Source organism: Pseudomonas sp. BGA-UO-ETr-WB11 (assembly GCF_059567785.1).
Genome location: NZ_JCAQOS010000003.1, coordinates 1 through 56,248, shown reverse-complemented (window position 1 = coordinate 56,248; position 56,248 = coordinate 1). Strand labels below are relative to the sequence as shown.

Below are 56,248 nucleotides of genomic sequence, written 5' to 3'. Positions count from 1 at the left end.
AGCAGGTAATTCGACAAATGCTGCGGACAGGTGTCTGCCACTTCTAGGCGCACCGCATCGCCATAACGGCGCGAGAACAACTCGCCACGCAGGGCACGGGCCAGGTCTTCGACGTCCTCGGTGTCCACCGACAAATCGGCGTTACGGGTCAGACGGAACTGGTAGCAGCCTTTAACCTTCATGCCCTGGAACAGGTCATCGGCGTGGGCGTGGATCATCGACGAGAGGAACACGTAGTTGTCACCGGGACCGCCGACGTCCTCAGGCACCTTGATCACCCGCGGCAGCAAACGCGGCGCCGGGATGATGGCCAAACCGGAGTCGCGGCCGAAGGCATCCACACCTTCCAGCTCAACGATAAAGTTCAGGCTCTTGTTCACCAGCAGCGGGAACGGGTGCGTCGGATCGAGGCCGATGGGGGTGATGATCGGCGCAATTTCGTCACGGAAATAACGGCGCACCCAGGTCTTCAGCTTCAGGGTCCAGTTGCGCCGGCGGATAAAGTTGATGTGATGTTTGGCCATTGCCGGCAGCAGCACATCGTTGAGGATGGCGTACTGGCGATCGACCTGCTCATGCACCAGCTCGGCAATCCGCGCCAGCGCCTGATGGGGCTGCAGGCCATCGGCACCGGCCTGTTCACGGGCGAAGGTGATCTGCTTCTTCAGACCCGCCACACGAATCTCGAAGAACTCATCCAGGTTGCTGGAGAAGATCAGCAGGAACTTCAACCGCTCCAGCAGCGGATAGGACTCATCCAGCGCCTGTTCCAGCACGCGGATATTGAACTTCAGCTGCGACAACTCGCGGTGGATATACAGGCTGCTGTCATCCAGCCCCGGCACCACGTAGGCGGCCGGGGTCTGAGCCACCACCTCCGGCGCGGCTGGCGTCTCCACTACGGGCGCCTCCACGGGCAGTTCGTCGGGGGTCAAATCAGCGCTGGGTCCTTCGGTATTCATGGGTTCTTCCTGTGGGCGTTCTAGCCCTGTTTAAGCAACTGCGCCGCGCGTTTGGCGAAATAGGTAAGGATGCCATCGGCACCCGCGCGCTTGAAAGCGGTCAGGGATTCGAGGATCACCGCCTCGCTCAGCCAGCCATTCTGAATGGCGGCCATGTGCATGGCGTACTCACCGCTGACCTGGTAGACAAATGTCGGCACGCGAAATTCCGTCTTCACCCGCTGCAGGATATCCAGATATGGCATGCCTGGCTTGACCATAACCATATCGGCGCCTTCGGCGAGGTCCGCCGCCACTTCATGCAGGGCCTCGTCGCCGTTGGCCGGGTCCATCTGGTAGGTGTTCTTACTGCCCTTGCCGAGGTTGGCGGCCGAGCCGACGGCATCACGGAACGGCCCGTAGTAGGCGCTGGCATACTTGGCCGAGTAGGCCATGATCCGCACGTTGGGGTAATCGGCCAGCTCCAGGGCTTCGCGAATCGCCTGCACACGGCCATCCATCATGTCCGACGGCGCCACAACCTGGGCACCAGCGGCGGCATGGGACAGCGCCTGCTTGACCAGCGCATCGACGGTGATGTCGTTCTGCACGTAGCCAGCCTCATCAAGGATGCCGTCCTGACCGTGAGTGGTGAACGGGTCCAGGGCCACGTCAGTGATGACGCCCAACTCGGGAAACTTGGCACGCAACGCACGGGTGGCGCGTTGGGCGATGCCCTCGGGGTTCCAGGCTTCCTCGGCGAGCAGTGATTTCTTTTCCAGCGCCGTCACCGGAAACAGTGCCAGCGCCGGAATGCCCAGAGCCACCCACTCTTCGGCTTCTTGCAGCAGCAGGTCGATGGACAGACGCTCCACCCCCGGCATCGAGGCCACGGCTTCACGGCGGTTTTCACCGTCGAGCACGAACACCGGCAGGATCAGGTCATCCACCGTCAACACATTCTCACGCACCAGACGACGGGAAAACTCGTCACGGCGATTGCGCCGCAGGCGGGTGGCGGGGAACAGACGATTGGCGGGGGTAAAGCTCACGGCAGACTCCTGAGCCCGCGCTGGCGGGCGAGTGTGACAGTTATAAGCGGGCATTATGACCAAAGCATGACAGCCTGCGCCGGCCTGCGGCTAGTGGTCGCAGCAGCGCCGCGCAAGCCACTGCCGCCATTGTCCACAGCCAGGCAATCGGCGGCCAGCGCTTTCCCACATAAGCAGGAAGGGTTAGTCTGCCAGCCCTCTTCTTCAATGCGCCGCCATCATGCTCGAACAATTTCTCCAGGATTTTGGCTACCTCGCCCTGTTTATCGGTACGTTTTTCGAGGGCGAAACCATCCTGGTGCTGGCCGGCGTTGCAGCCTCGTTTGGCAAGCTGGAACTCAACTGGGTCATGCTCACGGCGTTTTGCGGCAGCTATGCCGGCGACCAGCTCTGGTATTACATGGGTCGCCACAAAGGCCGCCAGCTGCTGGAGCGCAACCCGCGCTGGCATAACATGGGCGAGCGCGCCCTGCGCCTGATCAAGCGCCACCCTGACCTGTGGGTGCTGAGTTTTCGCTTCTTCTACGGCCTGCGCACCGTGATGCCGGTGGCCATTGGCCTGTCGGGCTATCCGCCGCTGCGCTATCTGGTCCTCAATGGCATTGGTGCCATCGTCTGGGCCGTGGCGCTGGGCTATGCCGCCTTCTACTTTGGCGCCGCCCTGGAGACCATGCTAGGCGACATCAAGCGCTACGAGCTGTGGATTCTCGCCGCGCTGGTGCTGATCGGCGCAGGCCTGTGGCTGCGCCGCTGGTTGAAGGGCAACAAAAGCGCCGACTGATCAGGCGGCCTGCAGCCCCTGAGCTGACGCAGGCAGGCGCCACAACCACAAAGCACTCGCCAGTGCGTACAACGCCAGCACGCTCCAACCCGCCGCATCCACCGGCAACAGCGCAGCCTGCTGCAGAGCCAACAGCAATGGCACGCTCGACAGCAGGCGCAGCACTTCCAGCAGCCGCGCCAACGGACGGTTTTCCAGCCAAACGCCCAAGCTGTACAAACCAAACGCCACCCAGGCCCAGCTCGCGATCAGCAAGCCCAGCGTCAGACTTTCACTGATCGCCAGCAGGTAAGTGCCACCGACGAGATACAGGGCGAACTGCACCCCGGCATAGACCTTTTGCCCAGCACTCAGCGGCACCTCGAATTTAACGAACTGGCTCAGCTCCGACTTACTCAGCGGGTACTTGGCCGCCACGTCGGCGGGGCGCCAACCGGTAGGCATAAACCAGATGCGCAGTTTGTCCCACCAGGACGCTGCCCGCGCCGCATCCCGCCACAGCTGCACGTAAAACTGCAGGTTGGCCCACAGCGGATTCCAGCTAGCCAGCGGCGTGGTCACCCCGAAGATCACCGGCTCCTCATCCAGCTCTTCCTGGAAGGTGCCGAACAGCCGATCCCAGATGATAAAGACACCGCCGTAGTTACGGTCCATGTAGATCGCGTTCTGTGCATGATGGGCACGGTGATTGGACGGCGTGACGAAGGCCCATTCGTACCAGCCGAGCTTGGGCACATGACGGGTGTGCACCCAGAATTGATAGAGCAGGTTGAGTGCCGCCACCGTGAGGAACACCAACAGCGGCACCCCGAGCACAGCCAGGGGTAGGTAGAAGATCCAACCAAACAGAAAGCCGCTGCTGGTCTGGCGCAGGGCCGTCGACAGGTTGTAGTCCTCACTCTGGTGATGCACCGAGTGCGCCGCCCACAGCACATTGCGCTCGTGGCCTAAGCGGTGGTTCCAGTAGTAGCAGAAGTCGTACAGCACAAACGCCAGCACCCAGATCCAGGTCTGCTGCGCCGACAGCTCAAACAGCGCCAAGTGCTGCACGGCAAAGCCGTAAGTGAGCAACCCCAGGCCCTTGGTCAGCAAGCCACTGACCTGTGACAGCACGCCCGCACTCAAGCTGTTGATGCTGTCCGCCAGACGATAGGTGCTGACCCCGCGCCAGCGATCCAGCAGCAGCTCAAGGCCAATCAGCACAAAGAAAAACGGTATTGCATAGAGAACGTAATTCATCAGTCACCCATAGCGTCACGCGGTGGTGGGCCCCAAGGTACGCGGCCATTTCATTTGCTTGCGATGAAACGGGAACAGCCCCTAGGATGGCCCTATTGCTTGCATCCTAGCCCAAGCCCTGCGGCGCGCCGCGACGGCAAATGCCAACCTGGGGGGCATTTGGCGACACCCGTGGCGCCAGCACATCAAGCCCCAGGCGATTTATCAGGAGATCACCATGCACAAGAAAGTCGCTGTCATTCTTTCCGGCTGTGGCGTTTACGACGGCGCGGAAATTCACGAAAGCGTGCTCACCCTGCTGCGCCTCGATCAGCGCGGCGCCCAGGTGCAGTGCTTTGCGCCGGACATCGCACAGCACCACGTGATCAATCACCTGAGCGGTGAAGTGATGAACGAAAGCCGCAACGTGCTGGTGGAGTCGGCGCGCATTGCCCGTGGCCAAGTCCTCGACGTGCGCGAACTGCAGGCCAGCGAGTTCGACGCGTTGATCCTGCCCGGCGGCTTCGGCGTGGCCAAGAACCTCTCCGACTTCGCCAGCCAGGGCGCCGCCTGCAGCGTGCAAGCCGATGTGCTGCGCACTACACAAAGCTTTGTCGCCGCGCACAAACCGATCGGCCTGCTGTGCATCGCCCCTGTGCTGGCCGCGAAAATCTTCGGCCCCGGCGTGTTCTGCAGCATCGGCCAGGATGTCGACACTGCGGCGGCCATCGAGCAAATGGGCGGCGTGCACCAGGCCTGTGAAGTCAGCGAAATCTGCGAAGACCCGGCGCGCAAACTGGTGACCACCCCAGCGTACATGCTGGCCCATTCGATCAGCGAAGCCGCCAGTGGCATCAACAAACTGGTCGATCGGGTGCTGGAACTGGCCAATCCGCAGCAGCCCGGCTAAAAACCGGGCATACCGGCCAACCCTCCGGCCACTCCCGCCGCGGCGCTGGTCAACGCCGCGGCGATGCACCAGCGTAGGCCAACCTCCATCGCATCTTGCAGGTGCCCCATGCACAAAGCCCCCTTTGAACTGACCGCCGAGCTGCAAGAGGCGGTGCGTGGCTTCTTCGAACGCATCCCCTTCAATCAATCACTGGGCATCCAGATTGGCGAGCTGACCGTCGACAAGGTCAGCATGCACCTGCCGATGAAGCCCGAGCTGATTGGTAACTTCGTCCAGGGCATTCTTCACGGTGGGGTGATCTCCGCGCTGCTGGATGTCACCGGCGGCGCTATGGCCCTGATTGGGGCGTTCGAGCGCCACCATCATCTGTCGGCCGCCGAGCGCATGGCCAAGCTGTCCAAGCTCGGCACCATCGACCTGCGCATCGACTACCTGCGCCCAGGTCGCGGCCAGCACTTCACCGCCCAGGCGGTGCTGCTGCGCTCGGGCAACAAAGTGGCAGTGGTACGTTCTGAATTGCACGCCGATGACGGCACCCTGGTGGCGGTGGGCACCGGCACCTATCTGTGCGGCTGAGCCCACGCCCGGTTTGGCTGGCAATAGGTAGGATGGGTTGAGCTTGCGATACCCATCAAGCTTGATGGGTTACACCGCTACGCGGCTAACCCATCCTACAACGAACACTCAGACCTGCCGCTGCAGACGAGTGAGAATCCGATCCAGCGCATTGGCGAAGGCCTGCTTTTCGCGCTCGCCATAGGCGCCCTGACCGCCGCCCATCTGCCCCTGCTCGCGCAGCTCAGTAAACAGATTGCGCACCGCCAGCCGCTCGCCCATGTTGCCGGCGTCGAACTCCTTGCCGCGTGGGTCGAGGGCAGCTACGCCCTTCTTCACCAGGCGGTCGGCCAACGGAATGTCGCTGCAAATCACCAGCTCGCCGGGTTGGGCATGCTCGACCAGATAATCGTCGGCGGCATCAGGGCCGCTGGGCACTACGATTAAGCGCACGCAAGCGAACGCCGGCTTGATCTGCCCCTGACCGGCTACCAAGACCACCTGTAACTGGCGCTTGAGGGCGAATTTAACCAGCTGATCCTTGGCCAGTTTCGGACAGGCGTCGGCATCGACCCAAACGCGCAGCCCCGTCATGCCGGGCTCTGACGCAGCCAGCTGCGCCCGTAGAGCACCAACACGCCGGCCAGGGCCAGACCCTGTGCCGCCAGCGACCAGGCATCCGGGTGAATGCCCAGCCAGTCAAACTCGAAGAACGCCACCGGGTGGGCGCCGAAGATTCCGGCCTCCTGCAGGGCTTTGACCCCGTGGCCGGCATACACCACCGACAGCACGCAGAGCAGCACCGCGTTGACGCTGAAGAAGGTCGCCAGCGGCAATTTTGCCGAGCCGCGCAAAATCACCCAAGCCAGCACCAGCAACAGCAGCAGCGCCGCACCGGCACCCGCCAGCACCATGCTGTGGCCGCCAGGGCCGGCCTGCAGCCAGAGGGTTTCGTAGAACAGGATGACCTCGAACAGCTCGCGGTACACGGCAAAGAACGCCAGCGCGGCAAAACCGAAACGCCCACCGCCGCCCTGTAGATGGCCACGGATACTGGCCTGCCAAGCGGCGGCGTGGCGGCGGTCGTGCATCCACACGCCGACCCAAAGCAGCACCACACTGGCAAACAGCGCGGTGCCACCCTCCAGCAGCTCGCGCTGGGCGCCACTGACATCAATCACATAAGCCGCCAGCGCCCAAGTCGCCACGCCCGCCAACAGCGCCAAGCCCCAGCCCGCGTGCACACTGCGCAGCGAGTGCTGCTGGCCGGTGTTGCGCAGGAAGGCGAGGATCGCCGCAAGCACCAGAATCGCCTCCAGGCCCTCGCGCAGGAGAATCATCAGGCTGGAGATAAAGCTCAGTGAGGCGCTCATGCCGCCACCCTTGAGCAGCTCGGCACAACTGTTCAGTTTGAGTTTGGCCTGCTGCAGCAAGGCCTCGGCCTCGGTAATCGGCAGACCGTCCTGCAGGGCCTGTCGATAGGCCATCAGGGCTTTCTCGGTGTCCTTGCGCAGCTGCGGATCGAGGTTGTTGAGGCCGCTTTCCACCAGTTCGAAGCCTTCCAGATAAGCGCCCACCGCCAGGTCATAGGCCTGCTCGGGCTCGCCGTTGGCATAGGCCGCCAGGCTCTGGTCGAGGGTTTGCACGGTGTGCTCAATCAGCTGCTGCGGGCCGCGCTGGGGTTGCGGTGGCGTGGCGCGCTGGGCACGGAACGCGGCGGCCTGCTCGGCACCCTGAGTCGCGAGGATTTGTGCGGGCGTTTGTTCAACCAGTTCGCCGAGGCTGAAAGGGGTCGTACCGGCGGTCGCTGGATCGGCACTGAAGCCGGCCACGTAACTGGCCAGGTCCCAGCGCTGACGCTCGTCCAGTTGATCGCTGAAAGCGGCCATCTCGGTGCCGTCGATGCCCAGGCTGAGGGTATTGAACAGGTCATACAGGCTCAGGCTGTCGAGCCGCGCCTGGTGCTGGAAATTGCTCGGTGGCGGCTGCAAGCCTAAGCCTGCCGGACCATCGCCAGCCCCGGCATTGCCGTGGCACACGCTGCACTGTTCGGCATACAGGGCCTGACCGCGCTGCGGGTCGGGCGTGATCGCGGGCAACAGGCTGAGCTGGTAGATCTGTCGCAGGCGTTCGGCCAGATGACGGGCCTGGCCAGCCACCTCAACCCCAGGTGCGCGCTGCGTCACCGCTTGCTGCAACTGCACCACACCGCGTTCCAGTTCGACCCGCTGCGGGTGGGCCGGCAGGCTTAGCAACAGCTCCTGCAACACCCCGAGAAACTCCAGCTGCTCGCGGTACTCGCTGGCATCGACCACCTCGCCATTGGCTACGGTGGCCGGGTAATCAGCGCCCAGGTAACCCAGCAGGTGCAGGGCCCGCGCGGCAGGCTCGGCGGCGGCGGCCCATAACGGCGCACTCATGAAGGTCAGCAAAGAAAACACAACACAACGGACCAGACGAGCAGACATAAACAAAGCCAAATGAGAATCGGATTGATTTATTATCCGCCTCACAGCCCAGCCACTCAAGCCTGATGGCTTGTGACCGGATGTCACAGCGCTAGTTAGAACCCCGGTGAATGGTCGCCAGCAACCCCGCGGCGGCGACAAACATCAGAGCAAAACTGCGATTGAGCAGCCGCTGCTGGCGTGGCGAGCGCAAGGCGCGCAGGACCTTGGCCGCCAGGCCGGTGTAACCGGCCATGACGATCAGGTCGACGCCAACCATGGTCGCCGTCATGCTCAGGTACTGCGGCAACAGCGGCGCCTCGGGCTGCAGAAACTGCGGCAGCACGGCGAGGATAAACACCACCGCCTTGGGGTTACTGGCATTCACCAGAAAGCCACGCAGCACCAGGGTCAGCGGCCGGCCCACGGGCCGCGGTGCGGACTCGTCCGCCAGATTGCCAGGCAAGGCCCGCCACTGCGCCAGCGCCAGCCAGAGCAGATAGACCACACCAAACCACTTGATCAGGCCGAAGGCCATGGCCGAGGTCGCCAACAGCGCGCCGACACCGGCGGCGACAATGGCGATCTGCAGCACCAACGCCAGCTGCAGGCCGATGGCATTCCAGTAGCCGCGGCGAAAGCCGTACTGCAGGCCACACGACATCGAGGCGATCGCCCCGGCACCCGGCGACAGACTAATCAGCCAACACGCCACGAAGAAGGCCAGCCAGGTCTCGAAAACCATAATTACACTCGCAGAAAAAACAAAGGGCAGGCTCGTAAGCCTACCCCTTGTGGTGTCACGCGCCCAGTCGCCTGGGCATTGCCGGACTCAGTCCGGCAGGTCTTTACGCAGATGCACCGGCTCCTGGCCGAGCTTGCGGCTGCGCGCGCCGCGCATGCGGATATTCACCGCCTCTACCGCCAGCGAGAAGGCCATGGCGAAGTACACGTAGCCTTTTGGCACATGCACGTCGAAGGCTTCGGCAATCAGCACGGTACCGACCACGATCAGGAACGACAGGGCGAGCATTTTCAGCGACGGGTGCTTGTCGATGAAATCGCTGATGGTGCCAGCCGACAGCATCATCACGATGACCGAGATGATGATGGCCGCGACCATTACTGGCACGTTGTCCACCAGGCCAACGGCGGTGATCACCGAGTCCAGGGAGAAGACGATGTCGATGATCGCGATCTGCACAATGATGCCCATAAAGCCGTAGGCCTTGCCGCCGCTCTGCGCCGTTTCTTCCTCGCCTTCCAGGCCGTGGTAGATCTCCGAACTGCTCTTGAACAGCAGGAACAGACCACCGAAGAACAGGATCAGGTCGCGACCGGAGAAGCCCTCGCCGAATACATGGAACAGATCGTTGGTCAGCTGCATGACCCAGCTGATCGACAGCAGCAAGAGAATGCGCGTACCCATGGCGAGGCCAAGACCAAAGAAGCGCGCCTTAGGCTGCTGCTCTTTGGGCAAACGGCTGACCAAAATCGAGATGAAGATGATGTTGTCGATCCCCAGAACGATTTCCAGGGCCGTCAGGGTGAGAAAGGCAACCCAGATTTCCGGGTTCATCAGCCATTCCATGTGTCAGTGCCTCGATAGTGTGGATTTAAAAAAGCCGCGCATTTAACTACAGGCGCCACTCAGTCGGCTTGCGCCAATTGTTGCTCAAGTGTTTCAAGCTGTTCCAAAGCCGCCATCCACGCCTCTTCCAACTCGCCCTCGCGGCTCTTCAGCTTAGCCTGCTCGGCCAGGGCATCGCGCAACTCGTCCTTGCGCGCGGCCTCGTAGATGGCCCCATCGCCGAGCTTGGCTTCGACGCTGGCGAGCTGCTCGTGCAGTTGACCGAGAGCCTTTTCCAGCTTGTCGGCTTCACGCTTGTGCGGCGCCAGCTGCTGGCGCAAGGCCGCGGCGGCCTGGCGCTGGGCGCGCTTGTCAGTCTTGTCGGCGGCGGGTTCGCTACTGCTGCCCGGCTGCTGCCGCAGACGGAAGTCGATCAACCAGCGGGCGTAGTCTTCAAGGTCGCCATCGAACTCCTGCACGCGGCCATCGGCCACCAGCAGAAACTCATCGGTGGTGCTTTTCAACAGATGACGGTCGTGGGAAACCACCAGTACCGCACCAGCGAAATCCTGCAAAGCCATGGTCAGGGCCAGGCGCATTTCCAGGTCAAGGTGGTTGGTCGGTTCGTCGAGCAGCAACAGGTTTGGCTTGTCCCAGGCAATCAGGGCCAGGGCCAGGCGGGCTTTTTCGCCACCGGAGAAATTCACCACCGGCTCGTCGCAACGCGGGCCACGGAAGTCGAAACCACCGAGGAAATCGCGCAAGATCTGTTCGCGCTCGGTGGGCGCCAGGCGCTGCAGGTGCAGCAGTGGGCTGGCACGGTCGTCGAGGGAGTCCAGCTGGTGCTGGGCAAAATAGCCGACCACCAGGTTTTCGCCGCGCTGCAAGCGCCCGGACAACGGCTGCAACTCGCCGGCCAGGGTCTTGATCAGGGTCGATTTACCGGCGCCGTTGGGGCCCAGCAGGCCGATGCGCGCACCCGGCGTCAGCTGCAGTTTGACCTTCTCCAGCACGGCGCGTTCGCCGTAGCCGAGGCGGCCTTCGCTCAAGTCCAGCAGCGGGCTGGAAATCTTGTCGGCTTCACGGAAGCTGAAATCGAAGGGCGAGTCGACATGGGCCGGCGCCAGCTCTTCCAGGCGCTCCAGGGCCTTGATCCGGCTTTGAGCCTGACGGGCTTTGGTGGCCTGGGCCTTGAAGCGGGCAATGAATTTCTCCATGTGCGCGCGCTGCACCTGCTGCTTGTCGTAGGCCTGCTGCTGCTGCGCCAGACGCTCGGCACGGGCGCGCTCGAACGCCGAATAGCCGCCGCGGTAGAGATTGATGCGCTGCTGCTCCAGGTGCGCGACCTGATCGACCACCGCATCGAGAAAATCGCGGTCGTGGGAGATCAGCAGCAAGGTGCCCGGATAGCTCTTCAGCCAGCCTTCCAGCCAGATGATTGCATCGAGGTCCAAGTGGTTGGTCGGCTCATCGAGCAGCAACAAGTCGGACGGACACATCAGCGCCTGCGCCAGGCTCAGACGCATACGCCAGCCGCCGGAAAAATCGCCGACCGGCAGGCTCATCTGCGCATTGCTGAAACCCAAGCCGGCCAGCAGCTTGCGTGCCCGCGCATCGGCACTGTAGCCGTCGGCGCTGTCCAGTTCGGCATGCAGGCGCGCCAGGGCGCTGCCGTCATGGGCCAGCTCGGCGGCAGCCAAATCATGCTGCACCCGGCGCAAGCGCTCGTCGCCGTCCAGCACATAGTCCACGGCCAGGCGGTCGAGGGTCTCGACCTCCTGACGCATGTGGGCAATGCGCCAATCGGCAGGCAGCAGGCAATTGCCGGCGTCCGGCGTCAGCTCGCCACGCAAGAGGGCGAACAGACTGGATTTGCCGGCGCCGTTGGCACCGATCAAGCCGACTTTCTGGCCGGGGTGCAGGGTCAGCTCGGCGTCTTCTAGCAGACGCAGCGGGCCACGCTGTAGAGTGAGGTTCTCGAGTCGAATCATAATGGCGGCGGAGTCTACCAGCTTCGTCCTGCCCTTGCCCGGGAAGCACCATGCCATCTGACCTGTGGGATTTTGCCCAACGCCTGTACGGACGTCCGGGTGTCGAGCACGCCTGCCTGCAGTTGCAAGAGGCCGGCGCCGATGTCTGCCTGCTGCTCTGCGGCGCCTGGCTGCAGCGACACGGCATGGCCTGCACACCGGCGCGCCTGGCCCACCTGCAGGCCATCGCCCAGCCATGGCAAATAGAGGTGATCAGCCCGCTGCGGCAACTGCGGCAAAACTGGCGCAAGGCTGCGCAGCAGCAAGCGCCATTGGCCGCACTACGGGAACGTCTGAAAGGGTTGGAGCTGGATGCCGAGCAGCAGCTGCTGCTGGCCCTGCAAGCCTGCGCACACGAATGGGCGCGAGCAAATAAAAGCGCTGTACCGACTTGGCTAGAGGCGCTGGCCGGCACAGACGCTGACCCCGACGCGCTGCAGTTGCTGCGCGACGAGGCGATGCAGGCTTAGGAAGCGCTGCTGGTGCTATCGGCAACTACCGGCTGAGCCGCAGCTGCTGGCGCGACCGGCTTGGCTGCCGGGGCTTTTTTCGCTGCTGCCGGACGGGCAGCAGGCTTGGCGGCTGCTTTTGCTGCAGCAGGCTTCACCGGCGCCTTAACGGCAGGTTTGGCTGCCGGCTTGCTGGCAACCGCTTTAGCTGCAGGTTTCGCCGCTGCAGGTTTAGCCACAGCCGGCGCTTTAGCGGCGACCGGCTTGGCAGCAGGCTTACGCGCTGCGGGTTTGGCCGCAGGCGCCTTGGCTACAGCGGCTTTTACTGCCGGCGCTTTGGCGGCAGGGGCTTTGGCCACAGGAGCTTTTTTCACGGCTGCTTTGGCGGCCGGAGCGGCCGATTTGGCGGCGCGCAGATCGAGGGCCTTGGCGGCCGCTTCCTTGACCTTGCCAACGCCTTGGGCCAGCTTCAGGCTTTCCTGGGCATCGCGCTTGAGCTGGGCGATGTAGGTGCGCGTCTCGGCCTGGCGCTCTTGCAGGCCATCCAGCAGCGACTCCAGCTCTTCAATGGCGTCCTTGGCTTTGGCTTGCGCTTTGGCCTTGCCCGCAACGGCGGCGTCTTGCAATTTGGTCCGTGCCTTGTGCAGCAGGTCCTGGCCTTTGCCGCGCTGCTTCTCCAACTTGGCGAGCATTTTCTCGGCGTCAACCAGGGCTTCGCTGCAAGCGTTTTCCAGGTGCTCGAGCAAGCTGTGGGAGAGGTGTTGCAACAAGTGCAGCGGCGTACTTACAGGGTTCTTTTTGGCGGACATGGAAAGCCTCCTGGCGTGTGATGTGCGCCCATCTTAGGCCGCCTGAGGTCACTCGCCAACCTCAGGTTGAGCGGCCGGTCAAGACTGGCATAATCAACCGACCCTTTCGCGGAGAACCCCCATGCCCCGTCGCCTGTTACTGCTCCTCTGTCTGCTTGCACCGCCGCTAATGGCAGCCGACGCCAGCGAAGAGCATGACTTGGCCTACAGCCTCGGCGCCCGACTGGGCGAACGCTTGCGCGACGAGGTGCCCGACCTGCAACTGGAGGCGCTGCTCGACGGCTTGCGTCAGGCCTACCGCGGACAACCGTTGAGTGTCGACAGCGCGCGCATCGAACAACTGCTGAATGAGCACGAACAGCGCTTGGCTGACTCACCCGCGACTGTCGATGCCGCGAGCGAACGGGCACGGCGCGCCGAAACGCGTTTTATGGTCAACGAAAAAGCCAAAGCCGGTATCCGTGAATTGTCCGGCGGCATCCTGCGCAGCGAGTTGCGCGCCGGCAGCGGAGTCAAACCCAAAGCCAACAGCAAGGTGCAGGTGCGCTATGTCGGGCGTCTGGCAGATGGCAGTGTGTTTGATCAGAGTGAAACGCCGCAGTGGTTCCGCCTGGATAGCGTGATCAACGGCTGGCGCGTGGCGCTGCAGGAAATGCCGGTCGGAGCCAAATGGCGCCTGGTGATCCCGTCGGCCCAGGCTTATGGCGCCGAGGGTGCGGGAGACTTGATAGCCCCTTACACACCCTTGGTCTTCGAGGTCGAGCTGCTGGGCACCGCCGATTAGGGCGGCGCGCACCACTCAGACTGCAGCAACTGCCTGTTGCTGATGGGAGTTGTGCAGCACTTCGATCAAGCAGTCTTCCAGCTCGAAACGCTCATGCAGCAACTGCCCCAGGCGTTTCAACTCCGCGTGCAGCGCAACGCTGTCAAAGCTGGCGCCCGTGTCGCAATGGTCATTGAAGGCCAGCGCCACTTCGGTAATGGCTTCGATACGTGGATAGATCTGCTTGGCCAGCTCAAGACCACGCTCGTCGCCAAAGGCTTTGGCTTCGTTGGTGAGCTGTTCGTAGACTTCGAAATGCCCTGCCGACACGTAGTCGACCAGAATTTCGCAGAAGCGTTGCACGTCGGCAGCGTTGACTTCAGGGGCTGGCGCGGTTTCGTTGAGGACGGCAAACGCCTTGACCAGTTCATGGCGCTCCTGCAACCAGCGATCGATCAGCAGGTGGACCCCGCCCCAGCGCTCTTGGGCGTTCTGACAGCTTTCAAGCATGACAACCTCACTTCCCGTTATTTGATTTTCTGATTTAGGTACAGGGTTGAGACGAACTTTTGTCGTTCACACGCCAAACCTGGGAAGGCACCACCTAATCGGCAGTTTACCGGCGACACTTGCGAGCCAGATTATGCTCGCCCCGCAGTACCAGCAAGGCACCCTCCAGAGAAACTTTCATACGAGTGTTTAATCCCTGACCACACAGCCAAGTGCCCTGCGCCAGTGCCTCGAAGAGATTCCAGCATACGCCGCCAGGGCCGCAGAAGCACGGCCCCTAAGCTGCCCTAGATCAAGCGCGGCGCAACAATTGGTAACCGGCAAACAGCAACATGCCGGCAAACGCCAACAGGCTCCACTCAGGAATGCTCATGCCGAGCAGGGTCCAATTGACCTCGGCGCAATCGGCCGAACCGTGCAGCACCAGGCGAATGATTTCCTGAAACGGCAGGGCCTCCAGCATGTAATCGAAACTCGGCAGACAGGCCGGCAATTCGTCCGCTGGGATGTTCTGCAGCCACACCTGCCGACCGGCCGTGCCAGCGCCAATCAGTGCTGCCAGCCCAGCCAGCCCGGCATAACCACGCTGACCACCACGACCCGGCGCATGGATGGCAGCCAGCAAGCAGACCAAACCGAAAACGATCACACAAACCCGCTGAATGATGCACAACGGGCATGGTTGCTGACCGAGCACATGCTCCAGATAGAGCGCACCGCCCATGATGGCGACGCAAGCGAGAAAGGCAAACAGGAATAGCGAACGCGGGCTGACCGGAGACATGACGGTTCCGTGGAAAAGTTAAGAGGCGGCTACGGTAGAGGAAAGCACCTGCGCCGGGCAAGGCGTAAGCCTGCTCAGAACAAGGTCGTTATCTGCGCTACGCCACCGGTCGTCCGATGGCGCAGCGCAGCCTATCAAGCGGGCAAGGGCAGATTGGGCAGACCTTGCTGCTGCAGGCCCAGGGCTTCCTGAAACAACTCATTGCTACGTGCCACTTCGCCCTGATGGGCCAGCAGTCGCGCCAGCTCGGCACAGGCTACGGCACTGCGGACCTGGCCCAGGCTCGCCTCGAAGTAATCGCGCGCTTTGCCCCACAGGCGATTGCGCAGGCACAAGCGGCCCAGCGCCAGCAGCAGCTCGGCATCTGCGGGCTGCTGTTTGAGCCAGTTTTCTGCCGCATGCAACTGACGCGTCGGATCAGCGCCAGCCAGCTCGCCGTACAGCGCCACTAGGCGGGCGTCGTACTGACGCTTGAGCGCCTTGCCCAACACCTCTTCGGCCTCAGGTTCAGCCCCCAGCGCGCGCAACTGCTCGGCGTAGGCCAGCAACAGCTGCGGGTCGTTACGCTGGGCACTGGTCAGTTGCTGCCAAGCCTGCGTCAACGGTTGCAACGCCGCTTCGCCAGCATTCAAGCCACTGCGACCGGCGTCAGCCAGCCGCCCGCGCCAGGCACGCTGCTCCAGCTCCAGCAGTGCAGCGTCACTCAATGCCTTGTTTTTACGCAGCTCGGGCAACAAACCCAGCAATGCCGACCAATCGCCTTGCTGCTCATACAGGGCTTGCAACTGGCGCAACACCTGGCGGTGACGCGGATGACGCTCACGCATCACCTGCAGGGTTTCCAGGGCGGCCGCAGGCTCGCCACGACCCACCTGCAACTCAGCATGGGCCAGGGCAATCGCCAGCTCTGCCTGCGGCTGACGGCGCAAGGCTTGCTCCAGCAAACTGTCGCTTTCCTCGTAGCGGCCCAACTCCTGGGCGGCGCGAGCGGCACCGAGGTAATGCATCAAGGGCTGAGCATCACCTTCGGCGGCGCGGCGCAAATGCCGCAGCGCGCGCTCCCAACGGCCTTCGGTCAGGTCCAGCAGACCTTGCTCCGCAGATAGTTGCACCCGTCGCGTACGGTTGCGCCGCGACCAAGGGTTGACCACCCGCCCAGACGCTGTGAGCAGGCGAAACAGCAGGCGCAAGCTGAACAGCAGCAGCCACAGGCTGGCCAGCAATACCAAGGTGCCCCACAGGCTCGACTCGTAACGGAAGCTTTTGTAAGCCACCAGCACGTAACCAGGCTGTTCAATCTGCACCAGGGCATAGCCGCCCGCCGCCAGAGCCAGCAGCACCAACAGGGTCAGCAGCAAAATGCGCTTCATGGCTGCGGGTCCTCAACAATGGCGGCCGGCAACGCTTCGGTGGGCGCCGGGCCGGACTCGCGCAGCTGCACATAGGCCTGTAGTGCCGCCATGGCCGCGGTCAAATCTGGCATGCCGACGCTTACCGGCTGGGTGACCAGCTCGCCCAAGCGGGCGCGCAAGGCCTGTACCGCCGGATTGTCCTGATTGAACTGCTCATCCAGCACGCCTTGGGCCTGCTGCAAGGACTTCTGATAGACCGCGCCATCGCCATTCAAAGCGCCCCACTGGGCCTGCTGCAGCGCCAGGGTCAGGGCCAGACGCACCTGCGCCAGGCTCTGCCCGGACAACACTGGGCGAATATCCTGGGCGGCGCTGAAATCGATACGGAAGTAATGCGACAGCCGTTCCAGCCACTCTGCCCACCAACTGCTGCCATCACCCTCGGCGGCCAGGCTGGCGAGCACGCCGCCGTTGTCGACAAACGCCGGCACGTGCGGGTTGAGCTGGGCAACTTGCTCGCGCAGGGCGCCCAGTTGCAGGAACATCCCCGTGCGGTCCGGCTGCTGCAGGCTGCGCAGCGCCTCCAGGCTCTTGGCCAACTCGGCGCGAGCGGCAAAAGAAGCGGGATCATCCTGCTCCAGCAGAATCTGGTCGGCGGCCTGCACCAGGGCCTTGGCGCTGTTGATTTCCTGCAACGCCGTCAGGCGCAGGCTGGCCAGGCGCAGCAGATGCTCGGCTTCAGCCAGACGCCAGTCCTGACGGCTGGCATTCAGCACATTATCCAGACGCTGGCCGAGGCGCTGCTGATCACCCTGGACGCTGGCCAGCAACTGCCGACGCTCTTCCAGTTGCTCCGGCGTGGGCAATTGCGCCAGCTGTGCACTGAGACTCTGCTCGCGCTGCACCAGGGTTTGGGCCTGGCTGCGGGTCTGCTCCAGCACCTCGCGCTGCTGTTCGCTCTGCAGGTGCAGGGCACGCACCTGCCAGACACCCCAACCCGCCAGACCGACACTGGCGGCTGCCAGCACCAGAGCCAACGAGGCCAGACCACGACCACGGGGTGCCGCTGTAACAGGCACAGGGCTCTGCACTGGGGCGACTTGCACTTCATCTTGCGCGGGGGCTGCTTCGCTCACGTATCCATCCTCTGTATCAGGGGGCCGGCTGCGGGGTAGCCCGCAACGCCGCCAACAGGGCCGCAGCGCTCGCGCCACGACAATCCACAACCATCTCGACACCCGCCGCGCAGGCTTGTTCAGCCACCCGTGCGCTGGGCACAAACATTACTCGGCGGGCCACTTGCGGCCAGTCATCCGCCGCCAGCTGGCGCAAACGGGCGAAGCCTTCGCCACTGCTGACCAGCACGGCATTCAGCTGCTGGCCGTCCAACTGCGCCAGCAAGGCCGTGCTCGGGTAGTCCGGCTGGCCACGGCGATAGAGTGGCAGATAGTCGACCGTAGCGCCTTGGCCGCGCAAGCAATCAGCCATGAATTCCCGGCCACCCTCGCCGCGCATGATCAACACCCGCGGACTGGGCACTGCCAGCGCTTGCTGCAGCGCCGGCAAAGCCAGCAAGGCCTCGCTGTCATCACCGCCACTGGGGTAGTTAACCGCCACGCCGGCATCGGCAAGAATTTGCGCCGTGGCGGCGCCGACGCTGAACCAGCGCGGCGCGGCAGGCACCTGTGGCCAGTAGCGGCGGAGCAGTTCAAGACCCAAACGGGCCGCTGGCTTGCTGACCACGATGACCGCGCTGTAACGCGGCAGCGCCAGGATCAGCTCACGTTGTTCGGCCGTTTCCGCCAGCGCCTCGATCTGCAGCAATGGCAGGCTGCTGCTGAACACCCCCTGCGCCGCCAGAGTTGCCGCCAGGGCGGCCGACTCTGGGGCCGGGCGGGTCAGCAGCAGGCGCCAGGCGTTCACGCCTGACCGGCCTCGCCATACACTGCCGCGAGAATGGCGTTGGCGCCTTGGGCCAGCAACGCCTCGGCCACCTGCACACCCAACGCTTCGGCGTCGGCGGCCGGCGCACGCCCTTCGGCACGCAACAACAGACCACCATCCGGTTGACCTACCAGGCCACGCAGCCACAACTGCTCGTCTTCAAGCAGGGCATAGCAGGCGATCGGCACTTGGCAGCCGCCATTCAGATGCTTGTTCAGAGCGCGCTCAGCGGTCACGCGCAGGGCCGTTTCGCGGTGGTGCAACGGCGCCAGCAAGGCGTGAATCTCGGCATCGGCACTGCGGCACTCGATGCCCACGGCACCCTGACCACCGGCTGGCAGGCTGGCTTCCACGCTGATCGAGGCACGAATCCGCGCGCCGAAGCCCAGGCGAATCAGGCCGGCAGCGGCGAGGATGATGGCGTCGTACTCGCCAGCATCCAGCTTGGCCAGGCGGGTGTTGACGTTGCCACGCAGGAAATGAATCTTCAGGTCCGGGCGCAGGGCCAGCAACTGGGCCTGGCGGCGTAGGCTGGAGGTGCCGACCACGCTGCCCGCCGGCAACTCGTCGAGGCTGGCGAAAGTGTTGGAAACGAAGGCATCACGCGGGTCTTCGCGCTCGCAGATGCAGAACAGGCCCAGGCCTTCGGGGAAGTCCATCGGCACATCCTTCATCGAATGCACGGCGATGTCGGCTTCATTGTCCAGCAGGGCGGTTTCCAGTTCCTTGACGAACAGGCCCTTGCCGCCGATTTTTGCCAGCGGTGCGTCCAGCAGCTTGTCGCCACGACTGACCATCGGCACCAGGCTGACCAACAGTCCCGGATGGGCCTGTTCCAGGCAAGCTTTGACGTATTCGGCCTGCCACAGGGCCAGGGCACTCTTGCGGGTAGCGATGCGGATTTCGCGGATAGACATGACGGCTCTCGAAACGAATGATCGCCGGCATGATAAGGCAGCCCGGCGGGTGGTGCACCCGCCGGACAACTCAGAGGTGGTTCATCAGCTTGCGCACACCCGCCACATGGCGGCGGCTGACGATCAGCGGATCGCCATGCAAACCTTTGAGATACAGCTGGAAGTGCCCTAACGGCGTGCGCTGCAGGCGCTCGATACGCTCACGGGCAACCAGGGCGTTGCGGTGAATACGCACGAAACGCTCGCCGAATTCGTCTTCCAGCGCCTTCAAGGGCTCGTCCAGCAGCACCTCGCCACCTTCGTGGCGCAGGGTCACGTATTTGTGGTCGGCGATAAAAAAGATCACATGCTCCAGCGGAATCAGCTCGATACCTTTGCGCGTACGCGCACTGATATGGCTGCGCGGGCCGCCGGCGTGATCCAGGGCCGGACGGGTCAGCGCCGCCAGCTGCACGCGATTGGGCCGCTCGGCTTTCTTCAGCGCTGCCGCCAAGCTTTCCGGGCGTACGGGCTTAACCAGGTAGCCAACCGCACTGACCTGAAAGGCTTCCAGGGCAAACTCGTCATGGGCGGTGCAGAAGATCACCGCCGGCGGGGCCTCCCGCTCGCACAGCTTGGCCGCCACTTGCAGGCCATCAAGGCCCGGCATGCGGATATCCAGCAGCACCACGTCGGGTTTCAGGCTGTCGATCAGCGCCAGCGCCTCTTCACCATTGCTGGCACAGGGCTGCAGCACGCGACAACCTTCCAGCTCCCCGACCATACGGCTAAGCCGCTCACGGGCCAGGGGTTCGTCATCAACGATCAGGACATTCATATTGCTCGGGCTTCCTGCATGAGTCTCGCACATGGATAGCGTAGACAGGTGAAGTGCCGTCCGTCACGGCGATCCACACTAAGACTTGCATTTGGACCAAAAAGTGCACTCAGACGCGCTTCAATATTAGCCAATGCCTGGTGCGTGCCGCGCGAAGGTTGCTGCTCGGCAAGTGGATCGCAGGGATTGCTGACGCACAACTGAAAGACACCCTCGGTGTATTCACCTTCAATACGTACCATACCGCCCTCGATGCGCGGCTGGATGCCGTAGATCAAGGCATTTTCCAATAGCGGCTGCAAGGTCAATTGCGGGATTGGCAAGTCATCGGGCAGGCCGTCAATCTGCCAGTCCAGCTGCAACCGGTCGCCCAGTCGGTATTGCTCGATCGACAGGTAGCGCCGCGACAGCTCCAGCTCATCGCTCCAGGCCACCAGACTGCCCGGTTTGGCCAGGCTGGCGCGAAACAGGTCAGACAAATCCAGCACCGCCTGCTCGGCCTTGAGCGGGTCGATGGTCACCAGACTGGCGATGCTGTTGAGACTATTGAACAGAAAATGTGGACGGATGCGCGCCTGCAAGGATTCCAGCCGCGCCCGCAACTCGGCCTGCTCCTGACGGCGCCACTGACTCTGCAAATAAAAGTAACGCAGCAACAAGGCCGACATGATCAAGCCGATCAAGGCGTGGCGCAGGTACAGATTGACCTCACCGGTACGCGGCAACGGCCCGCCCAGCTCGTAGTAATCGGCCACTGCCGTGCAGCCCAGGGTCAGCGCTACCACCAGGGCACAGCACAAACAGCCCGCCAGCACCGGCGACAACCGCGCCAGCCACGGGCGCAGCCGGCAGAACAGCGCCGCGCTGAGCAGCACAATCCACTGCACAAACAACGAGGTCAGGGCCAGGCGCACCCAGTTGAATCCCTCATGCATGGGCTCGGCCAGCACCAGCACCAGCACCAGCAGCTCGGCCAATAGCACCAGGCCCAGCAACGCCTCGGGCAGGCACAGCTCGGGAATGAAGAAATCGTCGTCGATAGGCGCGCTAACGCGGCCTTTTTGTAACCAGTCGATAGCCATCCGTGAAGTCTCTCCCGCGCCCCGACGGACGGCAAGCCAGTCCGGCATCACCGGCCAAAATAGTCCGCCGAAACACCCATGAGCCGATAAAAACGTGACCTGGCAGACAGATTCAGCCACCCAGCCCGCGACAAAGCTCGGCGGCGATTTAGCCGCCGACCCTGTTATTATTGCCGCACTTTGACTGCCGCGCTGGCTGCCACCGGTGGCCCGCCCGTTTTTCTGCACCTGCCGAGAGCCCTTCATGAGCAGCGAAAAAACCAACCAATCCTGGGGCGGCCGCTTCAGCGAGCCCGTCGACGCCTTTGTGGCGCGCTTTACCGCCTCCGTCGAATTCGACAAGCGCCTGTATCGCCACGACATCCTTGGCTCCATCGCCCATGCCACCATGCTGGCCAAAGTCGGCGTACTGACCCTGGAAGAGCGCGACGCCATCGAAGCGGGCCTCAAGCAGATCCAGAGCGAGATCGAGGCCGGCCAGTTCGAGTGGCGCGTCGACCTGGAAGACGTGCACATGAACATCGAAGCGCGTCTGACCGACCGCATCGGCGTTACCGGCAAAAAATTGCACACCGGCCGTAGCCGCAACGACCAGGTGGCCACCGACATCCGCCTGTGGCTGCGCGATGAGATCGATCTGATCCTGGCCGAAGTCACTCGCCTGCAGCAGGGCCTGCTCGGCCTGGCCGAAGCAGAAGCCGACACCATCATGCCCGGCTTCACCCACCTGCAAACCGCCCAGCCGGTAACCTTCGGTCATCACTTGCTGGCCTGGTTCGAGATGCTGTCGCGCGACTACGAGCGCCTGGTCGACTGCCGCAAGCGGGTCAATCGCCTGCCGCTGGGTTCGGCCGCACTGGCCGGCACCACCTACCCGATCGCCCGTGAAATCACCGCCGAGCTGCTGGGTTTCGACCAGGTTGGTGGCAACTCGCTGGACGGTGTGTCGGACCGCGATTTCGCCATCGAATTCTGCGCCGCCGCCTCACTGGCGATGATGCACCTGTCGCGTTTCTCCGAAGAGCTGGTGCTGTGGACATCTGCGCAGTTCCAGTTCATCGACCTACCGGACCGCTTCTGCACCGGCTCCTCGATCATGCCGCAAAAGAAAAACCCCGACGTGCCAGAGCTGGTGCGTGGCAAGACCGGTCGTGTGTTCGGTGCGCTGATGGGCCTGTTGACCCTGATGAAAGGCCAGCCGCTGGCCTACAACAAGGACAACCAGGAAGACAAAGAGCCGCTGTTCGACGCTGCCGACACCCTGCGCGACTCGCTGCGTGCCTTCGCCGACATGGTTCCAGCGATCAAGCCCAAGCGCGAGATCATGCGCGAAGCGGCCCGCCGCGGCTTCTCCACCGCCACGGACCTGGCCGACTACCTGGTACGCAAAGGCCTGCCGTTCCGCGATTGCCACGAGATCGTCGGCCACGCGGTGAAATACGGAGTGCAAAGCGGCAAGGACCTGGCCGAAATGAGCCTCGACGAACTGCGCCAGTTCAGCACCGAGATCACCGACGACGTGTTCGCCGTGCTGACCCTGGAGGGCTCCGTCAACGCCCGTGACCATATCGGCGGCACCGCCCCCAACCAGGTCCGCGCTGCTGTCGTGCGTGGTCAAAACCTGCTGGCCACACGCTGAGTCTGGCCAGTCAAGCAGGGGCCACCTCCGGGCTGGCCCCAGTCGCCAAACGCCTACGCGCTGCCGGGCTCTTGCTCGTGGCCACGCTGAGCCTGCTGCTAAACAGCGTGCCCAGCCTGGCCAGCGAACACTGCCCACGTCCTTACCGGGTTGGCGTCTCGCAAATCGGCTACAGCTATTACCTGCTGGACGACGGCACGCCCGCCGGTTCTTCATTCGATTTTTACGCCGAGCTCAGTCGCCGCACGGGCTGCACCTTCGAGATTGACCCGTTGCCACGGATGCGCGCCTGGCATGAAGCCAAGCTGCAACACCTGGACATTATCTCGCCGACCATCCGCACAACGGAACGCGACCAGGTGGGCGTATTCATCGAGTACTTCAAGGCGCGCAACGACATCCTGGTTGATCGCCGCGCGGGCGAGCACATCCAGTCACTGGAGCAACTGCTGGCTGACCCGAATGTGAAAATCGGCCTGGTTCGCGGCCATTCCAGCGGCCCCTACTTCGACGAGCGCCTGCAAACGCTGGAGAAACTGCGGCGTGTGGAGTTCTCCTCCTACCCCAGCAACATTTTTATCAAACTGCAGGCCGGACGTATTCAGGCCACCCTGATGACCGCCGGCATTTACCAAAAAGAGCTGGATCAACTGGGCCTGCAGGATCAGGTACGAATTATCCACGTACCGGAATCGGATGCCTTCAGCGTCGGCTTGTACCTCTCGCACCTGACCCTCGACGGCCAGGAAATCGACTGGCTCGGTCAGCATGTACGGGCCATGGTTAGCGATGGCACCCTGCGCAAACTGCTCAGCCGCAACCATGGCAAAGCCCTAACCGCCGAGTTTTACCAAGCCGCGCCCGCCCCTCAACAACCCGAGTGAGCCGCGCAGGCACAATCATCTTTTCAGGAGTTTTTATGAGCGAACAGAACGAGCCGGAAACCGACGAAGACGAAGTCTTTGCCGAGCAGACACTGACCCAGGCCATCGAAAACCAGTTGGAAGCCGACAGCCCTGCTGCTGCCAAGGCCACCTACAACAAGCTGACCCTGGTGGGTTACCCGCGCGAGGAAATTCTCGATCTGATGGCTCAGGTGCTGGCCTTTGAAGTGCGCGCCATGCTCGAAGCCGAGCGTCCGTTCGACCTCGCGTGGTACGAACAGGCACTGCGCGCGCTGCCGACCCTGCCGGAATAGCCTTACACTGGCGAACAGATAGCACCTAAACTGGCGGCCAATGGCCAACCTGACTTTTTCGTCGTAAGCGGAGCCGTTCGCGGATGTCTCTGAGCCGCCTTTTTCTGCACTGCTGGTCGCTGGTCCTGCTGTGCGGCACAGCGTCACTGGCGCATGCCGAGCCGCTGCGCATCGGCGCCGAAGACGACTGGTACCCGTACACCGCGTTGCGCAACGGTGAGGTCCAGGGCATGTCAGTGGACATCGTCAAAGCAGCCTTTGCTGCCACCTCCACTGAAATTGAGCTGCTGCCCTACCCCTATGCCCGCTGCATGCAGCTGACGCTGAAGGGCGAGCTGGTTGCCTGCTTCAACACCGCGCCCAATGCGCAAATCGCCCTCGACTATCAGTTACCGAAAACCGCCCTGTTTCACGACGACATCCTGCTGTGGGCGCGCAGCACCCAGGCCACCCCATTGAACGCGCTGGAGCAACTGGCCGGCAAACGCGTGGCCGTGACCATCGGCTACGAATACGGCGAGCGCTTCGACAGCAACCAGAAACTCGTGCGGGTGCCGGTGCGACAGGACCGTAATGGTTTTCTTATGCTGCAGCGCCAGCGCGTCGACTACGTGGTGGCCTATCGCGGCACCGCCACCCATTTGTTCCAACAATATCCAGAGCTGGCAGGCCAGTTCAGTCCGGTAGCGACGGTGCACGAGCCTCAGCTGCACTTGAGCTTTTCCCGCCATGCTGCGCACGCGACGGAGGCCCTGCAACGCTTCGAGCAAGGTATGCGCTTGATCCAGGACAATGGCCGCTATCAGCAGATTCTGCAGGATTGGCAACACGGCAGCGCAGACTCCGCACTGCCTCGCTACACTGCAAAAACCCCCGTCGCCACGCCGTGACGATGGCCCCTTCGCCGGGCAGTTAAGCCCCGGCGCCTTTCAAGAGCCTGGAGCACCTATGTCGTATACCCCTGAGTTGGTTGCCGAACTGGAAATTCTTGCGCTGTTCAACCTGGCCAACACCAAAGAGGGCCTCAAGGTTCATCACACCGCCGCCCCAAGCGCGATTGCCGCTGCCCAACGCCTGCATGACAAAGGCCTGACCACCCTCAATGACGGCGGCTACCTGACCAGCCTCGGCCTGGACGCCGCCGAACACGCCCAATCCCTGCTGACCATCCTCAGCGTCAGCGAAACCGCCTGACCCACCCGCTAAGCCGCCCACGCGCCTAAAACCCTCGCGGGTCGCGGGCGCCTCTGGCCCTTTTGTGGGAGCGGCTTCAGCCGCGAAGCTCTTTTGGCGCTTCAATGATTCGCGGCTAAAGCCGCTCCTACGAATCTGCGCCGCTTGCGGGTATTGGCTCAGCCCTGATCGCCAGCAAGCTGGCTCCAACAAAAACGGGCCTGCGAGCTGCTGACTGCCCACCTCGCCGGCGAACACCCCTGAATCACCACTAGACAGCCCACGCGCCTGCAAACCCTCGCAGGCCGCGGGCGCCTCGGGCGCTTTTGTGGGAGCGGCTTTATTTAGCCGCGAAGCTCTTTGGGCGCTTCAATGATTCGCGGCTAAAGCCTTCCACTCTCCATAAACGCCGACAGCGCCGCGTTTACGGCCGTTCGCCACGGGCCAGACGCTGCTCGATAGCGTCGAGCACAGCCGGTAATTCGGCGATGCTGGCAATCACATAATGGGCGCCCACCTGGTACAACTTGGCGGCGGCCGGACGGGCTCGCGCCGCTTGCTCAGCCGGAGTAAGCGCCGACCACTGGGCATGACTCAAGCCCACTTCGTTACCCGAAGCCGACAGGCCAACGGTCCACATGCCCGCCGCCAGCCCCTCATCAATCCCAGGTACGGTGTCGTCCACCTTGACGCAGGCGGCCACGTCGCTGGCGCCCAGGCGAATCAGGTTTTCCAGCGCCATCCACGGCCCCGGCCGGCCGCCGGCCGGCAGATCATCGGTCGCCACCACCCAATCCGGGGCGTAACCGGCCGCGGCCGAGATTGGCAGCAACGCGTCCATCACCACCCGCGGGTAACCCGAGCAGGAGCCGATTTTCAGACCGCGCTGGCGCAACGTAGCAATGCACTCCAGCGCCCCTGGAATCAGCGCCGAGTAGTCGCCCACCCGCTCAATCTGCAGGGGGATAAAGGCGGCATACAGTGCATCCACATCGGCATCGCTCATGGCCCGGCCAAAGCGCGCCTGCCAGCGTGCAGCCACGGCCGGCAAACGGCCGAGGGCCTGGATGTGGTCCCACTTGGCCAGCCCCATAGGGATGCGCGCCTCGGCCAGACTGACTTCGATATCGAAGCCGGCGAAAGCGTCAATCAGCACCTGGGTGGGTGCGAAGGAGCCGAAATCCACCACGGTACCGGCCCAGTCAAAGATCACCGCCTGCAGCGGGCCGGTGTAACGGCGTTGGTAGCGATAGCTCATGGTCTTACTCCTGATGATTCGTGGGCAGCCAGCCAAGGTCGGCCAGTGCCGCTCCCAGCGCGGCCAGGGCCTGGTCGATTTCAGCGTGATCAATGGCGCCGATACAGCCGACGCGGAAGGTTTCCAGACGGGTCAACTTGCCCGGATAGAGGATAAAACCGCGCTCACGCACGGCCTGGTACAGGGCCATAAACTGGTAGTCAGGATGCGCAGGCGCATGGGCGGTGTAGATGATCGGCGCCTGCACCGCTGCCGGCAGATAGGGCTGCAAGCCCAACGCCGCGAGCCCAGCGCGCAAGCGCTCGCCATTGGCCTGATAACGCGCCAGCCGCGCCGCTTGACCGCCCTCGGCGTGGTACTGATCGAGGGCACTGCGCAGTGCGGCCAACACATGGGTCGGTGGCGTGTAGCGCCACTGCCCGGTGCGCTGCAGGTAGGCGTACTGGTCGAACAAATCCAGGGACAACGAATGACTGTTGCCACGACTGGCCGCCAGCGCCTGTTTTTCCACCAGCACAAAGGCCATGCCGGGCACACCTTCCAGGCACTTGTTGGCCGATGACACCAGCGCCGCAAAGGGCAGCTCACGGGCATCCACTGGCAGGGCGCCGAAGCCGCTCATGCTGTCGATAATCAACTGACGGCCAGCCGCTGCCACCACTGCGGCGATCTCGGCCAGCGGATTCAGCAAGCCGGTGCTGGTTTCACAGTGAATAGCGCCGACATGGCTGATCTCAGGGTGCGCGGCCAGGTATGCCGCCACTTGCTGCGCACACACCGGCTGGTCGTCAGCAAACTCCAGGGTGGCCACCTGGCGGCCCATCACCTCAGCCAGCTGCGCCATGCGCTGGCCGTAGGCGCCATTGACCAGCACCAGCAACGTACCGTCGCGCGGCAACAGGGTGCCGATGGCCGCCTCCACGGCGAAGGTGCCGGAGCCTTGCAACGGCACGCAAACATGGCTGGCCTGGGCGTGAGCGATGGCCAGCAGATCAGCGCAAACACTCGCGGTCAGCGCATTGAAGCGCCCGTCCCAAGAGCCCCAGTCCTGCAGCATGGCGGTTTTGGTGGTCAGGCTGGTGGTCAGCGGACCGGGGGTAAGCAAAATGGCTTCGCGCATAACAGCGACCTTTGGCAGAGAAAGAAGTGGGGGGTTCACGCGGCGGCGTTCAGCCAGCGACACGCCCAGCCGCGGCGCTCCGCCTCGGCCGTCAGGCGCGCATTGGGATTGGTCGGACGCGGCTCGCTAACCCACTCCAGCAAGGGCAGATCGTTGTGCGAGTCGCTGTAGAAATAGCTCTGCTGCACCTCGACATGCTGGCGCATCAGCCAATTCTCCAGGCAATGCACCTTGCCCTCGGCGTACGTCAGCAAGCCCTGGGTACGACCGCTGTAACGGCCAGCGCGAACTTCGCAAGGCACGCCGTGGATATGTTCAAAACCCAGCGCCGTACCCATCGGCCGCACCAGAAACTCCTCGCTGGCCGACACCAGCAACAAGGTGTGCCCAGCGGCACGGTGGCTGGCGATCAGTTCCAAGGCCTCGGGGTACACCCGCGCCAGCAACTGCGTATTGATCAGCTGCTCAACCTCGCGAGCCACCTCCGCCTCGCTGCGCCCAACCAGCGGCGCCAGCGTCAGGTCCAGGTAGGCATGCATATCCAGGCCGCGCTCACCGTAATCGGCCATCAACGCGGCGTGCTGGGGGGCAAATTGCTCGCGGTCGGCCCACCCCAGGTTCTGCATGTGCGCGGCCCAGTGCGCCGAACAATCGGCATCCAGCAGGGTGTGATCGAGATCGAAAATAGCCAGGGTGAGCGCTTGCATGACGGGGGCCTTATGCACCGATGTGAATGGCAGCCAGTATCGGCATTGCCAGCGGTGCAGCCCACACAGCAGGGCTAGCGCCAAGCGCTAGGTTTTCTTATGCCGTGTAACAACAACGTCATTTACAGCCGTTTTACTGCCCGGACCCTTCCCCTGCGACCACACCCGCCACCATGTCCCGACTGCCCCCGCTGAATGCCCTGCGCGCCTTTGAAACCTCCGCGCGCCTGGGCAGCTTCACCCGCGCCGCCGACGAGCTGCACGTCACCCAAGCCGCCGTTAGCCAGCAGGTCAAGCAACTGGAGCAGCACCTCGGCAGCCCGCTGTTTATTCGCGAAGCCAAAGGCCTGCGCCTGACCGAGGCCGGCCGCAGCTACCTGCCCGCCCTCACCCAGGCCTTCCACACCCTGCGCAACAGCACCGAGGAACTGTTCGGCGAGCGCGGCCGCACCCAGCTCAGCGTGCGCGCCTCCAACTCCTTCGCCGAACACTTCCTGGCCCCACGCCTGCAGCGTTTTCTTGCCGACTACCCACGTTTTCGCGTGCGCATCAGCTCCTCGCCGTGGACTGCGTTTGCCGAAGAAAGCAACGTCGACGTTGAGATCTGCAACGGCTACGGCGACTGGAGCGACCGCCAGGTGGAGCGCCTGACCAACGAACACTGGCTGACCGTGTGCAGCCCGGCGACCCTTGAACGGCGCGGCTGGCCGGGCTCGGCCCAGGCGCTGATGAGCTGGCCGCTGTACAGCGTGCTTGGCTACCGCGAAGGCTGGAATGAATGGCTGACCCAGCAACAGAGCCACGGCCTGGCCACGGCGCCAAGCCTGGAATTCGACACCACCACCCTGGCCATGCAGGCCGTGCGTTATGGCGACGGCGTGCTGCTGACCCGTAGCTTTCTGGTCAGTGATGCCCTGCAGCGCGGCGAGCTGGTGCAGCCGCATCCGGGCATCCTGCCGACCCGCGGCGGTCATTACCTGGTCTGCCAGCGCGGCGACCAGCGCCCCAAGGTCACCGCCTTCTGCGACTGGCTGCGGCGCGAACTGCGCGGCCATCAGGCGGGCCTGCGCCTGCCTACGCCTGGTCTAGCCCAAGAATGATTGGCGCCAGCCATTAGCAAAACTAGGCCATTTGCCCGCTTGCCGTCACAAAGCCGCAACCCGCCGAGCCTAGCATCTGGGCACCGGGCAACCCGCAGCAACGCCCGCAGACCGGCCTGATGGCCACCTCACCCGCCAGTCTCCGGGCCCGCCCCGAGAGGAGATTTCCGTGAAATCGCTCAAGCCTTTGCGTTCCCTGCTCGCCGTTGCCATGACCGCCCTCTCGTTCTCGGCCCTGGCCGCCAGCGAGCTGACCGTTTACACCGCTCTCGAACCCGAAGACATGGGCAAGTACGCCGCGCGCTTCAACCAGGACCATCCGGACGTGAAGATCAACTGGGTGCGCGACTCCACTGGGGTGATCACTGCCCGCCTGCTGGCCGAGAAGGCCAACCCGCAGGCTGACGCGGTCTGGGGCCTGGCGGCTACCAGCCTGATGCTGCTGCAGAAAGACGGCATGCTGCAGGGCTACGCGGCGAAGGATGTCGACCAGCTCAAGCCGCTGTTCCGTGACAGCCAGAACCCACCCGAGTGGATCGGCATGGATGCCTGGATGGCCGCCATCTGTTTCAACACCGTGGAAGCCGCCAAGTACAACCTGCCGCAGCCAAAAACCTGGCAAGACCTGACCAACCCGGTGTACCGCGGCCATGTCGTGATGCCGCACCCGGCCTCCTCGGGCACCGGCTACCTGGACGTCTCGGCCTGGTTGCAGACCTTTGGTGCGGACAAGGGCTGGACCTTCATGGACGGCCTGCACCAGAACATCAAGAGCTACACCCACTCCGGCTCCAAGCCTTGCAAGATGGCCGCCACCGGTGAAGCACCAATCGGCATCTCCTTCGCCTACCGCGGCGCCAAAGAGAAAGCCGCCGGCGCGCCGCTGGAGCTGATCTTCCCAAGCGAAGGCCTGGGCTGGGAAATGGAAGCCGCTGGCATCCTCAAAGGCACCAAGCAACTGGCCGCCGCACAAACCCTAATGGACTGGGCCGCCAGCGAAAAAGCCAACCAGCTGTACAACGAAGGCTACGCCATCCTCGCCCGTCCAGGGATCGCCAAACCGGTCGCGCACTTCCCGGCCGAGCCAGAAAAACTGCTGATCAAGAATGACTTCAACTGGGCAGCGGAAAACCGCGACAGCATCCTCACCGAGTGGCAGAAACGCTACGAAGGTAAGGCCGAAGCCAAGTAAACCCCGCCTCGTATCGGCATCCCGCGGCCTGCGTTGTTATCAGGGCCCGCGGGTGTCGGTTACCTGCCATCACCTGCACCCCGCTACAGAGGTAACTGGCCATGACTCAAGGCTGCGGCAGCCGTTTGCAACTGCACGGCATCAACAAGCACTTCGGCGCCACCCAGGTACTGCGCGATATTCACCTGGATATCCAGCCGGGTGAGTTGTTGTGCTTTCTCGGCCCCTCGGGCTGCGGCAAGACCACCTTGCTGCGCATCATCGCCGGCCTCGAAGCCCAAAGCAGCGGCCGTCTGGTGCAAGGCGAGCGGGATATTTCCCTGCTGCCGCCGCGCCAGCGCGACTTCGGCATCGTGTTTCAATCCTATGCGCTGTTCCCCAATCTCAGCGTGCACGCCAACATCGCCTTCGGCCTGCGCAGTCAGCGCCTGGCCAAGGCCGCCATCAACCAGCGCGTAAGTGAACTGCTGGAACTGATTGGCCTGAGCGAGCACGCCAACAAATACCCCGCCCAACTGTCTGGCGGTCAGCAGCAGCGCGTCGCCCTGGCCCGCGCCCTGGCCCCTGCACCCGGCTTGCTGCTGCTCGATGAGCCGCTTTCGGCACTCGATGCACGGGTGCGCGGCCACCTGCGTAAAGAGATCCGCCGCCTGCAACAGCAGCTTGGCGTCACCACGATTCTGGTCACCCACGACCAGGAAGAAGCCCTGACCATGGCCGACCGCGTGGTAGTGATGAATCACGGCGTGATCGAGCAGATCGGTACGCCGGAACAGATCTACCGCCAACCGGCCAGCCCCTTCGTCGCCGAATTTATCGGTGCGATGAACTTCGTCGACTCCGAGCGCGATGCCTCCGGCCGAATCAGCCTCGGCGGTCAGCTGCTGGAAATGTCCCAACCCGATCAGCAACCCGGTCAGCGCCTGCGTCTGGCCTTTCGCCCGGAAGAAGTGCGCCTGGTGCCGCTGCACGAAGGGGGCCTGGCAGCGCATATCGAGCACCTGGAGTTTCTCGGTACTTTTATCCGTTTACGCATGCGCGTGGCCGGCCTGAGCGAAGCCCTGACCGTCGATGTCGACGCCCGCAGCGCCCGCCAGCTGGGCCTGTGCCAAGGCCTGCAACTGGGCATGCACCTGCCGGCCGAAGCCCTGAGTTGCTTCGCCGCCTGAGCCTATTGTTAGCCACGGGCGCCCACCGGCGTCCGTCCCCGTGTGGATTACCCTCGTCATGTTTGCGACATCCCAACCCCTGACTTCCGCTCGCTTGATCGTCCACGAGCGCCTGGGCCTGGCCCTGCTGTTTGCCCTGCTGATCGGCGTGTTTATCGTCCTCCTGCCGGCACCACTGTTGAGCTTGCTCGGCCGCAGCCTGAGCGACCGCGACGGTAACTTCGTCGGCCTGGCCAACTTCCACAGTTACTTCGCCAGTGGCGCCCTGTTGCGCGCCTTTGGCCACTCCTTGCTGGTCGCTAGCCTCAGCACCCTGCTGGTTTTGACCAGTGCCTTCGCCACCGCCTGGGCTCTGACCCGTACCCGCCTGCCCCTGCGCGGTTGGTTGCGCGGCGCCCTGTTGCTGCCGATTTTGGCGCCGTCGCTGCTGCCGGCCATCAGCCTGATCTACCTGTTCGGCGAGCAAGGCGTGCTCAAGGCCTGGCTGGGTGACAGCTCGATTTATGGCCCGCTGGGCATCGTCCTCGGCTCCTGCTTCTGGACCTTCCCTCACACCCTGATGATTCTGCTCACGGCCCTGTCCCAGGCCGATGCCCGGCATTACGAGGCGGCCGAAGTACTCGGTGCCTCGACCTGGCGCACCTTCTTCACCGTGACCCTGCCGAATGCCCGCTACGGCCTGGTCAGCGCCGGTTTTGTGGTGTTTATTCTGGTGTTCACCGACTTTGGCGTGCCCAAGGTGATCGGCGGCCAATACGCCATGCTCGCCACCGATGTGTACAAGCAGGTGATTGGCCAGCAGCGCTTCGAGATGGGCGCGGTGGTCAGCGTCTTGCTGCTACTCCCGGCCTTGCTGGCATTCCTCGCCGACCGCTGGGTGCAGCGCCGTCAGGCCGCCACCCTGACCGCCCGCGCGGTGCCCTGGCAGCCTAAGGTCAACCGGCTACGCGATCTGTGGGGCGCGGCCCTGTTGCTGCCGGCCTTGAGCTTTATCGGCGCGGTGATCGGCATGGCCATCTACGCCTCGCTGGTCACTTACTGGCCGTACAACCTCAACCTGAGCCTGAACAACTACCAGTTCGGCCGCCTGATCGGCGACGGCTGGGGCAGTTACTTCAACTCCCTGCAACTCGCCAGCCTGACCATGCTGGCGGGCACCGTGCTGGTATTTCTCAACACCTGGCTGAGCCAGCGCACGCCGCAACCGCGGGTGCTGACCGGACTCTTCCAGTTGCTCAGCCTGCTGCCCCTGGCGGTACCGGGGATGACCCTGGGCCTGGGCTATATCTTTTTCTTCAACCACCCGGACAACCCCCTCAACGGTTTGTATGGCGGTATGACGATTCTGGTGTTGTGCACCCTGACGCACTTCTACTCGGTGCCGCACCTCAATCTCGTCACGGCGTTCAAGCAGCTGGACAGCGAATTCGAGTCGGTGGGCGAATCGTTACGCGCCTCGCGCCTGCAGATTCTTTGCCGGGTCAGCCTGCCACTGAGCCTGCCGGCGCTGCTGGATGTGGCCCTGTATTTCTTCGTCAACGCCATGACCACGGTGTCGGCGGTGGTGTTTCTCTATGGGCCGCACACCAACCTGGCCGCGATCAGCGTGCTCAACCTGGATGACGCCGGGCAAACCGCCGCCGCGGCCGCCATGGCGGTGTGCATCATGGCCACCTGCGCCCTGGCCAAGTTAATCCACGGCCTGCTCGGCGCCGTATTGCACAGACAGCAACGCGCCTGGCGCGGCGCATGAGTGGCTTTACCCTACTGTTGGTGCTGCTCTCGGCCATCACCCATGCCGGCTGGAATCTGGCGGGCAAGAAGGCCGGGCCGAGCATCGGCTATTTCTGGCTGGCGAGCCTCTGGGGCTTTGTGCTCGGCCTGCCGCTGATACTGCCATTTACCTGGCCGCTGCTGCTGGCCCTGACGCCGCCGATCTGGGCCTGGCTGCTGCTCTCAGGATTATTCCAGGCCCTCTATATTTGGGGGCTGGCCGAGGCCTACCGGCGCGGTGAGCTGTCGACGCTGTACCCACTGATTCGCTCGTCACCGTTAATTTTGCTGCTGCTCGGCAGCCTGTTGCTGGGCAGCGCCGAGCGCATCACCGGCGGCGCGGTGCTCGGCATCGTACTGATCGTCGGCGGTTGCTTCTTCTTGCCGATGCAGCGCTTCGCCGATCTGCGCCTGAGCCATTACCTGAATGCCGCTACCTGCTTTGCCCTGCTGGCGGCCACTGCCACCGCGGGCTATTCGCTGATCGACGACCTGGCCACCCGGGCCATGCGTGAATTACCCGGCCTCGAACTGCACGACGCCTGGGTGGCACTCCTGTATGTGGTGCTGCAGGCCGGCAGCGCGGCGCTGTGGCTGGGCCTGGCGATGCTCTTGCCGGCGTTGCGCCGGCAATGGCGACACGCCCCGCCGCCGCTGGGCAGCAGCCTGTTTACCGGGGTGATGATGCTGCTCACCTACGCCTTGGTAGTCTGGGCCATGGCCACTGCCCGCGATGTCAGTTATGTGGTCGCGTTCCGGCAGATCAGCATTCCGATCACCGTAGCCCTGGGCATCTGCCTACTCGGTGAACGCCTGAACCCACCCAAGGTGCTGGGTGTCGCCATCGTCGTGGCCGGCCTGCTGCTGGTGGTGCTCAACTAGCCGCGCACCGCTCTGGCAGTAGGCGGCGAAAATGCTTAGGCTTCGGGTATGACCCGCACCCAAGAAATCCGCCCGGACATCGACGACGGCATCGACCGCAAGGTGCTCACGCAGTTGCGCGGGCGCTTTCTCAAGGTCAACAGCGGGCGTTTGGCGCGTACCCTGCAGGCACTGTCGACGCGCCAGCAGTTGGTGCTCAAGCTGTTGCCTCTGTTGTTTCACGTCAACCATCCGCTGCTGCCGGGCTATGTCAGCAGCCGCACGCCAGCCGGACTGTCGGGCTTCGAGCCAGACGACACGCTGCTCGGCGAAGCCCAGCGCCTGACCCGCTCCTTCACCTACAAGCCCTACCGTGGCAATGCCGCGCTGCCGATTCACGGCCTGTTCCTAATGGGCAGCCTGGGCACCGTGGCCCAGGCCGAGCAGAGCGACATGGACCTGTGGGTCTGCCATGCCCCGAACCTGTCGGCCAGCGCCCTGCAGGAGTTGCAGCGCAAATGCAGCCTGCTGGAAAGCTGGGCGGCCACCCAGGGCGCCGAGGTGCACTGCTTTCTGGTCGACCCGGCACGCTTTACCGTCGGTGATCGCGAAGCCCAACTGACCTCCGACGACTGCGGCACCACTCAGCATTACCTGCTGCTGGACGAGTTCTACCGCACAGCCATCTGGCTCGGCGGGCGCACGCCGTTGTGGTGGCTGGTGCCGGTGTATGAAGAGGCGCGCTACGCCGAGTACACCCACACCCTGCTGAGCAAACGCTTTATCCGCGAGAGCGATGTGCTCGACCTCGGCCACCTGGCGCGGATTCCACCCGGTGAGTTTCTCGGCGCCGGCATGTGGCAGCTGTTCAAGGGCATAGAGTCGCCCTACAAATCGGTGCTCAAACTGCTGCTCACCGAGGTGTATGCCAGCCAGCACCCGCAGGTCGAGTGCCTGAGCCTGCGCTTCAAGCAGGCCGTGTTTAGCAACCAGCTCGACCTCGATGAACTCGACCCGTACGTCGTCGTCTACCGCCGCCTGGAGGAATACCTCAGCGCCCGCCATGAGCTGGAGCGTCTGGAGCTGATTCGCCGCTGCCTGTACCTGAAGGTCGGCAAGAAACTCAGCCTGCCACCCCGTGGACGCAGCAAAAGCTGGCAACGCCTGCTGCTCGAACGCCTGACCGAAAGCTGGGGCTGGGGCCCGCGCGAGCTCGCGCTGCTCGACAGCCGCAGCCAGTGGAAGGTGCGCCAGGCCAGCATCGAGCGCCGCGCGCTGGTCAACGAGCTGACCTACAGCTACCGCTTTCTCTCCGAGTTCGCCCGCAGCGTGCAGGCTGGCAGCATGCTCAACAGCCGCGACCTGGGCGTGCTCGGCCGCCGTCTGTACGCGGCCTTCGAGCGCAAGGCCGGCAAGATCGAATACATCAACCCGGGCATCGCCCCGGACCTCGCCGAAGACAGCCTGACCCTGGTCCATTGCCCCGTGGGCGAGCACAGCAACGAAACCCAGTGGGCGCTCTACAGCGGCAATCTGAATGGCCAGGAATGGCCGGACTTCGCCCCACTCAAACGCACGCGGCAACTCAGCGAACTGCTCGCCTGGTGCCATCGCAACACCATCATCGACCAGGCTACCGGCCTGTCGCTGCACGCCGGCAGTAGCGACCTCAGTGATTTCGAGCTGAGCAAGCTGCTCGACAGCCTGCGCCAGAGCCTGCCGCTGCCCCTGGCGGAAGTCAGCGAAAACGCCCTGCTGCAGGCCAGCGCCCCGACTCGGGTCTTGCTTCTGGTGAATGTCGGCCTCGACCCGCTGAAGCAGCACAGCCAGCTCAACGTGCACATGGCCAGCAGCCGCACCGACGCCCTCGGCTACGCCGGCACGCGGGAAAACCTGGTGCTGAGCCTGGACCAGATCACCCTCAACAGCTGGAACGAACTGCTGGTCAGCCGCTACGACGGCGCCAACGCCATGCTCGATTGCCTGCGCGACTTGCTCAACAGCCTGCCGGCCAAGGGTCCGCGACCAGAGCTGCAGGTGCGCTGCTTCTGCAAGAACCGCGCGGTGGCGATTGCCGAGCGGGTCGAAGGCTTGTTTCGCGACGTCCTTGAGCATCTCGACGCCGCCCAGCCCAGCCGTTACCTGTTGCAGATCCAGCAGCGCTACCACGTGCTCGACCTGCAACCGGGCCGGGTCAGTCATGCGGTGCTGACGGACCTCGCCAGCCTGCTCGAGCACCTCAGCGAGGAGCAGCCGCATTACAGCGCCCTGCACCTGGACAAACACGCCCTGGAAGGCAACGACCTGGCGCTGATCCTGCCCTTGGGACGGCCCGATTGCATTCAAGTGTTTTACCGCCTGCACGGTGATCAGGCGGAACTGAGCGTGCTGGATGAACACAATGCACTGTGGCGCCAACGCCTGCCGTTCCACGACGAACAGAACCTGCTGACCCCGCTGCAACGCTTCCTGCAATCGTTGTTCTACCGCCGCAATGCCCTGTTGGCGCTGGACAGCCAGAGCCTGGCGAGCACCCCGGAGGTGCTCTATTACCAGGTACTGCCAGCGGCACCGCTGCGCGCCCAGGCCATCGAGCGACGCCCCGAGCCACAACTGCCCGGCAGCCGGCCGTTCTATCAGGTGCAGGTGATTGTCGAGCCGGCGGACGCGGGCAACGTGCACGTCACCCTGTACTGCAACCACCGCGAGTTTTCCGAACTGGAATACGCCGGCGATCTGTTTGCCGCCGTGGCCCGCCACATCCTCAGCCAACGCCAGGATGCCGAGCGCTACCCCTGCTACATCACCGACCTCGACCTGTCGCGGGTGCTCGGCGATGGCCGTAGCCAGACCGTGCACTACCTGCGCTACAAGGCCGAACTGGAAGCGGCGCTGAACGCGGCCTTGCAGCAGGCCTGAAACGGCGCGCGATTACAGGCTGTACTGACCGGCCGCTTCGGGCTGATATTCGACCGCCAGCAGGGTCAACTGGATCAGCTTACCGGCGGGCGTTGGCCAATCGATGTGCTGGCCCACCGTCAGCCCCAGCAAGGCACTGCCAACCGGCGCGAGGACCGACACCGTTCCGGCCGGGCCGGCATCCTGTGGGTAGACCAGGGTCAGGTGATACTCCTTGCCGCTGCCCTCGTCGCGGCAGAACACCCGCGAATTCATGGTCACCACGCCCGCCGGCACCTCGTCGTGGCCAACCACGTTGGCGCGCGCCAGCTCCTGCTCCAGGGCCTCGACGCCGGGCGTTACGTCTTGCAGGCTGGCGAGCACGCGCTCCAGGCGCTGCAGGTCCAGACGGGTGATGGTGATTGAGGGTGCGCTCATGATGGCGGCCTAGCTCCTTGGGTTCGGGATAAAAAGCAAAAACCCCGACCGGACGGGCCGTGCATTGACCTCAAGAGCAGCCGTTGTGCAGGCCAATCGCGGCGATTGAAACGTTTGCCGACACACATCGGCACGCCTCATCACACCACGACTCAACACCGCATAACCGCGCGCGTCAGGTTTACACAACCAGCGAAGACGGGGTTCTGGGTGGCCTCACACACGCAAGGCCTGGTCCGACCGTATCACAGCAGAACAAATAAACAAGGCTAGTAAGTGCCGCCCCAAGACGGGCGCACGCGGCCCTCGGCGAGCTGGCAGATGGTGCGGCGGCGCTCATCGCTGGCACCGCCCCACTCGAGAATCTCGGCCAGCAGACGGCCGCAGCCCAGGCATATTTCCTGTTCGTCCAGACAACAGCGCCGGCGGCACGGTGAGGCCACCGGGCCGCTCGGCGACGGGCTGTCAGAGCTCTTCGAACTCAAGGTCGAGACCTGCTTGCTCAAGGGTGATGCGCGCCAGCATCTCGCCCAGCAATTCGGCGCTGGTGTCGCAGATCCAGCGCTCGCTGGCCTCGTCGTAGTCGAAGTGAAAACCGCCGGAGCGGGCGGCCAGCCACAGCTGGCGCAAGGGTTCCTGGCGACTGAGGATCACCTGGCTACCGTTCTCGAAACGCACGGTCAGCACGCCAGCGGAGTTTTCCAGATCGAGGTCCAGATCACTGTCATCGAACACGTCCTCCACCGCCAGTTGCGCGGCATCGACCAGATCGTGAAAGCGGGCTTCGGTCAAACTCATTACAACGTCCTCGGACAAATGATCTTTCAGTGAATCGCCTTGGCCAGCAGGCCGCGACGGAAATCGCCCGGGCTCTGCCCGGTCCAGCGCCGGAAGGCGCGGGCCAGCGAACCGGCCTCGCTGAAGCCGACCAGAAAGGCGATATCAGCCAGCTCCAGCGCCGGATCGCGCAGATAATGCAGCACCAACTGCTGGCGTGTCTCGTCCACCAGTTGACTGAAGCTTAAACCGGCCTCGCGCAGACGCCGCTGCAAAGTCCGCGGACTGAGGGCCAACCCGGCGGCCAGGCGCTCCAGATCAACACCCTCGCGGTCCAGTTGCGTGGCCAACAGGGTGCGCGCCCGCTCCAGCACGCTGTCACCCTGACGGATCACCGCCAGCTGCCGTTCGGCATAGGCATCCAGCATCCGCCGCATCTCGGCATCGGCCTGGCCTAGGGGCGTGCTGAGCAAGCGTTTGGGATAAACCAGGGCATTGTCGGCCTGGTCGAACAGCACCGGGCAGCGAAAGATGCGCAGGTGCTCGCTGATATCCGCCGGCGCAGGGTGTTGAAAGCGCACTTCACTGGGCTCGCTGTCGAGCCCGCTGACCCAGCGCCCGAAGGACACCCAGGCAGCCAGGGTTTCTTCGCTGCAATGCCGCTGCAGTTGCGGTAACAACGGCTGCCAGCGGTGCGCCACCTGGGCTTCCAGGCCGGGACGGGGCGGCTCATCGAGCAGTTCGACCTGACCAAGGCTACCCACCAGCACCGCATAACGGGCTTGCCGGTGCAGGGCATCGCCGAGGGTCGCGCAACTCATGATCAGGTAACCGAGCACACCGTAATAACCGGGGCGCACCGCTTCGCCCAAGTGCAGACCGAGGTTTTGATCGCCGCTCAAACGCAGGCCGTGACCCAGCAATTGCAGGTAGGTACTGGCAGCGATGCGCTGCTCGCGCTGGGCCAGAATCGCCGGCTCCAGCTGCACCAGCGCCAACAAGGCGGCCGGGTCTAGGCCCTGGCGCCCGAGGTAATCGAGCAGGCCCTGCAGGTAGGCCACCGAAACAGAACCGGCAAGCGGCGTGGGACTGGACATGCAGACTCCAAGGTTGACCTGTGTAGCCAGGCCATAGGTAACCACCCTAGCAGACCCCGGCGACACGCCAAAAGCCCCGCCGGACGGGAGCCGCGGCGCATAGGCAAGGCGCCGGGGGGCCGGTATACTCCGGCGCAATTACTGCTTTGACAAGGATTTTGCCATGAAGCGCCTGCTGCTTCCCCTAGTTGCTCTTGTTGTGCTCTCGGCAGCACTCGCCGGCTGCGGCCAGAAAGGCCCGCTGTACCACCCGGATGATGAAAAAGCCGCCAAGCAGCACGAAAAAGACGTCTACTGATTTCGGGGGTTTCCATGCAAGCTTTTACCAGCCGCGACGGCCAGCTGTTCGCGGAGGGCGTGGCCCTGTCCGCCATTGCCGAGCGCTTCGGCACGCCGACTTACGTCTATTCGCGCGCCCACATCGAGGCCCAGTACCGTGCCTATGCCGACGCCCTGCAGGGCATCGAGCACCTGGTGTGCTTTGCCGTCAAAGCCAACTCCAACCTCGGCGTGCTGAATGTCCTGGCCCGCCTCGGCGCTGGCTTCGACATCGTTTCCCGCGGTGAACTGGAGCGCGTACTGGCCGCCGGTGGCAAACCAGAAAAGATCGTTTTCTCCGGCGTTGGCAAGAGCCGCGATGACATGCGCCGCGCCCTGGAAGTGGGCGTGCACTGCTTCAACGTCGAGTCCACCGACGAGCTGGAGCGCCTGCAACTGGTCGCCGCCGAACTGGGCGTACAGGCGCCAGTCTCGCTACGGGTCAACCCGGACGTCGATGCCGGCACCCACCCGTACATCTCCACGGGTCTGAAAGAAAACAAGTTCGGCATCGCCATCAGCGATGCCGAAGCTGTGTATACCCGCGCCGCCGCCCTGCCGAACCTGCAGGTGCTGGGTGTCGATTGCCATATCGGCTCGCAGTTGACCACCTTGCCGCCGTTCCTTGACGCCCTCGACCGCCTGCTGGCGCTGATTGACCGCCTGGCCGCGCGCGACATCCACATCCGTCACCTCGACCTCGGTGGCGGCCTGGGCGTGCAATACCGTGACGAGCAACCGCCGCTGGCCGGCGACTACATCGCCGCCGTGCGCGAGCGAATTGCCGGTCGCAGCCTGGCCCTGGTGTTTGAGCCGGGTCGCTCGATCGTCGCCAATGCCGGCGTGCTGCTGACCCGCGTCGAGTACCTCAAGCACACCGAACACAAAGACTTCGCCATCGTCGATGCGGCGATGAACGACCTGATCCGCCCAGCCCTGTACCAAGCCTGGATGGACGTGGTGGCCGTGCAGCCGCGCGACGCCGTGGCGCGCCCCTATGACATCGTCGGGCCGATCTGCGAAACCGGCGACTTCCTGGCCAAGGGCCGCGAACTGGCCCTGGAAGAAGGCGACCTGCTGGCCATTCGCTCGGCGGGCGCTTACGGCTTCGTCATGAGTTCCAACTACAACACCCGCGGCCGCGCCGCCGAGGTGCTGGTGGACGGTGCGCAGAGCTTCGAAGTCCGCCGCCGCGAAAGCGTGCAGGAACTGTTCGCTGGCGAAAGCCTGCTGCCGCCTGCCGCGCAAGGATAAAGCCATGCTATTGCGCTTTACCAAGATGCACGGCCTGGGCAACGACTTCATGGTCCTCGACCTGATCAGCCAGCACGCGCATATCCAGCCCAAGCACGCCAAGCAGTGGGGCGACCGCCACACTGGCGTCGGCTTCGATCAGTTGCTGATCGTCGAGCCGCCGAGCAACCCGGATGTGGACTTCCGTTATCGCATCTTCAATTGCGACGGCACCGAAGTGGAGCAATGCGGTAATGGCGCGCGCTGCTTCGCCCGCTATGTGCTGGACAAGCGCCTGACGGTAAAACGCCAGCTGCGGGTGGAAACCAAGGGCGGCATCATCGAGCTGGATATCCGTAATGACGGCCAGATCGGCGTCAACATGGGCCCGCCGCGCCTGCAGCCGGCCGAGATTCCGTTCGTCGCCGACGCCCAGGCGCTCAGCTATGACGTTGAAGTCGACGGTCAGCTCATCGCTCTGGCCGCCGTGTCCATGGGCAACCCGCACGCGGTGCTGCGCGTCGACGATGTCGACAGTGCGCCGGTGCACAGCCTGGGGGCGAAGTTGGAACACCACCCGCGCTTTCCCAAGCGAGTGAATGTCGGCTTTATTCAGGTGCTTGATCGCCAGCATGCCAAGCTGCGCGTCTGGGAGCGCGGTGCCGGGGAAACCCAGGCCTGCGGCACCGGCGCCTGCGCGGCAGCAGTGGCAGCAATCAGCCAAGGCTGGATGGACTCGCCAGTGCAGATCGAACTGCCGGGCGGGCGTTTATCCATCGAGTGGGCAGGCCCCGGCCAGCCCGTTATGATGACCGGGCCGGCGATGCGCGTGTATGAAGGCCAAGTGCGGCTGTAATGCCGCCGGGCCTGGGTCTGTTCTCGCCACAACGCGGCTTGCGATGAAACGGGAACAGCCCCTACCATCCGGTTTCGCTTTTTTCCTCGCCACGTCGATGACCGAGCAGCAGCCATGACCGAACAACGCCAGGATCCGCCGCAATCCGCCGAGCTGCCCGCGCTGACCGCCGAGCAGGTGGCCAGCTATCTGCACGCTCACCCGGAGTTCTTCGTCGAACGTGACGAGCTGCTCGGCGAAATGCGCATCCCGCACCAGCCGGGCGATGCCGTGTCGCTGGTGGAGAGGCAGGTGCGCCTGCTGCGCGAGCGCAATATCGAGATGCGCCATCGCCTGTCGCAACTGATGGATGTGGCCCGCGACAACGACCGCCTGTTCGACAAAACCCGCCGCCTAGTGCTCGACCTGCTGGATGCGACCAGCCTGGAAGAAGTAGTCAGCGCCGTGGAAGACAGCCTGCGCCGTGAGTTCCAGGTGCCCTTTGTCAGCCTTATTCTGTTCAGCGAAGCCCCCATGCCAGTCGGCCGCTGGGTCAGCAGCGCCGAGGCCCACCAGGCCATCGGCGGCCTGCTGGCCGGCGGCAAAACCTTGTGCGGCGTGCTGCGCAGCCACGAACTGGCGTTCCTGTTCGGTGACGAGGAGCGCGACAGCGTAGGCTCGGCGGCCGTGGTCGCGCTGTCGTTCCAGGGCCTGCATGGCGTGCTGGCCATCGGCAGCCCCGATCCGCAGCACTACAAAAGCTCTTTGGGCACTCTGTTTCTTAGCTACATCGCCGAAGTGCTGGCCCGCGTGCTGCCGCGCTTCGCCACACCGCTCCGCTCCGTCCGCTAAATTCTGTCGCGCGCCGCTGGCCGCTTTCGGGCCGTCAGCTAGCAGGCCGTTGAAAAACGTAGCCGAGGCAGCCAGCGCAAGGCAAAAGCAGGCGAAAAAGCGGAGTTTACGAGCTGTAAATGAGCATTTTGAGACGCCGCGTCCCGGCCTGTTTTTAACGCTGCGATGGCCACGTAGGTAGTTTTTCAACAGCCAGCTAGAGGTCAGGCCCACCATGCACAGCCCGCTCGACGCCTACCTCGAACAATTGCGCTGCGAACGCCAGGTGTCACCGCACACCTTCAGCGCCTATCGCCTGGACCTGCGTAAGGTCCTCGATTATTGCCAGCAAGAGCAGCTCGCCGACTGGCGCGTACTCGACACGCCACGCCTGCGCCGCCTGATCGCCCGCCTGCACCAGCAGGGTCTGAGCGGCAAAAGCCTGGCGCGTCTGCTCTCGGCGGTGCGCGGCTTCTACCAGTACCTCAATCGCCAAGGCCTGTGCAGCCACGATCCGGCCAATGGCCTGACGCCACCGAAGGGTGAACGACGCCTGCCGAAAACGCTGGATGCCGACCGCGCCAAACAGCTGCTGGATGGCAACGTCGAAGACGACTTCCTCGGCCACCGCGACCAGGCCCTGCTGGAACTCTGCTATTCCAGCGGCCTGCGCCTGGCCGAACTGGTGAACCTGAACACCGACCAGCTTGACCTCGCCGACGGCCTGGTGAACGTGCGCGGCAAGGGCAACAAGATGCGTGTAGTGCCAGTTGGCAGCAAAGCCCGCGAGGCGCTGGAACTCTGGTTGCCGTTGCGCGCCCTGGCCAACCCGCTGGATGACGCGCTGTTTATCAGCCAGCAGGGCCGCCGCCTGGGGCCGCGCGCCATCCAACTGCGCATGCGCCAGGCCGGCGTGCGCGAACTGGGCCAGCACCTGCACCCGCACATGCTCCGCCACAGCTTTGCCAGCCATCTGCTGGAATCCTCCCAGGACCTACGCGCCGTACAGGAACTGCTTGGCCATGCCGACATCGCCACCACGCAGATCTACACCCACCTGGACTTCCAGCACCTGGCCACGGTTTACGACAGCGCCCACCCTCGGGCCAAACGCCGCACGAGCAGTGACGAATGACGATTCAACTGATCACCTTCGACCTCGACGACACCCTGTGGGACGTCGCCTCCGTGATGCACAGCGCGGAAAGCACCCTGCGCGACTGGCTGGCCACCCATGCGCCGCAACTCGGCGGCGTGCCCATCGAACACCTGTGGGCGATCCGTGCCCGCCTGCTGGCGGCCGAGCCAGGCCTCAAGCATCGCCTCAGCGCGCTGCGGCGAGGCATTCTTCTGTTGGCGCTGCAGGAGGCCGGTTATTCCGGCCATGAGGCCGAGCAACTGGCCGAAGCTGGGTTCCAGATATTTCTCGAAGCGCGCCACCAGGTCAGCCTGTTTGCCGAGGTGCACCCAACCCTTGAGCACCTGGCCAATCACTACCAACTGGGGGTGATCACCAACGGCAACGCCGACGTGCGCCGCCTCGGCCTGGCCGACTATTTCCAGTTCGCCTTGTGTGCCGAGGAGCTGGGCATCGGCAAACCCGATCCGCTGCCGTTCCAGCACGCCCTGGCGCGCGCCGGCGTAGCCGCCGAGCACGCCGTACACATCGGCGACCATCCCATTGACGATATCGCCGGCGCCCTCGCCGCCGGCCTGCGCGCCGTGTGGTTCAACCCGCTGGGCAAGCCCTGGGGCGATGCGCCGCGGGCCGACGGGGAAATCCGCAACCTCGCCGAACTGCCAGCCCTGCTCGCCAGCTGGCGCCACCCAGCGGCGTAATCGGCCGCAATCCCAGACAACAAAAAGGCTATGTCCGCCTTATGCACTGAGCTGCTGTAGGCGCGGAGGTATCCGCCAAATTCGCGGCTGAAGCCGCTCCTACAACGTGGCGCCAGCGCTCGATAAATCGCCAACAAAAAACCCGCCGGTGCGAACACGGGCGGGTTTTAGTCAGCGAGGCCGATCAGGCGTTGGCTGGGCGCAGCGAGTAGGTCTTGAGCTGTTCAGCAAACTCGCGCAGCGACTGGATGCCACTGGCCTCAGCATCACTGACCCACTGTTTAATGGCGTCGAGCATCTCGTGACCGTTGCTGCTGGTCTTGACCCAGATCTGCTGCAGGGCGATACGCTTTTCGTAAATCACCTTCAGCGCTTGGCTCTCTTCCAACAGACGCTGGATGCGGGCCTGGTGGGTTTCGTCGAGCAGGCTGGTTTCCCGCGACAGCAGGGCCTTGGCCCGACGGAAGTGATGGCGCACGGAGGCGTCGGCCTTGCCCAGCTCCTGTTTGACCAGCGGCGCGATCACCAACTTGCGGTACTGAGCCATGATCTGGAAGCGGTTGTTGAGGATCGCCATGGCGGTGTCCATGTCCAGATTGCCTTTGCCGGCAACCCGGTGGGCGATTGGCGCTACACGCTGCACCTTGGCCAGACCGAAGAAGCTGAACAGCTGAATCCAGGCCCAGCCCATGTCGAACTCCCACGGCTTGACCGACAGCTTGGCCGAGTTCGGGTAGGTGTGGTGATTGTTGTGCAGCTCTTCACCGCCGATGATGATGCCCCAAGGCGACAGGTTGGTCGCTGCGTCGCGGCATTCGAAGTTGCGGTAGCCGATGGCATGGCCCAGGCCATTGACCACGCCCGCCGCCCACACTGGAATCCACATCATCTGCACGGCCCAAACGGTCATGCCGAGCACGCCGAACAGGGCCAGGTCGATGACCGCCATAATGGCGATGCCGCCGACCGGGAAGCGCGAATAGACGTTACGTTCAACCCAGTCTTCCGGGCAATTCTTGCCGTAGATGCGCAGGGTTTCCGGGTTTTCGGCCTCGGCGCGGTACAGCTCGGCACCGGTCAACAGCACGGTGCGCAGGCCCTTGATCACCGGGCTGTGGGGGTCATCCACGGTTTCGCATTTGGCGTGGTGTTTGCGGTGGATGGCCGTCCACTCGCGGGTGTTCTGCGCCGTGGTCAGCCACAGCCAGAAACGGAAAAAGTGCTTGAGCGCAGGGTGCAGCTCCAGCGCGCGGTGCGCCGAATAACGATGCAGGTAGACCGTCACGCTGACGATGGTCACGTGCGTTATCAGCAAGGTCACTGCCAGCAATTGCCACGCCGAAAGGTCGAGCAAACCGTTGTACCACATGGATGAATGGCCTCTTGGAAAGGAAAACGCCGTCACCAGAACAAGCGTTCACTCATTATCTCCGAGCAAGGCACAAATGTCCCGACTGCTTTTCGATAGATGTAGGGGGATATAGACCCAGATCAACCAGTTTGTCCGCCCTGATCGCTGCAGATCGCGACACAGGGCGGACAACCGCGGCGCTACTGCGGCAGCTTGCGCGCCGTCAGATTGCGCAGGCAGGTGGGGCCGGCACGCTCCTCGACAGCGCGGCGCACGTCGTCACGCAAGCCCAGAAGGAATCCGAGCTCGGCCACCACAAACAGCGGACCAACGGCCAGGCCCATAATGTCATCGACGAACGCCGGCTTACGCCCCTCGTAGTAGTGGCCTACAAACTGGATGATCCAACCCAGCACGAAAAGCCCCAGGCCCCAGCCTAGCCACACACTCGTAGAACTTTGCGCCAGATCGGCAGCGAGCCACAGACTGAGCCCCAGCAGACCGCTCATCACCGCGCCAAAGCGCAGGTCGAGACGGCAATAGAACAGCCCCGCCGCGATGGCGGTGAGCAACGCGGGCGAACACCACAGGCCCCACAGCGCCGCCCCCGGCCGCGACAACAACACCGCGACGGCCAGGACGATCAGGGGAATGCCGATGAAATGGGTGGCGATATTGCGCCGATCACGGTGATACGCGGCGTATTGCGCCAGGTGGTCAGTCAGGGTTTTCATTATAGTTATCCGCAAAGGCCATGGGCCCACCATGATGCCCAGCCAGCGGCCGCCAGCTCTGTCAGCCAGGCGACAAACTCGCGGAATGACCATGCACGATGCCCACACCCAACGTACGCGCCTGCTCGGCGGTTACTGGTTCAACGGTTTACCCGTCGCCCTGCAGGACGCTCTGCTGCACGCTGCCAGCCTGCGCCAGCTGAGTGCCGGCCAGAGCCTGTTTCGCCGCGGCGACCCGCCCTGCGGCCTGTATGCCGTACTAAGCGGGGCCATGCGCATTGGCGCGGTCAACCCGGCCGGCAAGGAGGCGCTGCTGACCCTGGTGGAAGCACCCAACTGGTTTGGCGAAATCTCACTGTTCGACAATCAGCCACGCACCCACGACGCCAGCGCCGAAGGCCCGGTGACCTTGCTGCACATCCCCCAGGCCAGCCTGCAGCGCCTGCTCAGCGCAGAGCCGCAGCACTGGCGCGACTTTGCCCTGCTGCTCAGCCAGAAACTGCGCCTGGCGTTTATTGCGCTGGAAGACATGAGCCTGCTGCCGGCAGCACCACGCCTGGCCAGGCGCCTGCTGCAAATGGCCGAAGGTTATGGGGAAAGCAGCCATTCGCGGCGCGTGCTGCAACTGCCGCAGGAACAACTGGCGCTGATGCTGGCCATCTCCCGCCAGACCACCAACCAGATCCTCAAGGAGCTGCAAGCCCAAGGCATTGTGCAGCTGACCTACGGCGAAATCGAAATCCTCGACCTGCCGCGCCTGCAGCAAGCCGCCCAGGCTTAAGCCGCTGGCGTCCCTGGAACAGCACCGGGATTAGCGTCGGCCAGTTGCTGGCTGACGCGCTCGGACTGCAGCAACAATTGTTCGGCGGCCAGCGTCAGTTGCCGGGTCTGCGCTTCGCTGTCCTGAACATCGTCATGCAGCCGCTCAAGGCCGGCCACCAGACTGGCGAGTTGCTGCTGATGAGCCTGACTGCCGGCGCCAAACTGCACCACGTGCGCCTCCAGCGTGGCGGCCAGGGCGGTAATCCCAGCCAGTTGCTGACCGCTCTGCTCAAGCTGCGAGGACGCCTTGGCCTGCGCCAGGTTTTGCGCCTCGATGCGTGCACCAGCGGCCTGACTGCGCTGGCGAATATCGGCAACGATCTGGGTGACTTCCTCGGTCGCAGTGGCCGTGCGCTTGGCCAGGTTGCGCACCTCGTCGGCGACCACGGCAAAACCGCGGCCGTCATCTCCAGCCCGCGCGGCTTCGATCGCTGCATTCAGTGCCAGCAAGTTGGTTTGGCTGGCAATCGACTGAATCACTTGAGTGACCTTTTCGATCTGCTCGGTACTGCTGCTCAATCCCGCCATCAGCTCGCGGCCGGCATCGGCCTCAGCACTGAGTTGCTGCAAGGTGCTCAAGGCTTGCTGCAGACTGCCCTGGCCCTGCGCACTCTGCTCGCGCACGGCACTGACTAGCGTCAGGCCCTGCTCGGCGCGCTGGGCACTCGGCAATTCACTGTCGCCGAGCGCCTCGGCGCCCTGGCGCAGGTGCGCCAATACCTGCAACTGCAGGTGCAATTGATCCGCCAACTGGGCCACGGCAACCGCCTGCTGAGCCGCCACCAAGGCATTGTCGTCGGTACTGCGCGCGAGACTCTGGCGCACCGCGCTGAATGCTGCCACCGCGGCGTCCGGTGGTGGCGCATCCTCGGCGGGACGCTGCCAGGGACCGAACCAGGGCCATAGGGCCAGCAGCAGATACGCCGGGATGCTCAGATGCAGCGGCATCTGCCCCTGTTGATAAACCGTCATCAGAATGATCAGGCCAAGCCCGTGCAGCAGGCACGCTTGGGGATGACGAAGATAAGCGGAACGCATCGGCAAACCTCTTTGAATTGAGCACAACGGCAAGTAACTGCTCGGGCGCACCTGCATTCGAGCACGCCTACCGCGTCACCACCAGAGCCGCGGGCAGCACAGGCACGACAAAGGTCATACAAGGGGCGCGGCTGATCCCATCCAGGGCCTGCGCGAAACACGCAATGTGCAACAGGCCCGGCAGCAAATCCTGTTTCGACTAGAATTTCAATGCGCCTCGGATATCCGCGAACAGCTCATCTAGAAGCTCAGGCGCAGCATTTTCTGCCCCGAGGTTTCGTCCATGACGTCGTCGCGCCCCCTACTTGGCCTGCTGCTAGCCCTGTTGCTGATGGTTGGGGCCCAAGCACATGCCGCGCTGCCCAGCCTCAGCATAGACTCAGCCAACCTGCAGCAGCCGATTGCGCTGCTGCACAGCCAGGTACTGGAAGACCCCGATGCCAGCCTTGATGCCGCCCACGCAATGGCCCAACTGCGTAGCGGCGGCGTGCGGCAACAGGGCAACCCACGCCTGGGCTATTCCGGCAGCACTTGGTGGATCGCCTTTAGCCTCAACAACCCCGGCCGCGAAGCCCTGTCACTGGTGATCGACAACCCCTTTGTCGACAACGCCCAGCTGTGGGTCAGTGCGCCTGAATCGAGCCCACCCGCAGCACTGCTAGCAGCCGCCCAGGCCGGTGACCTTCAGCCGTTCAGCGCCCGCAGCGAGCCTTATCCGAACTTTATCCTGCCGTTGCCGGCGCTGGAGGCCGAGCGCGTTGACGTGCTCCTGCGCGTCAGCAGCAGCAGCGCCCTCAACCTGCCACTGGCCCTCGTCTCTGCCACCAGCAGTAAGCAACTGCTGGTTCGCAGCTGGCTGAAAAGCGGCTTGATCTGCGGCGCCCTGCTGATCATGGCGTTGTTCCACCTGGCCAAATTCAGCACGCTGCGCAACCGGCAGCTGGGCTACTACTGCGCCACCCTGCTGAGCGCCACAGTGTATTACAGCGCCATTCTTGGCCCGATAAACCTGTTATGGCCACACTACCCGGCGCTGCCAACCATCTTGCTGAATCTAGCGGGTGCCGCCACGCTGATCTTCAGCACGCTGTTTATCTGCAACCTGCTGGCGCTGCGTGAACCGCTGCTGCTCTACCTGCGCAATAGCCTGTTTCTGATCATCGGCCTGTGCGCGGCGCCGGCGGTGCTGGGCATCAATGACTATCGCCAGCAGCAGCTGATCAACGTCATATTCCTCCTCAATGGCGTGTTCCAGCTCAGCATCACCCTCTATGGCGTCAAGCAGCGCCGGCCATTCGCCAAGCCGTTGCTGCTGTTGTGGTCAGCGGTGTTCCTGCTGATGATCATCCTGCCGCTGAGCCGCATGGGCGTGTTGCCAAATGTGCCGCTACTCAATGAGCTGAGCATTTACCTGCCCGCCATCAGCTTCTTTATGTTTGGCATCCTCAGCGCCATGCAGCTGGAGCAGGTGCGCATCGACCTGCTGGGCAGCCAGCAACAAGCCATCGGTAATCTGCAGCGCTACCAGGCACTGTTCAATAATGCTGCCGAAGGCATCGTGCGCTGCACCCGCGAGGGCGCCATCCTCGAAGCCAACCCGAGCTTTATGCGCCTGCTCGGCCGCACCACCCGACAACTCAGCCTGGTCGGCCTGCCGATCCAGAGCCTGCTGAAAGCCGCGGACTGGAATCACCTGCTGCTGCAGCTCAGCGACAGCCATCCGACCGCCTGCGGCGAATGCCAGATCCACGATCACCACGGCAATGCCCTTTGGGTGTACCTGTCGCTGTACCTGCTGCCGGACCAAAACAGCATCGAAGCCATCGTCGTCGACATCAGCGAGCGCCATGCCCACCAGGAACACCTGCAAACCCTGGCCAGCCACGATTCACTCACCGGCCTGCTCAACCGTCGCGAGCTGGAGCGCCTGCTGCAAGAGTCGCTGAGCCACCCCGAGCGGCGTCGCTACAGCCACTTGCTGTACCTCGACCTGGACCAGTTCAAGCAGGTCAACGACCTCTGTGGCCACTCCGCAGGCGACCAGTTGCTGCGCCAACTGGCCCTGCACCTGCAGCATCACCTGCCGCGTCATGCCGAACTGGCGCGCATCGGTGGCGACGAATTTGCCGTGCTGCTGCGTGAAGTGGAGACCGCTGCGGCCATGGCCCATGCCGAGCACCTGCGAGCCTGTGTCGAGCAGTTTGTCTTTACCTGGCAAGGTCGACCGTTTCGCCTGTACGTGAGCATCGGTCTCTTGGAGCTGGACTCCGGCGTCAGCGACTGGGAAACCGCCCTGAACTGGGCCGACAACGCCAGCCAACGGGCGAAGAACCATGGGCGCAATCGCGTACACCGCTTCAACCAGGCCGATGGCGCCCTGCTCGAACACCAACGCCAGCTGCAGTGGATCACCCGCTTGCGCGCCGCCATTGAACAGCAACACTTCGAACTGTTCTTCCAGCCAGTGCTGCCCCTGCAGCACGCCCAGGAAGGCTGGCACTATGAAATCCTGCTGCGCTATCGCGACCCGCAAACCGGCGATTGGATTGCACCGGGGCAGTTTCTTACCGCGGCAGAACGCTACGGTTTTCTCGGCGCCATTGATCGCTGGGTGATCCGCCGCCTGTTCGACTGGATGGCGCAAAACCCCCGGCATCTGCAGCAGTTGGCCCAGGTCAACCTCAACCTCAGCGCCTCATCACTGCTGGACAGCGAAGTTCACCAGTTGCTCAAGGACATGCTGGCCCGCCAGCAACTGCCGGCCAGCAAACTGTGCATTGAAGTGACGGAAATGGTGGCACTTGGAGAGCTGGGTGTGTCCTCCGAATGGATCGCCCAACTGCGCGAGCAAGGCCTCAAGGTTGCCCTCGATGACTTCGGCAGCGGCTTTGCCTCCTACGCCTACCTGCGCCATTTACCGCTGGACCTGTTGAAGATCGACGGCAGTTTTATCAGCGGTATCGAGCACGATCCGATCAACCAGACCATGGTGCGCTCAATGCAACAGATAGCCGAGCAACTCGGCCTGAAGACCGTGGCCGAGTTCGTCGAGACCCAAGCCACCCTCGACTGCCTGCGGGAATTGGGCATTGATTTCGCCCAAGGCTATTTTATCGACCAGCCCCGCCCCCTGGAACACCTGGCCGACGGCCGTGCCACCGCCCAGGCCGAAGCACTGGCGACAGGCAGCAGCCAAGCCATCGACTAAAGCCCTAAAAAGCCATACCGCTGTCCAGCCAGGCACCGAAGACAAACAGCCCCACTTGCAACAGCGTCAGCTTGGCCAACCACGGCAACTCAGCATCCAGCTCAGCCTCCGGCAGCCAGCCTAGGCGCTGCCAGGCGCGAACATGGACCGGCAGCAACAGCAACGCCAGCCAGACCCAGCACCCGTCCTGCAGAAAGGCCTGCAGCGCCCAGAGGGCATCAGCCCCGAGCAGCAAGAACAGTTGATAGCGACGGCCGCTGCGCACGCCAAGACGCACCACCAGCGTGCGTTTGCCCGCTGCCGCATCGGCCTGCCAGTCGCGCAGATTATTGAGGTTGAGCACGCCGACACTCAGCAAGCCCAACGCCAGCGCCGGCCACCATGGCCACTGCGGTGCGACGGGCGCCTGCAACGCATAACTGCCGAGAGTTCCGAGCAAGCCGAAAAACACCAGCACGGCCAAATCGCCCAGACCGGCATAAGCATACGGCCGCGGCCCCAAGGTATAAGCCAGCGCCGCGGCAATCGCCAACAGCCCTGCCAACGGCCAAAGCCAGCGCCCCCAGTCTGCCATGGCCGGCCACGCCAGGAGCAACAGCGCAGCCCCACTCAGCGCCGCCAGCAGCCCGCACAGAGCAATCGCCCGACGCATCGCCGCGGGTTGTATCCAACCTTGTTGCATCGCCCGCGGCGGACCGATACGCAAGGGGCCATCGGCGCCATGCAAGGTGTCGCCATAGTCATTGGCCAGGTTGGCGAGGATCTGCAACAAGAAGGTGGTCAGCAACGCCAGCAGGCCGATGCGCCAACTGCCGCCGCCCTGCAAACCCGCCAAGCCACTGCCGAGCAAGATGCAGGCAGCCGCTAGCGGCAGCGTGCGCAGGCGAAAGGCATGCCGCCAGACAGCCAAGTTGGACGAGGGAAACGTGGGAACTGATGACATGCCTAACTCCGTGGACCTGCACGCTAGCCTGGCGTACATGGCCGAGGCCGTCACCGGGCCAGCACTAAAACCCAGGCAAAAAAAGACCCGCCGAAGCGGGTCTTAAAAACGCCTGACTGGTGAGCCTTAGGCGAGTTCGTCGAAGCACTCAGCGACAATGGCCAGGCCTTTGTCCAACTGTGCATCAGGAATGGTGACCGGCATCAGGAAGCGGATGACGTTGTAGTAGGTGCCGCACGACAGCAGGATCAGGCCTTTTTCGCGAGCGCGAACCACGATCTTGCCGACCAGTTCAGCAGCAGGCTTGTGCACGTCGCCGCCTTCGAACAGCTCGATAGCAATCATCGAACCCAGGCCACGGACGTCGCCTATGACCTTGTGCTTGGCCTGAATGGCGCGCAAACCAGCTTTAACGCGCTCGCCCAGAGCGCTGGAGCGCTCCAGCAGCTTCTCTTCGTCAAACACTTTCAATACGGCCAGAGCCGCTGCGCAGGCAATCGGGCTGCCGGCGTAAGTGCCGCCCAGGCCACCCGGAGCGATGGCGTCCATGATTTCCGCCTTGCCGCACACGCCAGAGATCGGGAAGCCGCCGCCGACCGATTTGGCGAAGGTGGTCAGGTCCGGAATCACGCCCAGTTGTTCGGTGGCGAAGAAGGTACCGGTGCGGCCAGCGCCAGTCTGTACTTCGTCAGCGATCAGCAGGATGCCGTGCTGGTCACACAGGGCACGCAGGCGCTTCATAAAGGCTGGAGAGTTGGTGTAGAAACCGCCTTCACCCTGCACTGGCTCGATGATGATGGCCGCGATGTCGCTCGGCTGTGCATCGTTCTTGAAGATGCGTTCGATGCTGGCGATCGACTCGTCTTCGCTCACGCCATGCAGCTCGCACGGAGCCAGCGCACGGAAGATGCCGCCTGGCATCAGGCCCATGCCGGCCGAGTAAGGGACGACTTTACCGGTCAGACCCAGGGTCATCATGGTGCGGCCGTGGTAGGCGCCGGTGAAGGCGATCACGCCAGCACGGCCAGTGGCGGCACGGGCGATTTTTACGGCGTTCTCAACGGCTTCGGAGCCGGAGGTGACCAGCAGAGTCTTCTTGGCGAAGTCGCCCGGTACGCGCTTGGCGATTTCTTCGCAGAGCTCGATGTAGGGCTCGTAGGCCAGCACCTGGAAGCAGGTGTGCGACAGCTTGGTCAGCTGCTCTTGCACAGCGGCAACCACTTTCGGGTGCAGGTGACCGGTGTTCAGTACCGCGATACCGCCGGCGAAGTCGATGTACTCACGGCCTTCAACGTCCCAGACGGTGGCGTTTTCGGCGCGCTCGGCGACAACCGGGTGGATCTGCCCAACACCGCGCGGAACAGCTGCGGCACGGCGTTTCAGGATGGCTTCGTTAGTTTTGCTGGTCATGATGATCCTCGTTGGCTCGACTGCCGAGCCAGGTTACGCAATGTCGTTGTGTATTGAAGCCAGCCCCGCCGAGTACTCGGGCAGGGCTGGCAACCGAATCAGATACCGCCGAGGCAGACGTATTTGATTTCCAGATAATCTTCGATGCCGTACTTGGAACCTTCACGGCCCAGGCCCGAGGCCTTGATGCCGCCGAACGGCGCCACTTCGGTGGAAATGATCCCGGTGTTAACGCCAACGATGCCGTATTCCAGTGCTTCTGCGACGCGGAATACACGACCCAGATCACGTGCATAGAAGTACGAGGCTAGACCGAACTCGGTGTCGTTGGACTGGGCAATCACATCGGCTTCGTCTTTGAAGCGGAACAGTGGGGCCAGCGGACCGAAGGTTTCTTCCTTGGCCACGGCTGCGTTCTTCGGCACATCGACCAGAATGGTCGGCTCGAAGAAGTTGCCACCCAGAGCATTGCCGCCGGCGATAACGCGTGCGCCTTTGCTCACTGCATCAGCGATGTGCTCCTGCACCTTGGCCACTGCTTTTTCGTCAATCAGCGGGCCGGTGGTGATGCCATCTTCCAGGCCGTTACCGATCTTCAACTTGGCCACAGCAGCTTGCAGCTTGGCGGCGAAAGCGTCGTAAACACCGTCCTGCACGTACAGACGGTTGGCGCAGACGCAGGTCTGGCCGGCGTTGCGGTACTTGGACGCCAGCGCGCCATCGACGGCGGCATCGAGGTCAGCATCGTCAAACACGATGAACGGAGCGTTGCCGCCCAGCTCCAGAGAAACTTTCTTGATGTCCTTGGCGCATTCCTGCATCAGCTGACGACCAATTTCGGTCGAGCCGGTGAAGGACAGTTTGCGTACCAGCGGGTTGCCGGTCAGCTCGCTGCCGATGTCGCCTGCGCTGCCGGTCACCACGCTGAGCACGCCTTTCGGAATACCAGCACGTTCGGCCAGCTCCATCAGCGCCAGCGCCGAGAACGGCGTCTGGCTGGCTGGCTTGATCACCATTGTGCAACCGGCAGCCAGGGCCGGGCCGGCTTTACGGGTGATCATCGCGGACGGGAAGTTCCACGGGGTAATCGCGGCGGTCACACCGATTGGCTGCTTCATGACCAGCAGACGCTTGTCCGGTTGGTGGCCTGGAATGATGTCGCCATAGATGCGCTTGCCTTCTTCGGCAAACCATTCGATGAAAGAGGCGGCGTAAGCGATTTCGCCCTTGGCTTCGGCCAGTGGCTTGCCTTGCTCCATGGTCATCAGGCGGCCGAGGTCGTCCTGGTTTTCCATCATCAGTTCAAACCAGCGACGCAGCTTGGTAGCACGCTCTTTAGCGGTCAGGGCACGCCAGGCCGGCAAGGCACGTTCGGCCGCTTCGATGGCGCGGCGGGTTTCCGCAGCACCCATCTTCGGCACGGTACCAATGATTTCATTGGTGGCCGGGTTGTTCACCTTGATGGTCAGGCCACTGTCCGCATCCAGCCAGGTACCTTCGATGTATGCCTGCTGGCGGAACAGCCGAGCGTCTTTCAATTGCATAGCGGTCTCCTTGAGCTCAGCGCAGCGCACTGAGCGGTGTTAATCAGTCGACCGCGCGATGAGTGCTACAGTCGGGATTGCTCGCGCATATGATTGCGCCTGGATGGACCAAGCTCTGCGCCGAACACCCAGAAACGATAGTTCCTTATGCTGTTCGCGCTTTGCCGGCCAAAGCGTTTGAAATCTCAAACGAATCCTAGAGTCCGCGGCGATAAAGGGCAATAGCCTGTGCAGAAAAATTAACAAAACAATCTGAATACACCGTTTTATCAAGCCCATTGCGCCAAGCATACGACTTTCGTTCAATATCATGAACGATATATCCACCATGGACGCACACCCGCTAGATGCGTATGATGGCGGCCGCACTGCACCAGTAGCTCAGCTGGATAGAGTACTGCCCTCCGAAGGCAGGGGTCATGGGTTCGAATCCCGTCTGGTGCACCACATACAAAAAGGCCCCAAGCGCAAGCTTGGGGCCTTTTTTGCTTTTAGCCTGTCGAAACGCTCATCTTAGTCTGCAGAGTTCACCGGCAGGACCGACTCAGCGCCAGTATTTAGCGTGTCTCATCGCGTTCCGCGACCGAAAAATCATTTTTCAGAGCCTCTCCAACGTTCTAACTGGCGCTTATATGCACCGATACGCCCACAATAACCACTTTAATAAGCACATATAACGTCAATCAGAACTTTTCTTCGCGCAAAGACAAACCCCCGACCATCTTACGATGATCAGGGGTTTGGTGTAGAAGCTTGACGATGACCTACTCTCACATGGGGAAACCCCACACTACCATCGGCGATGAAT

General features: G+C 63.4%; 54 protein-coding genes and 1 tRNA gene (1 of these 55 cut by a window edge). 25 read left to right on the top strand and 30 right to left on the bottom strand.

From position 1 onward, the window contains the following. A protein-coding gene (ppk1, locus tag AC56DI_RS01720; protein WP_496344670.1) for a polyphosphate kinase 1 crosses the window boundary here: on the bottom strand, positions 1 to 962 show its beginning. Its footprint begins 1,234 nt before the window's first position; the window shows 962 of its 2,196 coding nt (coding positions 1-962); its start codon is at positions 960 to 962; the stop codon falls past the left edge of the window. A gap of 20 nt (positions 963 to 982) precedes the next feature. Next, complete coding sequence (gene hemB / locus AC56DI_RS01715) at positions 983 to 1,993, bottom strand: porphobilinogen synthase (protein WP_324519184.1); 1,011 nt, start codon at positions 1,991 to 1,993, stop codon at positions 983 to 985. 220 nt (positions 1,994 to 2,213) lie between these two features. On the opposite strand from hemB, the gene AC56DI_RS01710 reads away from it, so the two are divergent. Beyond that, entirely contained in the window at positions 2,214 to 2,774 is a 561-nt protein-coding gene (locus AC56DI_RS01710; protein ID WP_496344669.1) for a DedA family protein, read from the top strand. On the opposite strand, the gene AC56DI_RS01705 is transcribed toward AC56DI_RS01710, so the two are convergent. After that, positions 2,775 to 4,013, bottom strand: coding sequence for a sterol desaturase family protein (locus AC56DI_RS01705; RefSeq protein ID WP_496344668.1), 1,239 nt, complete (start codon positions 4,011 to 4,013; stop codon positions 2,775 to 2,777). It abuts the gene before it with no gap. Between the two features lie 217 nt (positions 4,014 to 4,230). Here AC56DI_RS01705 and elbB point away from each other — a divergent pair, with 217 nt between their 5' ends. Next, positions 4,231 to 4,902, top strand: a complete 672-nt coding sequence (gene elbB / locus AC56DI_RS01700) for an isoprenoid biosynthesis glyoxalase ElbB (protein ID WP_496344667.1) — start codon at positions 4,231 to 4,233, stop codon at positions 4,900 to 4,902. A gap of 108 nt (positions 4,903 to 5,010) precedes the next feature. Further along, positions 5,011 to 5,481: a thioesterase family protein gene (locus AC56DI_RS01695; RefSeq protein WP_496344666.1), complete on the top strand. Its 471-nt coding sequence runs from the start codon at positions 5,011 to 5,013 to the stop codon at positions 5,479 to 5,481. A gap of 108 nt (positions 5,482 to 5,589) precedes the next feature. On the opposite strand, the gene AC56DI_RS01690 is transcribed toward AC56DI_RS01695, so the two are convergent. From AC56DI_RS01690 to AC56DI_RS01670, 5 genes are all read right to left on the bottom strand, one after another. Continuing rightward, positions 5,590 to 6,045 (bottom strand): YaiI/YqxD family protein, encoded by a 456-nt coding sequence (locus tag AC56DI_RS01690; protein WP_422588025.1) that lies wholly within the window; start codon positions 6,043 to 6,045, stop codon positions 5,590 to 5,592. A gap of 5 nt (positions 6,046 to 6,050) precedes the next feature. Beyond that, complete coding sequence (locus AC56DI_RS01685) at positions 6,051 to 7,928, bottom strand: FTR1 family protein (RefSeq protein WP_496344665.1); 1,878 nt, start codon at positions 7,926 to 7,928, stop codon at positions 6,051 to 6,053. Positions 7,929 to 8,019: 91 nt separating this feature from the next. Continuing rightward, positions 8,020 to 8,652, bottom strand: a complete 633-nt coding sequence (locus tag AC56DI_RS01680; RefSeq protein ID WP_422587990.1) for a LysE family transporter — start codon at positions 8,650 to 8,652, stop codon at positions 8,020 to 8,022. An 87-nt stretch (positions 8,653 to 8,739) separates the two neighbouring features. Continuing rightward, positions 8,740 to 9,498, bottom strand: a complete 759-nt coding sequence (locus AC56DI_RS01675) for a TerC family protein (RefSeq protein ID WP_496344664.1) — start codon at positions 9,496 to 9,498, stop codon at positions 8,740 to 8,742. Positions 9,499 to 9,557: 59 nt separating this feature from the next. Continuing rightward, positions 9,558 to 11,468 carry an ATP-binding cassette domain-containing protein gene (locus AC56DI_RS01670; protein WP_496344663.1) on the bottom strand — a complete coding sequence of 637 codons (1,911 nt, stop codon included), beginning with the start codon at positions 11,466 to 11,468 and terminating at the stop codon, positions 9,558 to 9,560. 50 nt (positions 11,469 to 11,518) lie between these two features. On the opposite strand from AC56DI_RS01670, the gene AC56DI_RS01665 reads away from it, so the two are divergent. Then, positions 11,519 to 11,977: a TIGR02444 family protein gene (locus AC56DI_RS01665; RefSeq protein WP_496344662.1), complete on the top strand. Its 459-nt coding sequence runs from the start codon at positions 11,519 to 11,521 to the stop codon at positions 11,975 to 11,977. On the opposite strand, the gene AC56DI_RS01660 is transcribed toward AC56DI_RS01665, so the two are convergent. Further along, positions 11,974 to 12,765, bottom strand: coding sequence for an AlgP family protein (locus AC56DI_RS01660; RefSeq protein WP_496344661.1), 792 nt, complete (start codon positions 12,763 to 12,765; stop codon positions 11,974 to 11,976). The genes AC56DI_RS01665 and AC56DI_RS01660 overlap by 4 nt on opposite strands. A 121-nt stretch (positions 12,766 to 12,886) precedes the next feature. Here AC56DI_RS01660 and AC56DI_RS01655 point away from each other — a divergent pair, with 121 nt between their 5' ends. After that, entirely contained in the window at positions 12,887 to 13,549 is a 663-nt protein-coding gene (locus tag AC56DI_RS01655; RefSeq protein WP_496344660.1) for an FKBP-type peptidyl-prolyl cis-trans isomerase, read from the top strand. 15 nt (positions 13,550 to 13,564) lie between these two features. Here the strand turns inward: AC56DI_RS01655 and rsd are convergent, their stop codons facing one another. The 8 genes from rsd to AC56DI_RS01615 all read right to left on the bottom strand — a co-directional run bounded on the left by rsd (position 13,565) and on the right by AC56DI_RS01615 (position 20,934). Continuing rightward, complete coding sequence (gene rsd / locus AC56DI_RS01650) at positions 13,565 to 14,038, bottom strand: sigma D regulator (protein WP_496344659.1); 474 nt, start codon at positions 14,036 to 14,038, stop codon at positions 13,565 to 13,567. Between the two features lie 292 nt (positions 14,039 to 14,330). Next, a complete protein-coding gene (locus tag AC56DI_RS01645) occupies positions 14,331 to 14,822 on the bottom strand; it encodes a disulfide bond formation protein B (protein WP_496344658.1) in 492 nt (163 codons plus the stop codon). Between the two features lie 134 nt (positions 14,823 to 14,956). After that, positions 14,957 to 16,192 carry a heme biosynthesis HemY N-terminal domain-containing protein gene (locus AC56DI_RS01640; RefSeq protein ID WP_496344657.1) on the bottom strand — a complete coding sequence of 412 codons (1,236 nt, stop codon included), beginning with the start codon at positions 16,190 to 16,192 and terminating at the stop codon, positions 14,957 to 14,959. After that, the gene (locus AC56DI_RS01635; protein WP_496344656.1) at positions 16,189 to 17,310 is read right to left on the bottom strand and encodes a uroporphyrinogen-III C-methyltransferase; all 1,122 of its coding nucleotides are present in this window, start codon (positions 17,308 to 17,310) and stop codon (positions 16,189 to 16,191) included. Before AC56DI_RS01635 ends, AC56DI_RS01640 begins: the two co-directional genes overlap by 4 nt. 16 nt (positions 17,311 to 17,326) lie before the next feature. Further along, entirely contained in the window at positions 17,327 to 18,097 is a 771-nt protein-coding gene (locus AC56DI_RS01630) for a uroporphyrinogen-III synthase (protein ID WP_496344655.1), read from the bottom strand. After that, positions 18,094 to 19,035, bottom strand: coding sequence for a hydroxymethylbilane synthase (gene hemC / locus AC56DI_RS01625; protein WP_496344654.1), 942 nt, complete (start codon positions 19,033 to 19,035; stop codon positions 18,094 to 18,096). Before hemC ends, AC56DI_RS01630 begins: the two co-directional genes overlap by 4 nt. Before the next feature lie 70 nt (positions 19,036 to 19,105). Then, complete coding sequence (locus AC56DI_RS01620) at positions 19,106 to 19,852, bottom strand: LytR/AlgR family response regulator transcription factor (protein WP_324519166.1); 747 nt, start codon at positions 19,850 to 19,852, stop codon at positions 19,106 to 19,108. After that, complete coding sequence (locus tag AC56DI_RS01615; RefSeq protein WP_496344653.1) at positions 19,849 to 20,934, bottom strand: sensor histidine kinase; 1,086 nt, start codon at positions 20,932 to 20,934, stop codon at positions 19,849 to 19,851. Before AC56DI_RS01615 ends, AC56DI_RS01620 begins: the two co-directional genes overlap by 4 nt. Positions 20,935 to 21,178: 244 nt before the next feature. On the opposite strand from AC56DI_RS01615, the gene argH reads away from it, so the two are divergent. From argH to AC56DI_RS01590, 5 genes are all read left to right on the top strand, one after another. Continuing rightward, on the top strand, positions 21,179 to 22,573 hold the full coding sequence (gene argH / locus AC56DI_RS01610; protein ID WP_496344652.1) for an argininosuccinate lyase: 1,395 nt from the start codon (positions 21,179 to 21,181) through the stop codon (positions 22,571 to 22,573). Positions 22,574 to 22,650: 77 nt separating this feature from the next. Beyond that, positions 22,651 to 23,457, top strand: a complete 807-nt coding sequence (locus AC56DI_RS01605; protein ID WP_496344651.1) for a substrate-binding periplasmic protein — start codon at positions 22,651 to 22,653, stop codon at positions 23,455 to 23,457. A gap of 35 nt (positions 23,458 to 23,492) precedes the next feature. Continuing rightward, on the top strand, positions 23,493 to 23,771 hold the full coding sequence (locus tag AC56DI_RS01600) for a hypothetical protein (RefSeq protein WP_496344650.1): 279 nt from the start codon (positions 23,493 to 23,495) through the stop codon (positions 23,769 to 23,771). A gap of 83 nt (positions 23,772 to 23,854) precedes the next feature. After that, positions 23,855 to 24,661 carry a substrate-binding periplasmic protein gene (locus AC56DI_RS01595; protein WP_496344649.1) on the top strand — a complete coding sequence of 269 codons (807 nt, stop codon included), beginning with the start codon at positions 23,855 to 23,857 and terminating at the stop codon, positions 24,659 to 24,661. A gap of 58 nt (positions 24,662 to 24,719) precedes the next feature. Continuing rightward, positions 24,720 to 24,965, top strand: a complete 246-nt coding sequence (locus AC56DI_RS01590) for a TIGR02647 family protein (protein ID WP_496344648.1) — start codon at positions 24,720 to 24,722, stop codon at positions 24,963 to 24,965. A gap of 403 nt (positions 24,966 to 25,368) precedes the next feature. On the opposite strand, the gene phnX is transcribed toward AC56DI_RS01590, so the two are convergent. The 3 genes from phnX to AC56DI_RS01575 are packed head-to-tail and all read right to left on the bottom strand — an operon-like array spanning position 25,369 to position 28,029. Further along, the gene (gene phnX / locus AC56DI_RS01585; RefSeq protein ID WP_496344647.1) at positions 25,369 to 26,202 is read right to left on the bottom strand and encodes a phosphonoacetaldehyde hydrolase; all 834 of its coding nucleotides are present in this window, start codon (positions 26,200 to 26,202) and stop codon (positions 25,369 to 25,371) included. Between the two features lie 4 nt (positions 26,203 to 26,206). Beyond that, entirely contained in the window at positions 26,207 to 27,322 is a 1,116-nt protein-coding gene (locus AC56DI_RS01580; protein ID WP_496344646.1) for a 2-aminoethylphosphonate--pyruvate transaminase, read from the bottom strand. Between the two features lie 35 nt (positions 27,323 to 27,357). Further along, on the bottom strand, positions 27,358 to 28,029 hold the full coding sequence (locus AC56DI_RS01575) for an HAD family hydrolase (protein WP_496344645.1): 672 nt from the start codon (positions 28,027 to 28,029) through the stop codon (positions 27,358 to 27,360). A 173-nt stretch (positions 28,030 to 28,202) separates the two neighbouring features. Between AC56DI_RS01575 and AC56DI_RS01570 the strand changes: the two genes are divergently transcribed. The 6 genes from AC56DI_RS01570 (at position 28,203) to AC56DI_RS01545 (ending at position 37,043) form a co-directional block, all read left to right on the top strand. Beyond that, on the top strand, positions 28,203 to 29,129 hold the full coding sequence (locus tag AC56DI_RS01570; RefSeq protein WP_496344644.1) for a LysR substrate-binding domain-containing protein: 927 nt from the start codon (positions 28,203 to 28,205) through the stop codon (positions 29,127 to 29,129). Between the two features lie 169 nt (positions 29,130 to 29,298). Continuing rightward, positions 29,299 to 30,321, top strand: coding sequence for a putative 2-aminoethylphosphonate ABC transporter substrate-binding protein (locus tag AC56DI_RS01565; RefSeq protein ID WP_496344643.1), 1,023 nt, complete (start codon positions 29,299 to 29,301; stop codon positions 30,319 to 30,321). Between the two features lie 101 nt (positions 30,322 to 30,422). Next, entirely contained in the window at positions 30,423 to 31,490 is a 1,068-nt protein-coding gene (locus AC56DI_RS01560) for a putative 2-aminoethylphosphonate ABC transporter ATP-binding protein (protein ID WP_496344642.1), read from the top strand. A gap of 58 nt (positions 31,491 to 31,548) precedes the next feature. After that, positions 31,549 to 33,243 carry a putative 2-aminoethylphosphonate ABC transporter permease subunit gene (locus tag AC56DI_RS01555; RefSeq protein ID WP_496344641.1) on the top strand — a complete coding sequence of 565 codons (1,695 nt, stop codon included), beginning with the start codon at positions 31,549 to 31,551 and terminating at the stop codon, positions 33,241 to 33,243. Then, on the top strand, positions 33,240 to 34,145 hold the full coding sequence (locus tag AC56DI_RS01550) for an EamA family transporter (protein WP_496344640.1): 906 nt from the start codon (positions 33,240 to 33,242) through the stop codon (positions 34,143 to 34,145). The genes AC56DI_RS01555 and AC56DI_RS01550 overlap by 4 nt, the downstream gene beginning before the upstream one ends. Before the next feature lie 48 nt (positions 34,146 to 34,193). Beyond that, a complete protein-coding gene (locus AC56DI_RS01545; RefSeq protein WP_496344639.1) occupies positions 34,194 to 37,043 on the top strand; it encodes a class I adenylate cyclase in 2,850 nt (949 codons plus the stop codon). Between the two features lie 12 nt (positions 37,044 to 37,055). On the opposite strand, the gene rnk is transcribed toward AC56DI_RS01545, so the two are convergent. The 4 genes from rnk to AC56DI_RS01525 form a co-directional block, all read right to left on the bottom strand. Then, positions 37,056 to 37,463: a nucleoside diphosphate kinase regulator gene (rnk, locus tag AC56DI_RS01540; RefSeq protein WP_324519264.1), complete on the bottom strand. Its 408-nt coding sequence runs from the start codon at positions 37,461 to 37,463 to the stop codon at positions 37,056 to 37,058. 266 nt (positions 37,464 to 37,729) lie between these two features. Beyond that, a complete protein-coding gene (locus AC56DI_RS01535) occupies positions 37,730 to 37,945 on the bottom strand; it encodes a DUF1289 domain-containing protein (protein WP_496344638.1) in 216 nt (71 codons plus the stop codon). Beyond that, positions 37,926 to 38,258, bottom strand: coding sequence for an iron donor protein CyaY (gene cyaY, locus AC56DI_RS01530; protein WP_496344637.1), 333 nt, complete (start codon positions 38,256 to 38,258; stop codon positions 37,926 to 37,928). The genes AC56DI_RS01535 and cyaY overlap by 20 nt, the downstream gene beginning before the upstream one ends. A gap of 26 nt (positions 38,259 to 38,284) precedes the next feature. Next, a complete protein-coding gene (locus AC56DI_RS01525; RefSeq protein WP_496344636.1) occupies positions 38,285 to 39,334 on the bottom strand; it encodes an AraC family transcriptional regulator in 1,050 nt (349 codons plus the stop codon). A gap of 163 nt (positions 39,335 to 39,497) precedes the next feature. On the opposite strand from AC56DI_RS01525, the gene lptM reads away from it, so the two are divergent. The 6 genes from lptM (at position 39,498) to AC56DI_RS01495 (ending at position 44,390) form a co-directional block, all read left to right on the top strand. Continuing rightward, positions 39,498 to 39,632 (top strand): LPS translocon maturation chaperone LptM, encoded by a 135-nt coding sequence (lptM, locus tag AC56DI_RS01520; protein ID WP_324519148.1) that lies wholly within the window; start codon positions 39,498 to 39,500, stop codon positions 39,630 to 39,632. Between the two features lie 14 nt (positions 39,633 to 39,646). Further along, the gene (gene lysA / locus AC56DI_RS01515; protein ID WP_496344635.1) at positions 39,647 to 40,906 is read left to right on the top strand and encodes a diaminopimelate decarboxylase; all 1,260 of its coding nucleotides are present in this window, start codon (positions 39,647 to 39,649) and stop codon (positions 40,904 to 40,906) included. Positions 40,907 to 40,910: 4 nt separating this feature from the next. Next, positions 40,911 to 41,741, top strand: coding sequence for a diaminopimelate epimerase (dapF, locus tag AC56DI_RS01510; protein WP_496344634.1), 831 nt, complete (start codon positions 40,911 to 40,913; stop codon positions 41,739 to 41,741). A gap of 114 nt (positions 41,742 to 41,855) precedes the next feature. Further along, on the top strand, positions 41,856 to 42,572 hold the full coding sequence (locus AC56DI_RS01505) for a DUF484 family protein (protein WP_496344633.1): 717 nt from the start codon (positions 41,856 to 41,858) through the stop codon (positions 42,570 to 42,572). Positions 42,573 to 42,786: 214 nt separating this feature from the next. Further along, the gene (gene xerC, locus AC56DI_RS01500) at positions 42,787 to 43,686 is read left to right on the top strand and encodes a tyrosine recombinase XerC (RefSeq protein ID WP_496344632.1); all 900 of its coding nucleotides are present in this window, start codon (positions 42,787 to 42,789) and stop codon (positions 43,684 to 43,686) included. Next, positions 43,683 to 44,390: an HAD family hydrolase gene (locus tag AC56DI_RS01495; protein ID WP_496344631.1), complete on the top strand. Its 708-nt coding sequence runs from the start codon at positions 43,683 to 43,685 to the stop codon at positions 44,388 to 44,390. Before xerC ends, AC56DI_RS01495 begins: the two co-directional genes overlap by 4 nt. 184 nt (positions 44,391 to 44,574) lie before the next feature. Here the strand turns inward: AC56DI_RS01495 and desA are convergent, their stop codons facing one another. Together desA and AC56DI_RS01485 are read right to left on the bottom strand one after the other, a co-directional pair. Beyond that, entirely contained in the window at positions 44,575 to 45,759 is a 1,185-nt protein-coding gene (gene desA / locus AC56DI_RS01490) for a delta-9 fatty acid desaturase DesA (RefSeq protein WP_496344630.1), read from the bottom strand. A 182-nt stretch (positions 45,760 to 45,941) separates the two neighbouring features. Beyond that, positions 45,942 to 46,475 (bottom strand): Mpo1 family 2-hydroxy fatty acid dioxygenase, encoded by a 534-nt coding sequence (locus AC56DI_RS01485; RefSeq protein WP_496344629.1) that lies wholly within the window; start codon positions 46,473 to 46,475, stop codon positions 45,942 to 45,944. A 91-nt stretch (positions 46,476 to 46,566) separates the two neighbouring features. On the opposite strand from AC56DI_RS01485, the gene AC56DI_RS01480 reads away from it, so the two are divergent. After that, positions 46,567 to 47,256, top strand: a complete 690-nt coding sequence (locus tag AC56DI_RS01480; protein WP_496344628.1) for a Crp/Fnr family transcriptional regulator — start codon at positions 46,567 to 46,569, stop codon at positions 47,254 to 47,256. Here AC56DI_RS01480 and AC56DI_RS01475 read toward each other — a convergent pair. Then, positions 47,253 to 48,245: a methyl-accepting chemotaxis protein gene (locus tag AC56DI_RS01475; RefSeq protein ID WP_496344900.1), complete on the bottom strand. Its 993-nt coding sequence runs from the start codon at positions 48,243 to 48,245 to the stop codon at positions 47,253 to 47,255. The genes AC56DI_RS01480 and AC56DI_RS01475 overlap by 4 nt on opposite strands. A 373-nt stretch (positions 48,246 to 48,618) precedes the next feature. Here AC56DI_RS01475 and AC56DI_RS01470 point away from each other — a divergent pair, with 373 nt between their 5' ends. Then, positions 48,619 to 51,543, top strand: a complete 2,925-nt coding sequence (locus AC56DI_RS01470; RefSeq protein ID WP_496344627.1) for an EAL domain-containing protein — start codon at positions 48,619 to 48,621, stop codon at positions 51,541 to 51,543. Positions 51,544 to 51,547: 4 nt separating this feature from the next. Here AC56DI_RS01470 and menA read toward each other — a convergent pair whose 3' ends face one another. From menA to gabD, 3 genes are all read right to left on the bottom strand, one after another. Then, positions 51,548 to 52,486 carry a 1,4-dihydroxy-2-naphthoate octaprenyltransferase gene (gene menA / locus AC56DI_RS01465; RefSeq protein ID WP_496344626.1) on the bottom strand — a complete coding sequence of 313 codons (939 nt, stop codon included), beginning with the start codon at positions 52,484 to 52,486 and terminating at the stop codon, positions 51,548 to 51,550. Between the two features lie 126 nt (positions 52,487 to 52,612). Then, positions 52,613 to 53,896: a 4-aminobutyrate--2-oxoglutarate transaminase gene (gene gabT / locus AC56DI_RS01460; RefSeq protein ID WP_496344625.1), complete on the bottom strand. Its 1,284-nt coding sequence runs from the start codon at positions 53,894 to 53,896 to the stop codon at positions 52,613 to 52,615. Between the two features lie 98 nt (positions 53,897 to 53,994). Then, on the bottom strand, positions 53,995 to 55,440 hold the full coding sequence (gabD, locus tag AC56DI_RS01455) for an NADP-dependent succinate-semialdehyde dehydrogenase (RefSeq protein WP_496344624.1): 1,446 nt from the start codon (positions 55,438 to 55,440) through the stop codon (positions 53,995 to 53,997). A gap of 370 nt (positions 55,441 to 55,810) precedes the next feature. Here gabD and AC56DI_RS01450 point away from each other — a divergent pair. Then, a tRNA-Arg gene (locus AC56DI_RS01450) sits at positions 55,811 to 55,887 on the top strand. The last annotated feature ends 361 nt before the right edge of the window (positions 55,888 to 56,248 follow it).

Coding starts and splice junctions, on each gene's coding strand:
- AC56DI_RS01675 (WP_496344664.1), bottom strand. CDS start 9,498: ATGGAATGGCTGATGAACCCGGAAATCTGGGTTGCCTTTCTCACCCTG.
- gabD (WP_496344624.1), bottom strand. CDS start 55,440: ATGCAATTGAAAGACGCTCGGCTGTTCCGCCAGCAGGCATACATCGAA.
- AC56DI_RS01705 (WP_496344668.1), bottom strand. CDS start 4,013: ATGAATTACGTTCTCTATGCAATACCGTTTTTCTTTGTGCTGATTGGC.
- AC56DI_RS01505 (WP_496344633.1), top strand. CDS start 41,856: ATGACCGAACAACGCCAGGATCCGCCGCAATCCGCCGAGCTGCCCGCG.
- xerC (WP_496344632.1), top strand. CDS start 42,787: ATGCACAGCCCGCTCGACGCCTACCTCGAACAATTGCGCTGCGAACGC.
- gabT (WP_496344625.1), bottom strand. CDS start 53,896: ATGACCAGCAAAACTAACGAAGCCATCCTGAAACGCCGTGCCGCAGCT.
- AC56DI_RS01470 (WP_496344627.1), top strand. CDS start 48,619: ATGACGTCGTCGCGCCCCCTACTTGGCCTGCTGCTAGCCCTGTTGCTG.
- rsd (WP_496344659.1), bottom strand. CDS start 14,038: ATGCTTGAAAGCTGTCAGAACGCCCAAGAGCGCTGGGGCGGGGTCCAC.
- argH (WP_496344652.1), top strand. CDS start 21,179: ATGAGCAGCGAAAAAACCAACCAATCCTGGGGCGGCCGCTTCAGCGAG.
- AC56DI_RS01660 (WP_496344661.1), bottom strand. CDS start 12,765: ATGTCCGCCAAAAAGAACCCTGTAAGTACGCCGCTGCACTTGTTGCAA.
- AC56DI_RS01590 (WP_496344648.1), top strand. CDS start 24,720: ATGTCGTATACCCCTGAGTTGGTTGCCGAACTGGAAATTCTTGCGCTG.
- AC56DI_RS01680 (WP_422587990.1), bottom strand. CDS start 8,652: ATGGTTTTCGAGACCTGGCTGGCCTTCTTCGTGGCGTGTTGGCTGATT.
- AC56DI_RS01620 (WP_324519166.1), bottom strand. CDS start 19,852: ATGAATGTCCTGATCGTTGATGACGAACCCCTGGCCCGTGAGCGGCTT.
- menA (WP_496344626.1), bottom strand. CDS start 52,486: ATGTCATCAGTTCCCACGTTTCCCTCGTCCAACTTGGCTGTCTGGCGG.
- AC56DI_RS01710 (WP_496344669.1), top strand. CDS start 2,214: ATGCTCGAACAATTTCTCCAGGATTTTGGCTACCTCGCCCTGTTTATC.
- hemC (WP_496344654.1), bottom strand. CDS start 19,035: ATGTCTATCCGCGAAATCCGCATCGCTACCCGCAAGAGTGCCCTGGCC.
- elbB (WP_496344667.1), top strand. CDS start 4,231: ATGCACAAGAAAGTCGCTGTCATTCTTTCCGGCTGTGGCGTTTACGAC.
- AC56DI_RS01575 (WP_496344645.1), bottom strand. CDS start 28,029: ATGCAAGCGCTCACCCTGGCTATTTTCGATCTCGATCACACCCTGCTG.
- AC56DI_RS01580 (WP_496344646.1), bottom strand. CDS start 27,322: ATGCGCGAAGCCATTTTGCTTACCCCCGGTCCGCTGACCACCAGCCTG.
- AC56DI_RS01695 (WP_496344666.1), top strand. CDS start 5,011: ATGCACAAAGCCCCCTTTGAACTGACCGCCGAGCTGCAAGAGGCGGTG.
- desA (WP_496344630.1), bottom strand. CDS start 45,759: ATGTGGTACAACGGTTTGCTCGACCTTTCGGCGTGGCAATTGCTGGCA.
- cyaY (WP_496344637.1), bottom strand. CDS start 38,258: ATGAGTTTGACCGAAGCCCGCTTTCACGATCTGGTCGATGCCGCGCAA.
- AC56DI_RS01525 (WP_496344636.1), bottom strand. CDS start 39,334: ATGTCCAGTCCCACGCCGCTTGCCGGTTCTGTTTCGGTGGCCTACCTG.
- AC56DI_RS01670 (WP_496344663.1), bottom strand. CDS start 11,468: ATGATTCGACTCGAGAACCTCACTCTACAGCGTGGCCCGCTGCGTCTG.
- AC56DI_RS01600 (WP_496344650.1), top strand. CDS start 23,493: ATGAGCGAACAGAACGAGCCGGAAACCGACGAAGACGAAGTCTTTGCC.
- AC56DI_RS01560 (WP_496344642.1), top strand. CDS start 30,423: ATGACTCAAGGCTGCGGCAGCCGTTTGCAACTGCACGGCATCAACAAG.
- AC56DI_RS01570 (WP_496344644.1), top strand. CDS start 28,203: ATGTCCCGACTGCCCCCGCTGAATGCCCTGCGCGCCTTTGAAACCTCC.
- AC56DI_RS01655 (WP_496344660.1), top strand. CDS start 12,887: ATGCCCCGTCGCCTGTTACTGCTCCTCTGTCTGCTTGCACCGCCGCTA.
- lptM (WP_324519148.1), top strand. CDS start 39,498: ATGAAGCGCCTGCTGCTTCCCCTAGTTGCTCTTGTTGTGCTCTCGGCA.
- AC56DI_RS01480 (WP_496344628.1), top strand. CDS start 46,567: ATGCACGATGCCCACACCCAACGTACGCGCCTGCTCGGCGGTTACTGG.
- AC56DI_RS01550 (WP_496344640.1), top strand. CDS start 33,240: ATGAGTGGCTTTACCCTACTGTTGGTGCTGCTCTCGGCCATCACCCAT.
- lysA (WP_496344635.1), top strand. CDS start 39,647: ATGCAAGCTTTTACCAGCCGCGACGGCCAGCTGTTCGCGGAGGGCGTG.
- dapF (WP_496344634.1), top strand. CDS start 40,911: ATGCTATTGCGCTTTACCAAGATGCACGGCCTGGGCAACGACTTCATG.
- AC56DI_RS01485 (WP_496344629.1), bottom strand. CDS start 46,475: ATGAAAACCCTGACTGACCACCTGGCGCAATACGCCGCGTATCACCGT.
- AC56DI_RS01475 (WP_496344900.1), bottom strand. CDS start 48,245: ATGCCGCTGCATCTGAGCATCCCGGCGTATCTGCTGCTGGCCCTATGG.
- AC56DI_RS01615 (WP_496344653.1), bottom strand. CDS start 20,934: ATGGCTATCGACTGGTTACAAAAAGGCCGCGTTAGCGCGCCTATCGAC.
- AC56DI_RS01685 (WP_496344665.1), bottom strand. CDS start 7,928: ATGTCTGCTCGTCTGGTCCGTTGTGTTGTGTTTTCTTTGCTGACCTTC.
- AC56DI_RS01495 (WP_496344631.1), top strand. CDS start 43,683: ATGACGATTCAACTGATCACCTTCGACCTCGACGACACCCTGTGGGAC.
- AC56DI_RS01640 (WP_496344657.1), bottom strand. CDS start 16,192: ATGAAGCGCATTTTGCTGCTGACCCTGTTGGTGCTGCTGGCTCTGGCG.
- AC56DI_RS01665 (WP_496344662.1), top strand. CDS start 11,519: ATGCCATCTGACCTGTGGGATTTTGCCCAACGCCTGTACGGACGTCCG.
- phnX (WP_496344647.1), bottom strand. CDS start 26,202: ATGAGCTATCGCTACCAACGCCGTTACACCGGCCCGCTGCAGGCGGTG.
- AC56DI_RS01545 (WP_496344639.1), top strand. CDS start 34,194: ATGACCCGCACCCAAGAAATCCGCCCGGACATCGACGACGGCATCGAC.
- AC56DI_RS01645 (WP_496344658.1), bottom strand. CDS start 14,822: ATGTCTCCGGTCAGCCCGCGTTCGCTATTCCTGTTTGCCTTTCTCGCT.
- AC56DI_RS01555 (WP_496344641.1), top strand. CDS start 31,549: ATGTTTGCGACATCCCAACCCCTGACTTCCGCTCGCTTGATCGTCCAC.
- AC56DI_RS01595 (WP_496344649.1), top strand. CDS start 23,855: ATGTCTCTGAGCCGCCTTTTTCTGCACTGCTGGTCGCTGGTCCTGCTG.